This is a genomic window from Acinetobacter sp. NIPH 2100 (assembly GCF_000369805.1).
Lineage (GTDB): Bacteria > Pseudomonadota > Gammaproteobacteria > Pseudomonadales > Moraxellaceae > Acinetobacter.
In genome coordinates this window covers 725,595-783,265 of sequence record NZ_KB850224.1, presented here as the reverse complement: position 1 = coordinate 783,265, position 57,671 = coordinate 725,595, and the positions used below count along the sequence as shown (strand labels likewise).

At 41.1% G+C, this 57,671-nt stretch carries 49 protein-coding genes, 2 tRNA genes and 3 rRNA genes (2 of these 54 cut by a window edge); 20 read left to right on the top strand and 34 right to left on the bottom strand.

Translation table 11 applies throughout. The annotated features are described in order from the left end of the window. Positions 1-82 carry the 5' end (the start) of a gamma carbonic anhydrase family protein gene (locus F887_RS14300; protein ID WP_171067430.1) on the bottom strand. 446 nt of this gene lie to the left of the window's left edge, so only the first 82 of its 528 coding nucleotides appear in the window; it begins with the start codon at positions 80-82; its stop codon lies off the left edge, out of view. 25 nt (positions 83-107) lie between these two features. Next, complete coding sequence (locus F887_RS14305; protein ID WP_171067384.1) at positions 108-722, bottom strand: CoA pyrophosphatase; 615 nt, start codon at positions 720-722, stop codon at positions 108-110. 122 nt (positions 723-844) lie between these two features. Here F887_RS14305 and F887_RS14310 point away from each other — a divergent pair, with 122 nt between their 5' ends. Continuing rightward, positions 845-1,393: an NUDIX hydrolase gene (locus tag F887_RS14310; RefSeq protein ID WP_005291927.1), complete on the top strand. Its 549-nt coding sequence runs from the start codon at positions 845-847 to the stop codon at positions 1,391-1,393. Positions 1,394-1,430: 37 nt separating this feature from the next. Here F887_RS14310 and F887_RS14315 read toward each other — a convergent pair whose 3' ends face one another. From F887_RS14315 to F887_RS14340, 6 genes are all read right to left on the bottom strand, one after another. Next, the gene (locus F887_RS14315; RefSeq protein WP_005291926.1) at positions 1,431-3,389 is read right to left on the bottom strand and encodes a putative pilus system protein FilF; all 1,959 of its coding nucleotides are present in this window, start codon (positions 3,387-3,389) and stop codon (positions 1,431-1,433) included. A 23-nt stretch (positions 3,390-3,412) separates the two neighbouring features. Further along, positions 3,413-4,687, bottom strand: coding sequence for a putative pilus assembly protein FilE (gene filE / locus F887_RS14320; RefSeq protein ID WP_005291925.1), 1,275 nt, complete (start codon positions 4,685-4,687; stop codon positions 3,413-3,415). Beyond that, positions 4,687-6,351 (bottom strand): putative pilus system OmpP1/FadL family transporter FilD, encoded by a 1,665-nt coding sequence (locus F887_RS14325; RefSeq protein ID WP_171067429.1) that lies wholly within the window; start codon positions 6,349-6,351, stop codon positions 4,687-4,689. Before F887_RS14325 ends, filE begins: the two co-directional genes overlap by 1 nt. 15 nt (positions 6,352-6,366) lie before the next feature. Beyond that, positions 6,367-7,512 carry a putative pilus system protein FilC gene (locus F887_RS14330; RefSeq protein ID WP_005291921.1) on the bottom strand — a complete coding sequence of 382 codons (1,146 nt, stop codon included), beginning with the start codon at positions 7,510-7,512 and terminating at the stop codon, positions 6,367-6,369. 45 nt (positions 7,513-7,557) lie between these two features. Then, positions 7,558-8,391: a putative pilus system C39 family peptidase FilB gene (locus F887_RS14335; RefSeq protein WP_005291920.1), complete on the bottom strand. Its 834-nt coding sequence runs from the start codon at positions 8,389-8,391 to the stop codon at positions 7,558-7,560. Positions 8,392-8,800: 409 nt separating this feature from the next. Continuing rightward, entirely contained in the window at positions 8,801-9,811 is a 1,011-nt protein-coding gene (locus F887_RS14340; RefSeq protein WP_005291918.1) for a putative pilus system protein FilA, read from the bottom strand. A 508-nt stretch (positions 9,812-10,319) separates the two neighbouring features. Between F887_RS14340 and F887_RS14345 the strand changes: the two genes are divergently transcribed. Continuing rightward, the gene (locus tag F887_RS14345; RefSeq protein ID WP_005291916.1) at positions 10,320-11,663 is read left to right on the top strand and encodes an anthranilate synthase component I family protein; all 1,344 of its coding nucleotides are present in this window, start codon (positions 10,320-10,322) and stop codon (positions 11,661-11,663) included. Between the two features lie 14 nt (positions 11,664-11,677). Here F887_RS14345 and hisC read toward each other — a convergent pair whose 3' ends face one another. After that, entirely contained in the window at positions 11,678-12,763 is a 1,086-nt protein-coding gene (gene hisC, locus F887_RS14350) for a histidinol-phosphate transaminase (RefSeq protein ID WP_005291914.1), read from the bottom strand. A 61-nt stretch (positions 12,764-12,824) separates the two neighbouring features. Next, positions 12,825-14,114 carry a histidinol dehydrogenase gene (gene hisD, locus F887_RS14355; RefSeq protein WP_005291912.1) on the bottom strand — a complete coding sequence of 430 codons (1,290 nt, stop codon included), beginning with the start codon at positions 14,112-14,114 and terminating at the stop codon, positions 12,825-12,827. 257 nt (positions 14,115-14,371) lie between these two features. Here hisD and F887_RS14360 point away from each other — a divergent pair, with 257 nt between their 5' ends. Both F887_RS14360 and F887_RS14365 read left to right on the top strand, forming a co-directional pair. Further along, a complete protein-coding gene (locus F887_RS14360; RefSeq protein ID WP_005291909.1) occupies positions 14,372-14,803 on the top strand; it encodes a carboxymuconolactone decarboxylase family protein in 432 nt (143 codons plus the stop codon). Between the two features lie 5 nt (positions 14,804-14,808). Then, entirely contained in the window at positions 14,809-15,681 is an 873-nt protein-coding gene (locus tag F887_RS14365; RefSeq protein WP_005291907.1) for a sigma-70 family RNA polymerase sigma factor, read from the top strand. 45 nt (positions 15,682-15,726) lie between these two features. Here the strand turns inward: F887_RS14365 and hisG are convergent, their stop codons facing one another. The 11 genes from hisG to F887_RS14420 all read right to left on the bottom strand — a co-directional run bounded on the left by hisG (position 15,727) and on the right by F887_RS14420 (position 26,109). Further along, on the bottom strand, positions 15,727-16,416 hold the full coding sequence (gene hisG / locus F887_RS14370; protein ID WP_005291896.1) for an ATP phosphoribosyltransferase: 690 nt from the start codon (positions 16,414-16,416) through the stop codon (positions 15,727-15,729). Further along, positions 16,413-17,672, bottom strand: a complete 1,260-nt coding sequence (murA, locus tag F887_RS14375; RefSeq protein WP_005291894.1) for a UDP-N-acetylglucosamine 1-carboxyvinyltransferase — start codon at positions 17,670-17,672, stop codon at positions 16,413-16,415. The genes hisG and murA overlap by 4 nt, the downstream gene beginning before the upstream one ends. A gap of 6 nt (positions 17,673-17,678) precedes the next feature. Beyond that, positions 17,679-17,930 carry a BolA family iron metabolism protein IbaG gene (ibaG, locus tag F887_RS14380; RefSeq protein ID WP_005151378.1) on the bottom strand — a complete coding sequence of 84 codons (252 nt, stop codon included), beginning with the start codon at positions 17,928-17,930 and terminating at the stop codon, positions 17,679-17,681. Between the two features lie 137 nt (positions 17,931-18,067). Beyond that, positions 18,068-18,409 (bottom strand): ribosome hibernation-promoting factor, HPF/YfiA family, encoded by a 342-nt coding sequence (gene hpf / locus F887_RS14385; protein ID WP_004655596.1) that lies wholly within the window; start codon positions 18,407-18,409, stop codon positions 18,068-18,070. A 172-nt stretch (positions 18,410-18,581) separates the two neighbouring features. Continuing rightward, on the bottom strand, positions 18,582-20,030 hold the full coding sequence (locus tag F887_RS14390) for an RNA polymerase factor sigma-54 (protein ID WP_005291892.1): 1,449 nt from the start codon (positions 20,028-20,030) through the stop codon (positions 18,582-18,584). Between the two features lie 192 nt (positions 20,031-20,222). Continuing rightward, positions 20,223-20,558: a hypothetical protein gene (locus F887_RS14395; RefSeq protein WP_005291891.1), complete on the bottom strand. Its 336-nt coding sequence runs from the start codon at positions 20,556-20,558 to the stop codon at positions 20,223-20,225. Positions 20,559-20,701: 143 nt separating this feature from the next. Then, positions 20,702-20,816: ribosomal RNA gene (gene rrf, locus F887_RS14400) — 5S ribosomal RNA — on the bottom strand. A gap of 205 nt (positions 20,817-21,021) precedes the next feature. Further along, positions 21,022-23,914 (bottom strand): 23S ribosomal RNA (locus F887_RS14405). Between the two features lie 390 nt (positions 23,915-24,304). Then, positions 24,305-24,380, bottom strand: a tRNA-Ala gene (locus F887_RS14410). A 55-nt stretch (positions 24,381-24,435) separates the two neighbouring features. After that, positions 24,436-24,512, bottom strand: a tRNA-Ile gene (locus F887_RS14415). A 59-nt stretch (positions 24,513-24,571) separates the two neighbouring features. Then, positions 24,572-26,109: ribosomal RNA gene (locus F887_RS14420) — 16S ribosomal RNA — on the bottom strand. Together the 16S, 23S and 5S rRNA genes with 2 tRNA genes alongside form the textbook arrangement of a ribosomal RNA operon. A gap of 564 nt (positions 26,110-26,673) precedes the next feature. On the opposite strand from F887_RS14420, the gene F887_RS14425 reads away from it, so the two are divergent. The 7 genes from F887_RS14425 (at position 26,674) to F887_RS14455 (ending at position 31,814) form a co-directional block, all read left to right on the top strand. Next, positions 26,674-27,564, top strand: coding sequence for an MlaA family lipoprotein (locus F887_RS14425; protein ID WP_005291890.1), 891 nt, complete (start codon positions 26,674-26,676; stop codon positions 27,562-27,564). A gap of 130 nt (positions 27,565-27,694) precedes the next feature. Continuing rightward, positions 27,695-28,663 carry an RsbU family protein phosphatase GigA gene (gene gigA, locus F887_RS14430; protein WP_005291887.1) on the top strand — a complete coding sequence of 323 codons (969 nt, stop codon included), beginning with the start codon at positions 27,695-27,697 and terminating at the stop codon, positions 28,661-28,663. 102 nt (positions 28,664-28,765) lie between these two features. Beyond that, entirely contained in the window at positions 28,766-29,287 is a 522-nt protein-coding gene (gene gigB / locus F887_RS14435) for an anti-anti-sigma factor GigB (RefSeq protein WP_005210604.1), read from the top strand. 28 nt (positions 29,288-29,315) lie between these two features. After that, positions 29,316-30,140: a carbon-nitrogen hydrolase family protein gene (locus F887_RS14440; protein ID WP_005291886.1), complete on the top strand. Its 825-nt coding sequence runs from the start codon at positions 29,316-29,318 to the stop codon at positions 30,138-30,140. A gap of 211 nt (positions 30,141-30,351) precedes the next feature. Then, positions 30,352-30,714: a DUF4951 domain-containing protein gene (locus tag F887_RS14445; protein WP_005291884.1), complete on the top strand. Its 363-nt coding sequence runs from the start codon at positions 30,352-30,354 to the stop codon at positions 30,712-30,714. A gap of 140 nt (positions 30,715-30,854) precedes the next feature. Further along, positions 30,855-31,292: a MarR family winged helix-turn-helix transcriptional regulator gene (locus tag F887_RS14450; protein ID WP_005291881.1), complete on the top strand. Its 438-nt coding sequence runs from the start codon at positions 30,855-30,857 to the stop codon at positions 31,290-31,292. A gap of 87 nt (positions 31,293-31,379) precedes the next feature. Then, positions 31,380-31,814 carry an organic hydroperoxide resistance protein gene (locus tag F887_RS14455; RefSeq protein ID WP_005291879.1) on the top strand — a complete coding sequence of 145 codons (435 nt, stop codon included), beginning with the start codon at positions 31,380-31,382 and terminating at the stop codon, positions 31,812-31,814. A gap of 63 nt (positions 31,815-31,877) precedes the next feature. On the opposite strand, the gene gspE is transcribed toward F887_RS14455, so the two are convergent. Beyond that, complete coding sequence (gene gspE / locus F887_RS14460) at positions 31,878-33,368, bottom strand: type II secretion system ATPase GspE (RefSeq protein ID WP_005291876.1); 1,491 nt, start codon at positions 33,366-33,368, stop codon at positions 31,878-31,880. Between the two features lie 93 nt (positions 33,369-33,461). Between gspE and F887_RS14465 the strand changes: the two genes are divergently transcribed. Beyond that, on the top strand, positions 33,462-34,283 hold the full coding sequence (locus F887_RS14465) for a hypothetical protein (RefSeq protein ID WP_005291874.1): 822 nt from the start codon (positions 33,462-33,464) through the stop codon (positions 34,281-34,283). A gap of 9 nt (positions 34,284-34,292) precedes the next feature. Beyond that, positions 34,293-35,210, top strand: coding sequence for a mechanosensitive ion channel family protein (locus F887_RS14470; RefSeq protein WP_005291871.1), 918 nt, complete (start codon positions 34,293-34,295; stop codon positions 35,208-35,210). Here F887_RS14470 and F887_RS14475 read toward each other — a convergent pair whose 3' ends face one another. Next, a complete protein-coding gene (locus F887_RS14475; RefSeq protein WP_005291868.1) occupies positions 35,211-38,066 on the bottom strand; it encodes a DUF2339 domain-containing protein in 2,856 nt (951 codons plus the stop codon). A 188-nt stretch (positions 38,067-38,254) separates the two neighbouring features. Between F887_RS14475 and polA the strand changes: the two genes are divergently transcribed. Both polA and F887_RS14485 read left to right on the top strand, forming a co-directional pair. Next, a complete protein-coding gene (polA, locus tag F887_RS14480) occupies positions 38,255-41,020 on the top strand; it encodes a DNA polymerase I (protein ID WP_005291866.1) in 2,766 nt (921 codons plus the stop codon). Positions 41,021-41,147: 127 nt separating this feature from the next. Then, entirely contained in the window at positions 41,148-42,278 is a 1,131-nt protein-coding gene (locus tag F887_RS14485) for an acyltransferase family protein (protein WP_005291864.1), read from the top strand. A gap of 41 nt (positions 42,279-42,319) precedes the next feature. Here F887_RS14485 and F887_RS14490 read toward each other — a convergent pair whose 3' ends face one another. From F887_RS14490 to ppx, 5 genes are read right to left on the bottom strand one after another with little or no spacing between them, the layout of a single operon-like run. After that, on the bottom strand, positions 42,320-42,889 hold the full coding sequence (locus F887_RS14490) for a YggT family protein (RefSeq protein ID WP_005291862.1): 570 nt from the start codon (positions 42,887-42,889) through the stop codon (positions 42,320-42,322). A gap of 16 nt (positions 42,890-42,905) precedes the next feature. Further along, the gene (proC, locus tag F887_RS14495) at positions 42,906-43,745 is read right to left on the bottom strand and encodes a pyrroline-5-carboxylate reductase (RefSeq protein ID WP_005291860.1); all 840 of its coding nucleotides are present in this window, start codon (positions 43,743-43,745) and stop codon (positions 42,906-42,908) included. 3 nt (positions 43,746-43,748) lie between these two features. Next, complete coding sequence (gene tilS / locus F887_RS14500) at positions 43,749-45,140, bottom strand: tRNA lysidine(34) synthetase TilS (RefSeq protein ID WP_081401639.1); 1,392 nt, start codon at positions 45,138-45,140, stop codon at positions 43,749-43,751. After that, the gene (locus tag F887_RS14505; RefSeq protein WP_005291856.1) at positions 45,077-45,901 is read right to left on the bottom strand and encodes an acetyl-CoA carboxylase carboxyltransferase subunit alpha; all 825 of its coding nucleotides are present in this window, start codon (positions 45,899-45,901) and stop codon (positions 45,077-45,079) included. Before F887_RS14505 ends, tilS begins: the two co-directional genes overlap by 64 nt. A 28-nt stretch (positions 45,902-45,929) precedes the next feature. Next, positions 45,930-47,450: an exopolyphosphatase gene (gene ppx, locus F887_RS14510; protein ID WP_005291853.1), complete on the bottom strand. Its 1,521-nt coding sequence runs from the start codon at positions 47,448-47,450 to the stop codon at positions 45,930-45,932. A gap of 273 nt (positions 47,451-47,723) precedes the next feature. Here ppx and trxA point away from each other — a divergent pair, with 273 nt between their 5' ends. The 3 genes from trxA to F887_RS14525 all read left to right on the top strand — a co-directional run bounded on the left by trxA (position 47,724) and on the right by F887_RS14525 (position 50,303). Then, positions 47,724-48,050 carry a thioredoxin gene (gene trxA, locus F887_RS14515; protein WP_005146523.1) on the top strand — a complete coding sequence of 109 codons (327 nt, stop codon included), beginning with the start codon at positions 47,724-47,726 and terminating at the stop codon, positions 48,048-48,050. Positions 48,051-48,380: 330 nt separating this feature from the next. After that, positions 48,381-49,649: a transcription termination factor Rho gene (gene rho / locus F887_RS14520; protein WP_005146524.1), complete on the top strand. Its 1,269-nt coding sequence runs from the start codon at positions 48,381-48,383 to the stop codon at positions 49,647-49,649. Positions 49,650-50,045: 396 nt separating this feature from the next. Beyond that, positions 50,046-50,303 carry a hypothetical protein gene (locus F887_RS14525; RefSeq protein ID WP_005291850.1) on the top strand — a complete coding sequence of 86 codons (258 nt, stop codon included), beginning with the start codon at positions 50,046-50,048 and terminating at the stop codon, positions 50,301-50,303. 94 nt (positions 50,304-50,397) lie between these two features. Here F887_RS14525 and F887_RS14530 read toward each other — a convergent pair whose 3' ends face one another. The 3 genes from F887_RS14530 to pheS are packed head-to-tail and all read right to left on the bottom strand — an operon-like array spanning position 50,398 to position 54,086. After that, positions 50,398-50,694 (bottom strand): integration host factor subunit alpha, encoded by a 297-nt coding sequence (locus tag F887_RS14530; protein ID WP_000126166.1) that lies wholly within the window; start codon positions 50,692-50,694, stop codon positions 50,398-50,400. After that, positions 50,691-53,072 carry a phenylalanine--tRNA ligase subunit beta gene (pheT, locus tag F887_RS14535; protein WP_005291848.1) on the bottom strand — a complete coding sequence of 794 codons (2,382 nt, stop codon included), beginning with the start codon at positions 53,070-53,072 and terminating at the stop codon, positions 50,691-50,693. The genes F887_RS14530 and pheT overlap by 4 nt, the downstream gene beginning before the upstream one ends. Before the next feature lie 33 nt (positions 53,073-53,105). Continuing rightward, a complete protein-coding gene (gene pheS, locus F887_RS14540) occupies positions 53,106-54,086 on the bottom strand; it encodes a phenylalanine--tRNA ligase subunit alpha (protein WP_005291846.1) in 981 nt (326 codons plus the stop codon). A 230-nt stretch (positions 54,087-54,316) separates the two neighbouring features. Here pheS and F887_RS14545 point away from each other — a divergent pair, with 230 nt between their 5' ends. Next, positions 54,317-55,321 (top strand): hypothetical protein, encoded by a 1,005-nt coding sequence (locus tag F887_RS14545; RefSeq protein ID WP_005291844.1) that lies wholly within the window; start codon positions 54,317-54,319, stop codon positions 55,319-55,321. Between the two features lie 60 nt (positions 55,322-55,381). Here the strand turns inward: F887_RS14545 and F887_RS14550 are convergent, their stop codons facing one another. Both F887_RS14550 and F887_RS14555 read right to left on the bottom strand, forming a co-directional pair. Beyond that, positions 55,382-55,579 (bottom strand): hypothetical protein, encoded by a 198-nt coding sequence (locus tag F887_RS14550; RefSeq protein WP_005291841.1) that lies wholly within the window; start codon positions 55,577-55,579, stop codon positions 55,382-55,384. A gap of 106 nt (positions 55,580-55,685) precedes the next feature. Next, on the bottom strand, positions 55,686-56,063 hold the full coding sequence (locus F887_RS14555; RefSeq protein ID WP_005291840.1) for a hypothetical protein: 378 nt from the start codon (positions 56,061-56,063) through the stop codon (positions 55,686-55,688). A 53-nt stretch (positions 56,064-56,116) separates the two neighbouring features. Between F887_RS14555 and F887_RS14560 the strand changes: the two genes are divergently transcribed. Beyond that, positions 56,117-57,301 carry a hypothetical protein gene (locus F887_RS14560; protein ID WP_005291838.1) on the top strand — a complete coding sequence of 395 codons (1,185 nt, stop codon included), beginning with the start codon at positions 56,117-56,119 and terminating at the stop codon, positions 57,299-57,301. A 108-nt stretch (positions 57,302-57,409) separates the two neighbouring features. On the opposite strand, the gene rplT is transcribed toward F887_RS14560, so the two are convergent. Then, positions 57,410-57,671, bottom strand: partial view of a 50S ribosomal protein L20 gene (gene rplT / locus F887_RS14565; RefSeq protein WP_004664213.1) — the 3' portion only. Its footprint extends 98 nt past the window's final position; 262 of the gene's 360 nt are visible here — the last part of the coding sequence; its start codon lies beyond the right edge, outside the window — the gene reads right to left on this strand; the stop codon is at positions 57,410-57,412.

Here is a 57,671-nt window from a genome sequence, read left to right as displayed (position 1 = left end):
CAATCACGGTTGCTGTTGGAGCAACCCAGCCATCCCACGGTTCATGTAAAGCTTTTGGACTCAATCCCTGATAGGTATACATCATGATAAATAACTCTTAAAAAAGATTAGAACTTAGATAAACCAAAATGAGGTGGATTGACCAAGAATGGCCAATTTTTTTGATAACCCAAACCATATTGAAATAAAGAAATCAGCATACGAGCCGTAAGTCCCCACACAATTTCACTCTCCACCTGCATACTTGGAAAATAAAGCGACTGTCGGGCCAAGCGAACCTCATAAGGCAAAGGCGGTGCATCCATCAGTTCTTGTAATGGGGCAAAAAAAATTCGATCAATTTCGGTAGGTTGGGCAATTAAATCAACTTGGGCTGGGATTAGCCCAACAATCGGTTTGACAGATAAACCACTGCGCGCTCGTTGTATCGGTAAATCACCCAAGAGTTTGACATCAAATGGATTGAGTGCAGTTTCTTCCTGGGCTTCACGCAAAGCAACTACAATATTACTGGTATCACTTGGATCGCGTTTTCCACCAGGAAAAGACACTTCTCCCGCATGTTGGGACAATTGCATCGAACGGCGTGTCAGTAACACTTTTGGTTGGATCTCTTGGGTAATTGCAATCAATACAGCAGCATCCGCCTGCTGGATTCGTTTGGAAAAACGCAACCGTTGTTGTAAAAGCTCTATTAACGATGGTTCTTCCATATGACTCATCTCTTTTTTTCTCTTGTTCCTTAATCAACATCATAGCTGAAATTTTCAGTGCAATCATAGATCATGATGCGAAGTCATCAAAATTCAGTTATGCTGAGCTATCTCTACGGCTGATGATAATTATGAGCTTTTGCGTTGCATGTGGACATCAAACTGAAGCAAAAATTCCAATAGGTGATCATAAATCACGACTTGTCTGCACTCACTGTGGCAACATTCACTATGAAAACCCCAAGGTCATTTGTGGCGCATTGGCACTGTGGGACGATAAAGTTTTGCTGTGTCGTCGCGCAATCGAACCTCGTTATGGCTTGTGGACGTTACCTGCTGGCTACATGGAATTGTTTGAAACCATGGAGCAAGGTGCCGCAAGAGAAACCCGTGAAGAAGCCGAAGCGGAAGTTGAGATTGAACAACTCTATTGTATGTACAATATTCCACGTATTGGACAAATTTATGTCTTATTCAAAGCACAATTAAAACAAGGTTTATTTGGTGCTGGCGAAGAAAGTATCGAATGCCGTTTGTTTGAAGAACATGAAATTCCTTGGACAGAGCTGGCTTTTCCAAGTGTAGAGCAAACTCTTAGACATTATTTTGCTGATCGTAAAAGTGGATTATTTCCAACACATTTAGAGACTTTGGGGACCCGATTAGACCATACGGGTTAAATAAAAAGACCGCTGAAGCGGTCTTTTTATAATGTAATTAAGCTTTGGTTTTAATTGCATTACATGTTGAGATCTTTTGATCAGCAATTCTTATCGTTACCGTTCCAGAGTATCTTTTGGCTAGGTCTCTTTCCTCATCTGTAGGAGCAATGTAACCCTTCTTATCCTTCAACTCATCATATGTCGTATTATAAATTAATTGATAACCTGCATATGTATTAGACCAAACAACAGTTTCATTTGTTAAATTTGTTAAGTTAATCCCTGTTGGCTGGCCAGCTAATAAATTATGAATATTAATTTTAGCGCCTGTTCCCTTGGTTATATTTAAACCAAACATTGCGCCATCAACAGTGCCAAATTTAGGATTTGATAAAATCATTCTTACAGTAATTGACTTATCATTTTGGCTGAACTCAGTAGCTCCGGTGGTACCAATGCGATACTGAATCTGATCATTACTATCAGTAATAGTTCCATCAGCGTTAATAGACTTTACAGTACCGCAAATACCAGACTTGTCTGTAGCTGTAGCATTCGCTTTTATATCTGTACGAATATCACCATGCTCATCGATCACAATCCCAACTTCAACTGGGTCGTATTTAGTCTCTGCAAACTTAAATGTTAATGTTGCATATAATGGAAATATATAATTCTGTTGTGAGCTCACATTCGCTTCTGTTTTAAAAATATCTTTTGACAAATAACTTACAGGGCTAACTTTAACAATATCAATCGCTCCCTTGTAAAGTTGATCATCAATTCTTTGTTCCCATAATCCTATAAGCTTATTATCAACTACATCAGTATCTTTTAGTTTCATCAACTGTCTATACAGTGCAGCCGTACCAGCAACCGTATTACCATTAAGAATTTTACCTTGCTTAATAGATAAATTTTCGCTCGCATTATTACTGAGACTAAAATTTAACTTATGGTCAACGTTAATTGACTGATCAAAACTATTTAACCAACCCGTCTGAGCATCCAGCTGCATTTTCCGCGGTTTAACTTTTGTATTGAGTACAATTGGTGCAATAACGACATCATTTGTTATCGATGCCGGACCACGCCATTGTTGACCATAACCTAAGATATATCCCTGACGATCGGATAAAAGTAAAAAATTCCCCATAGAATGCAATAAATTGGTTTTATCAGTTACACATTTAGAATAATCATCTTTATTGCAACCAAAGAAACCTTCTGGCACAGCAACACCGGTGCTTGCAGTCTCAGATCCACCCGCTTTTAGAAATGGCAAATCTGCCTGCCAAACACCTGTATTTGATATGTTGATCAGTTGTATGAGCAAATTAAATGCTGTTTCATCACTCACTTGATTTAAATTAAGCCAAGGTTTTAAAATTTCAACATATTCACCAGAAATAAATTCAGCCGTCCCGATATTTTTTATAATTTCTGTCAACTGATCACGTTTTTCCTTGGTTATCTCCGTCGGTTGAATATCACCAACAACATTTGCATCTTGTTCAACCCCTATAGCTTGGAAAATTTTAACCAACCCCATTGCCACTTTGATCGTGTCATCATTCATATTTAACGAAGCAGGAGCTTTACCAGTCATTCCAGATGCAATATCAATTAATCGAATAAATGGTGGTGTGGCCATTTTCAATTTAGTAATGTTGTCAAGTTTGACTGTTCCCAAACTAATTTTTTTCGCGCCAGCACCTTGAATATAAAAAGTGACATTATCACCTAACTTACATGCGCCAGAAGCTGTATTTAAAACAGCCTTTGTCGCAAAATGATTAACCGTATCACTGCTACAATCAAAATTTAAACCAGCTATAGGATAGTCAATCACAAACTCCAAACAATCAGCTGAGCTGACATCACAACTTGTGCTTGAAGTAACACCAACTCCACGTGACGGATCTTCATTAATTTTTGAACTCTCGCCACCACATCCATTTAAAATGAGTGCTAATGCAGAAAGCGTAAACGGCAATAATATTCTTTTATTCATGCTTAACTATCCCTAATTTCTCATTACTGTAAAACTGAAAGTTTTATCTGTCCTTGATTTGAAAGTTCTTGTTCAGAAACATCAACTGCCGAAGCTAATGGTGTCATCATTATATATCGTACATGTTCCGGTACTTTAAGTACCCCTTGAATTGCCGTATGTAGCAACACAGTTGCCGTAGTTTTTTTATTCTTAAAACCACTAACACCTTCAGCTATACAACCTTTTTCATCCAAAAATACAACCAGAGGCCAGTAATATACGGGTTTATCATTACTTGATGCATATGAATCCATTTGCATATATTGAATTTCAGTATCTAACTTCACAATCTCATATTCAAATTTTTCTTTGAGCGGCTTTCGAGGCCATAATCCGACATCCTTATTCAACGATAAGGTTTTTATGCTTTTTTTATAACCCTCTAAAAAGCAACGATCATTTTCAAAGGCAGATTTCAAATCTTCGCTGGATAAACGAACATATGTCCCTGATAGTGCGATAGGTGCGGTTGTCTGCTGTGTTCGATTGAAAAGTTTATCTAAGACTGAACGACTCACCCCCTTTTTCCTTTCTACAGTTTCCATCCGCCCAGAACCATCTGGCATGGTATAAAATCGTTTTTTACCTTCTAAATTAAACTCTTGATTTTCCAAATACTCATTATTGACATAGTCAACACCATCAACCTGACTAAATCCAGTCGAAATACGAGCATCTTCAACTGAAGCTACGTTTGTTTGTGGTACTTGGGATTTATCTACAACTGCTGATTTACTCTCAAGGATGGGTTTATATATTACTGACGTATTCGTTGTTACTTGTTGAGTTACAGTTGACTTTTCAATTTTAGCAGGAAGTTTTTTTTCTAAAATAGCAGGAACTTTCGTTTTGTTTTTAGACGTAATATTGGATTGCTCAACAACTTTAGGAATGACAATCGGTTGTGATTCTAAAGATCCCACTTGCTCCTTGTTTTTGACTGTATTGAGCTGATTTTTTTTAAACTCCAATTGTTTCAGATCATCTGCTTTTTGCTGACTAAGTGGCGGTGAAAGTTTCTTCTCAGCATTATTACTTTGAATAACGGGTTGAGGGAGTTTTTCACTATTCACTTGTTGTGTATGCTTACCAGGCTCTGGTTCTTTTTTTGCAACTTTCATAGGCACAACCATTGGACGACCATCTGGCCCAATAATTGTATAGAAACCATCAGCATAAACAGTCGAAACACTTGATACCATTAAAAAGAATAATGAAATAGCAAGTGTCGATTTTTGAGTCCTTTTCTTTTGCATTACCATCTTGTTCTGTAGTTAATCCCAAGTAAAGTTACTTTCGTATTTGTTTTTACATTCAAACCCGCATAAGGGTTTAATAAAATATTATTTACCCCTGTTTGGTTTGACAAACTACTTGTATTGGCTGGAATATCATCACGGCTGCGTAAGAAACCGAGTGACAAATCTAAGTCGGTATCCTGATCAAAACGGTAACCAATACCTAAACCAAATAATTGGGCATTATTAATTGGTACCATGGTATTACGTTTATCGTCAGGAATTGAACTGGTACGTGGCTCATAGCCCATACGTAATTTTAATCGATCTGTTGCAGAATACTCTAAACCGATCCCCCAACGCCAAGATGATTGAAATTTCAAGGGTAGGGAAAGTGAACGATCTGTCACGTCTGCAGATAATAATTTAGCAACTTTTAACAATGAGATTTGTCGATCAAACTCAAACTTAAACTTATCCCATGCTGAAAAGTCCGTCCAACCCAAGTCAAAATTTACCTGCAAATCGGGTAAAATCTTATACTTAATGCCGGCTTTAAAATGCTGAGGATACTTAAAATCCATTGCCAATAAACCAGATTCTGTCGCTGGAGCATAACCGGGAAAACCAAGAATTGCTGCAAGAATTTGCCCCGTTGCAGATGAATTTAGGCCTGCAATTAACTCTCGTGGCGCATTCGCAATATTAATTAAATATTTGCCGTGTAGTCGCATTTTAGCTTCGCTCTGATACACCATACCAAAACTAAAATCATCAGTAGGTTCCCAAAGTAAGCCTAAGTTATAACTTGGGCTAAGTGATTGCTCGAGTGAAACATCTAAAGCACCCACTTTACTAAAAGGATTCATTCCCTCTTTGGCATTACACATCCCAAAAAGTAAAAGATCCGTAATAATATCTCCATTTTCCTTAAATGGTCCACAAACCACTTCATCAACCATACGTAATACCCCGATTAATTCGTTCGGGAAACGTAAATCTGTTTTCATGGCAATCGCTTGATAAGACATGCCAAATGAAGCACCTAAATATAAGTGATCGTTCACCTGATAACCAAATGATGGTGACAAATAGGTAATACGCTCTAAAGCTACTTGTTGCCCCATGTAGTTACTTGGATTACCATCTTCCGCACCAAAACCTGCGACAAGTGGTGCATATACGGCTGTTGCATAGGTTACTTTTGAACCTGGTGGTTTATAGGAAATACCCGCTGTTGGCGCGACCAATGGAGAGTTTGGACCTAAATCTACAATTTTCTTTAAAACAGGCACATAAATACTGGCATATTCCACATCCCCACTTACTGTACCTTTATAATCCGTACAAACATTGGCATCAATTTCAGGCCCATCATTACAAACAAGCGGGTCATCTGAGTAACCAAATACGTTATAACCTGCAGGTGCTGAATAATCTCGCTTAATAGCAAAATTAGCCAAAATCCCCTGGACATCTGTTTGCAATCCATCCAACTTCGCAAGTGCTGCTGGATTAAAATGAACTGCACTAATGCCTGGCGGATCAGCCGTTACCGCATTCCCTAATGCTAAAGAACGCAAATCTACCGATAAGTCTTGTCCGAGTTGTGCATGAGTCGCACTCGATAGCCCAGCAAAAAAAATTGCTATCGTTAATGGACATAATTTAAGGTTTTTCACCATTATTACATCTCCTTAACGAATTTTTTTACCAAAACCTATGATATCAAGCGGGAAAGACAAGCCAAGAGATACATCTGGTGCGTCTTCGGTTAAACCAATTCCCACAGTACCATTTACAATTGTTTCAGGAGATACCCTTACCCCCAATGCAAATGACAACATCGCACTACTTTGGTCTGCAGACTTATAACTCTCATTATTTTCGAAATAGAATTTTGCACCAGTATTAAAGCTTTGCTGATATGACATGGTCAAAGAAACGTCATAGTTAAAGGAATAAGCAAAGCCAAATGAGAAACCACCGCTTAAACCAGGGTCAAAACTTTCTAATGTTCGACTCCCTCGAGCCTGATTAAGTCCTGACTCTTTAAAGCCGTAACTTGTGGAAAATGATGCAAATAAAACGACTGGATCAATATATTTACGCGTACTTGCCCCTGCACCTACAGAGTAGTAACCTTTACCAGTTGATAGTTCATCGATCCCTACCTCATAAGGGCTATCACCTGTTTTAGTTGACAAACTACCAAACAGAACCAAAGGTAAACGCCCTTGTTTTAATGGAAATGGTTCCCAACGCGCACCAAAGTTAATATCACCCAATCCTGCTGTTGTTGTATCTTTCAATAGCTCTTTTTTTGCAACAAAAGGAAGCGATGCAGATAAGGTCAAATTGTCTAATAAACCATACTGAACTGTAAATGTATTGGTTAATGTGTGGTTTGCATCCTCTTCAACACGTAATCTCGATAAAGAACTATTGCTATCACTCATCGCCAGATCAAGGCGACTATCTCTATAATAGGTATAGTCCAAATCATAATAAGATGAAAAAATACCTTTCTTAATTAAAGAATACTGACGCTCATTTGAAGTAAATACTTCTTGTAAATTTGTTTCTTGCGTCGCATCACTTTCTTTTTTCTGTAAAGCACTTGCAGCTTGATCCGCTTGGCTGTTCTCAGCAACTACAGCATTCTCCGTGCTTGCAACTGCTGGACTTTCTGTTGCTGTATTCCCCAATACCTCAACTGCTGCCTTATCCGTTTGAGACGATGCTGCATCAACAGATGATTGCTGTTCTGCTGCGTAAAGTGTTGATGTGATTGCGCTTAAACTTAACGCTAACACACTCATATTCATCCATGTACGATTCATTTTACTTTGCATCCTATTACATTAATTTTTACTGTTTTTCTAAACTTACTTCCGCTTGTAATATAAGCGCATATAGGTCGTTATCGGTTGGTTATAAGTTTCCGAATTAGTATCAGCATCCAATACCCGGCGCATTGTTGAAGCCTTATCTGCTAGACGTTCAAATTTCTGTGTTGGAAATTGAATTTCAGCAAGAGCATATTTATTTACTGTTGCATCTTCAACGTGACGCATATCTGAATCTTGTAGTGCAAGTAAGCTCTTCTGATACTGCTGTGGGATATCAACGATAAACAAAGTATTGTTATCCCAAATCTCCTTGAATCGAATTTCATCAAAGCTAATATTGCCTAATGCAGGATCCGCAACATAAACTCGCCCATTTTTATATGCTTTATATACAACAAAATGCTTAAAGCCCGCATAGGTAATAGGCACAATTGCGGGTTGCTTTAATGCAGTAAGATCTGAAAATTCCCCGCGATATCCGCCACTATTAATCCCTAAAGCGGAGACAAAGCGTTTCATATCCAAGAGTGAAAAACTACGACGCTCAATGATGCGTTGATACTCACCGTATTGCAGGAGACCACTCATTGTTTGCTGTTCTGTTAATTTTAGCCCACCGTAGCCATTTAAAAGCGTCGTCAAGGCTGCTGAACCACAGCTATAGTCATACGCTTGGCGCACAATCCCCCTAAACTGATCTTCTACAGCTGGTTTGATCACCACTGCTTCACGATGATTACGTGTAAAAGAAGGATAACGAGAATCCAAAGTTTCTGTATAATAAACAGACCCCTCTGGTTTTTTTTCTATTTCAAAGGCTTGCGTTGTAAAGTAATACATCAATGCCGAGCCTAAAGCGATCTCTAACATAAGTCTCTTTTTCTAACAATGGCAACACTTGCCTTATTCGTTTTATTTTTAGTGCCTACGACACTCCATCCCTGCATGTTGAAGATAACGTTTTTTATAAGAAAAAACACCTTTTTTTTAGTTATTTTTGACAGAATGTTATTTTTTTTATTATTACACCTACAATTTGACAAAAAATACCTCTAAGCACACACTTTTATAACAACAATTTATTTTATTATTTTTAGATTTTGATGAATTTTCAGATCTATTTTATAAAAGTATTTATACTGATGGCATAATATAACATTGGCAGCACGCCATAATTAGCATCAATTAAAACTAAAGTTTTCCTTCAACTTTGCGATTAAACAGGGTATGTAAAAAACAAAAAAAGCGCACAAAGCGCTTTTTTTGTTTTGATAACTGGTTAGTGACCAGAAATCGTAATTGCAGCACCTTTAATATCGGCACCTGGCGCATGTGTTGGGTTGTAATAAGTTTGTAATCCTTGAACTTCTACATCGCCAATTGCGTTAGTACCACGAGTCGTCGCACTACCACCATTTTTACTACCTAAATATACACCATTGATATAGATATCTTGTGCAGTTTTGCCACCAACAATTTGTAAATAGCCAGCAGTTGCATTGGTTGCACCTGATTTACCTACAACACTGATTTCAGCATCGACAGCCAAATTCTGTCCATTTGCATCAGCAACTTTAATACTGTCTAAACGAATTTCACCAGCAGCACGGTTCGCAGCTGAAGAACCATCTTTAGTACCTAAAGCAGTTGAGTTATCAAGAATACCTAGGTTTTTAATTTCTAAACCACCAGTCATTGTTGTATTCAACTTAATCATTGCACCTTGTGGCGCTGCACCAAGTTGAATATTCGCAGTCATTGTACCAGTCGTTAAGCTTAAACCAGATAAAATCGCATTTTCACTGCCTGTTACAGCACCACGACGAATACTGGTTGTGCTTGCAGTGCCTGATTTAGCTACACTGATTTTACCGATATTGATATTTAAACCAGAAACGTTTGCTGCCACATTCAAGAATGCGCCATTAGCACCAGTACCAGCATCAGTATCAATCACAAGGTCAGCTAAGTTTAATGTAGGTAGAAGCGCAGCAGTATTTGCACTGATTACAACACCTTGTGTTTCGTTAACATCACCAGCAACACCATTGCCAGAGATAACAATCGCACCTGCTGTAGCTGTACCACCAGTTGTACCACCAGCTGCTAAACCATCATTATCGTGAATTAAAACTTTTTCGATCTCAACTTTAGAGATACCGATACCGATATTGATACCGTCTTGACCTGTTGCAGCGCTTAGTGCAGCATCATCCATTGACTGCATAGCCATTGCATTTGCGCTAATCGCCATTGAAGAAACTAAAGCTAGTTTAGTAAACATTTTCATTGAGCACTCTCCCAAGAGCATTTATTTTTTGACTTACACTACTCTAAACTGTCCACGGTCGTTTTATTCTTAAATGACAACTTGAACTTCCAATCCTTGAGTAGTTCGCTTAGCAATTACTAAATTACCTGTTTGTTATTTTATGTTCAACTCCTGTTAACTGCTTTTTGACTATAAACCGACAAACGGCATATAAAACACTCAACACTACTCTTTATAAAAAAACACTACAAAAACTTGTAATCATTGAGTATTTTTTAAAGATTTTTTTTACACTAAATTCAAATTTGAATAATTTTACCATTCATCACATCAAAATTCTGATAAGAAGCGTTAACAAAAACGCTTTTTTTATTTTTTATTTGATAAATACATCATTTATTTTATCTAAGTAATCCTGCCCAAATTCTATCCACTTTCAGCATAAGCTTTGATAAAAAACAGCCCGAACTTTTTGGATGTAGTACAATTCTTTTTTCCAAATGTAGATATCAGTCTTTCCTTTTATATGTCCTATTTTGAGCAAAAACTTAACACGCAACTCACTTCTGCATTTGACCTTCTTGCTCGCCTTTATGATTTAACAGGATTGGTCTATTTATATGACCAAAATAAGCCAACCATCGCCTTTTTACCCCAAGAGTTTTTAGTTTCTCGACAGTCTAAACTTCAACAAGTTCAACAAATACACTTCAATCAATATCAAATAAAATCAGAACCATCTTCACTTTTAGAGTTCTGCAAATTCCATCAATCCTCAAATACTGCCAATGCTAAGGGCTTTCATGGCGGATATATTGGCTTCTTCAGCTATGACTACAGTGCTGATCAATTTATTGAAATTGACGCTCATCCACAGCCAAATTTTTTCTTAGGTCGATACTCAAGCTTTTTAAAGTTTGAAGAAGATGCTTGGTACTTTTATAGTGATGAAGAGCAGGCTGAGTATATTTATCAAGAAATTTTGAATCGGATCAATCAACCCGAACAAATTCCAGCACTTTCTTTAGACCAGCAATGCCACCCGCGTTGGTCCAAACCAGAATATTTAAATGCTTTTGATCAGGTACAGGAATACATCAAAGCCGGTGATTGTTATCAAATTAACTTAACTCAAGAATTTACAGCACATGCACAAGGTTCGCTTTTAAGCCGTGCCGATGAGTTATGGAAACTGACCCACGCACCTTATGCTGGCTATCTTAAATTAGCTGATTTTGAACTGTTAAGTTGTTCACCTGAACTATTTATTGAATTTCAGGCCAATCGACAAATAAAAACACGCCCAATCAAAGGCACGATGCCGCGCTTTGATGATCCACAACAGGATCAGATTTCAAAAGACAAACTCAGTAATTCTGAAAAAGATCAGGCCGAGAATGTTATGATTGTAGATCTGCTCCGCAATGACTTGGGTGTCTATGCTGAAACAGGCTCTGTCAAAACCACCAAACTATTTGAAATAGAAAGTTTCAATCAAGTTCATCACATGGTCAGTGAAATCACGGCAAGCTTAAAACCTGAAATCAATCCAATGCAGATGCTCTTATCTGCCCTGCCAGGTGGTTCAATCACAGGTGCACCGAAGATTCGTGCCATGCAAATTATTGAAGAACTCGAAGGTGCACCGCGTGGTGTTTATTGTGGCAGCTTAGGTTATTTTAATTTCGATGGTACAGGCAGTTGGAATATTTTGATTCGCAGTATTCAAAAGTATCAGGACCAATTATCAATGTGGGCGGGTGGCGGCATCACTATCGCTTCTGATGCGGAAGCCGAATATCAGGAATGCTTTGATAAAATTTCTGCCATGCTTGATTTGCTCAATACATGGCAGGTTTCTAAACAGTAAAATGCAATACGGATTTACAAAATTTTCGTTTTCAGTGTGTCCACTAGACGCTGATTTTGTTCATCGGTACCGATCGTGATACGCAAAAATTGATTAATTCGCGGCTTATTGAAATAACGCACAATAACCCCCTGCTCACGTAATTGTTGAGCCAACTGAGCAGCATCATATTCTGAATGTGTCGCAAAAATAAAGTTGGCTTTCGATGGCAACACATCAAAACCTAAAGCGGTGAGATCACCCACCAACTTGTCTCGGCTCTCAATCACTTTGGCACATTGCGCTTCAAAATAAGCTTGATCTTCAAATGAAGCCACGGCTGCTGCAATGGCAAAACGATCGATTGGATAGGAGTTAAAACTATTTTTGACGGCTTCAAGTGCTGCAATCAAATGTGCTTGCGCAATGGCAAAGCCAACACGTAAGCCGGCCAATGAACGTGACTTCGATGTTGTTTGGCAAACGACTAAGTTTTCATATCGATTGACCAATTGCACCGCCGACTCAGCACCAAAATCGACATAAGCCTCATCAATCACAACCACACGATCTGGATTCGCCTTAAGCACCTGTTCAATCTCATTTAAACCAAGCGCGATACTGGTTGGTGCATTTGGATTGGTGATGATAATACCGCCATTTTCCTGTTCATAATCCGATACATCTATTTCGAATTTTTCATTCAAAGGAATCTGCTTGGTTTGTGTTGCAAAAAACTGACTATAAACAGGATAAAAACTATAGGTAATATCTGGATAGAGAATCGGTTGTTTCTGGATAAAAAAAGCTTTAAAAATATGTGCCAATACTTCATCCGAACCATTGCCTACAAACACTTGAGCCACATCAACCTGTTGCTGATTGGCAATCGCCTGTTTTAAAGCGGTTGCATCTGGATCTGGATATAGACGTAAGGCATCGGCTTGTTCAGTTAAAACTGCCTGTACAGCCTGCACCACTTTTGGTGATGGTGGATATGGATTTTCATTGGTATTGAGTTTGAGTAAGTTCTGAATCTTAGGTTGCTCACCTGGTACATAAGGCTCTAATTCACGAACCTCTGGACTCCAAAAACGCATTTGTTCTGCTGTAAACGTCATTATTCTACTCTCATGTATCCTAAAAAAGGGGCTAACCAGCCCCTATCAATTTTTGAATCGGTTATTGGTAACGATAACGGGCTGAACGCGCATGGGCATCAAGATTTTCTTGCACTGCCAACACATCCGCGGCTTTTGCCAAGCTCTTCACACCCTCTTCAGAGCACATGATCAAGCTAGAACGCTTCTGGAAATCATAAACACCAAGTGGTGAAGAAAAACGTGCCGTCCCCGATGTCGGCAAGACATGGTTTGGACCCGCACAATAATCACCAATGGCTTCTGGTGTATAACGTCCCATAAAGATCGCCCCTGCATGACGAATCTCCTGACTCATCAATTCAGCCTCATCAAGACAGAGTTCTAAATGCTCTGGTGCAACCTGATTAATCAGTTCAATCGCTTCTGCACGATTTTTTACCAGCACCAATGCACCACGATTTTGAATCGATGTTTTGGCAATTTCTGCTTTTGGTAATTCCGCTAAATGTTTTTCAATCGCGACTTCAACTGCATTTAATAGCTTTTCATCTGGGGTAATGAAAATAGCTTGCGCAACGGTGTCATGCTCTGCTTGAGACAATACATCCATAGCTAGCCATTCAGCATTATTTTCACCTTCGGCATACACCAAAATTTCCGAAGGTCCTGCAATCATGTCAATACCAACTTGGCCAAACACCGCACGCTTTGCTGCTGCGACAAATCGATTGCCAGGCCCCGTAATTTTATCTACCGCTGGAATGGTTTGTGTTCCATACGCCAATGCCGCAACGGCCTGCGCACCACCGATAGTAAACACTCGACTCACGCCTGCCAAATAGGCAGCGGCTAACACCAATGGATTCAACTCACCATTTGGCGCAGGAACCACCATAATAATTTCAGAAACACCTGCGACATGTGCAGGCAACGCATTCATGAGTACCGACGATGGATAAGAGGCTAATCCACCTGGCACATAAATTCCAACACGATCCAGTGGTGTAACTTTCTGACCTAAGGTATTCCCCAGATCATCGACATAAGTCCAACCTTCCTGCTTTTGTGCCTGATGGAAAGAACGAATGCGTTTTGCGGCAAGTTCTAATGCTTCACGAATTTCAACACTTAAACCATCAAATGCAGTTTTAAGCTGTGCTTGAGTCAGTTCTAGGTCAGAGAATTGATGCGCTGGATGTCGATCGAACTGTTGCGTTAATTTAAGCACATGATCATCACCATGCTGACGTACATCAGCAATAATTTGATCTACAGTTTGTATTAATTGAGGATCATTAACCGTTTCAAATGCTAAAAGTTCAGCAAATGTCTGTTTAAAATTTTGATCCTGAGTCGATAAACATCGCATCAATTTACCCACAAGGCGAAAAAGAGAACGCTAAGTTTACTCTTTTTCAGTACGCTTGTGGGCACAATGTAGGCTAAAAAAATCAATGGGAAAGAATGAGTTCTTCGATCACCCCATCATTTTACTTTTATTTGCTTAATCAAAATATTTAAGCAACAAGAACAAAAAGTTAAAAACTATTTTACGTCCCATGTCACAAAGCAAAAGGCTGACTCGTCAAATAAGTACCTATTTTGATTTTAATCAGGAACACGACAATGACGACGCTCAACATTCATCCTAAAAAACATTTACCAGAATCAATTCATTATCTCTATCAGGTTCATCAAAATATTCTCGACTTGGACCTGATTGCTCGCTCGCTTTATCATCTTGTTCTATTACGTGCCTCGCAAATCAATGGTTGTGCTTTTTGTGTGAAGATGCATATTGCGGAAGCTTTGGCAGATGGTGAAGTACAATCACGCTTGGACCGCTTGGTGGTATGGCGACATTGCAATGATTATACAGATCAGGAAAAAGCCGCCTTTGCTTGGGTTGAAGCACTCACGACTTTGCACGCGCTCACTGATTATGAGCCGTTACGTATAACACTATTAAAATATTTCAGTGAGCCACAAATTTCAGCTTTAACTTTACTGATTGGCATGATTAATTTGTGGAATCGAATTGCAATTTCCCAACATTAACATCTATGAAAGCATCAGGCACGATTAGCCAACATGATTTAACGATTTTTGAGACAAGCCGAACATTTCTGTTCGGTCTCGCTTATCGACTGCTGGGAACAACAAGTGATGCTGAAGATGTCTTACAGGATATTTTTATAAAATGGCAGCAGCAACCTAAACAAGATATTATCAATCCTCAAGCTTGGCTGACCTCTGTATGTACACGCCATTGTATTGACTTACTCCGTGCTCACCACAGGTCTAGAACTGAATATATTGGAACATGGTTACCTGAACCCTATCATCATACAGAAACATTCTCGGTCGAATCCGACTATACGCTCTCTACCGCCTTCCTTTTGGTTCTTGAAAAACTTTCAGCTAAAGAACGAGCGGCATATTTACTGCATGACATATTCAATCTTGATTATGTTGAAATTTCAGAAATCCTTCGGGAACAACAAAGTAATTGTCGACAATTGGTGGCCCGTAGTAGAAAACGTATTGCAGATGAACCTAACGTTCTCTCAAATCATCTTACTCAGCAGCAAATCAACTTACTCAATGCATTCAAAGTCGCCATTCATTCACATGATCTAGATCAATTAACACAATTACTCAGTGAAGATATCCAATTTGCAGCAGATGGCGGTGGTAAGGTCTCAGCGATTCGGCAGCCCTTCATCGGCCAACCTGCTATATTACGTTTCTTTGAACGCTTGCTTTTTAAGGCGTGGAGTGAACTCTCTTGGGAAATGTGCCATCTCAATGGAGGTGTCGGTTTTAAACTCTATGACTCAAACCATCGTTGTGTCATGGTACTGACTTTCGCTTTCAATGATCAACACCAACTGCAAACTATCTATTCTTTACGTAATCCAGAAAAACTCAAATAAAAAGGCCAACCGAAGCTGACCTTTTTATTCAATTTCATCTAAAACTTAGTTTTGACGTGCTTTAACTGCTTGTTCAAGTTGCGTCAAAATCGGATTTAAAACGGCTTGTTTACGTTTAAAACTGGCCTTATTGACAATTAAACGCGAAGAAACTTTGCAAATTTCTTCTAATGGCTCCAAGCCATTGGCACGTAAAGTATTTCCAGTGTCAACCACATCGACAATGTAATCACCTAACCCAACCAAAGGTGCAAGCTCCATTGATCCGTATAGCTTAATTACATCAACTTGCTCACCGAGGCTTGCATAATATTGACGAGTTAAGTTGACATATTTGGTTGCGATCTTTAAACGGCCTTTTGGTCGTTCCATGCCGACTTTACCAGCCGTCATCAACTTACAATTGGCAATTTTCAGGTCAAGCAACTCATAAACATGTTGTGCACCATGTTCCATCAATACGTCTTTGCCCGCTACACCAAAGTCTGCCGCACCATTCTCAACATAGGTTGGAACATCAGAAGCACGTAAAATCAAAATACGAACTTTTTTGTGTGTCGTTGGAAAAATCAATTTGCGTGATTTATCTGGATCTTCAAGTAAATTAATACCTGCCTTTTCAAGCAAGGGTAATGTTTCCTTTAAGATACGACCTTTACTGAGTGCTAAAGTTAAACCATGATCAAAATTGCCCATTACATCAAAATTTGGATCATCGTTTCTTAAGTCATTCATCCTTTTACTCGCTTAATCTGAGCACCTAAACTTTGCAATTTTTCTTCCACTTGTTCGTAGCCACGATCAATGTGATAGATACGGTCAACCAGGGTTTCACCTTCAGCCACCAAAGCAGCTAAAACAAGTGAAAATGAAGCACGTAAATCAGTTGCCATGACAGGTGCAGCCTGAAGTGTTTCCACACCTGTAACCACCGCATCATGCCCTTCAACTTGGATGTTAGCACCCATACGTGAAAGTTCTGGGACATGCATAAAACGGTTTTCGAAAATGGTTTCAGAAATCGTTGCAAAACCACGACCAATCACATTGACTGCCATAATTTGCGCTTGCATATCAGTTGGGAATTCTGGATGCGGTAATGTTCTGAAGCTCACTGCTTTAGGACGTTTGCCCTGCATATCCAACTCAATCCAGTCATCACCACGAGTGACTTCCGCGCCCATTTCTTCGAACTTATCCAATACTGCTTCTAACAATGCAGGATCGGTATGCGTCGTTTTAACTCGTCCACCGGTAATAGCAGCCGCAGCCAGATATGAACCCGTTTCGATACGGTCAGCAACAACGGCATATTCGCAGCCATGTAAGCTTTCAACACCCGTAACAACAAGCGTATCCGTATCTAAACCTTCAATTTTCGCGCCCATCTTAATCAGCATTTGCGCAAGATCGGTGATTTCTGGTTCACGAGCGGCATTACGAATTGTGGTCACACCATCAGCTAACGCAGCAGCCATCAAGATATTTTCGGTGCCACCAACGGTCACCATATCAAAAACAACTTCACCACCTTTTAAACGGCCATCAACTGAAGCATGGACATAACCATTTTCAACTTCAATCTGCGCACCCAAAGCTTCTAAAGCTTTTAAGTGTTGATCAACTGGACGTGAACCAATCGCACAGCCGCCTGGTAATGATACTTTTGCATTACCATAACGCGCCAACAAAGGACCAAGCACTAAAATAGATGCACGCATCGTTTTTACAAGTTCATACGGTGCAAACTGGTTATCTAATGTCGAAGCATCAGCACGAACCGTTTCACCTTCATAACTCATGGTCACACCAAGACCAGCAATCAACTTAACCAATGTATTTACATCTTTTAAATTGGGTACATTGGTGAGCGTAATCGGAGAGTCAGCAAGGATCATTGCTGCAAGTAAAGGTAAAGCTGCATTTTTAGCACCAGAAATGCGTACTTCACCTTCGAGCTTAACACCGCCCGTAATTAAAAATTTATCCATTAATATTTAAGCTCCGAAAAGGCTTGCTTTGCGCCATTCGTCTTTTGTCATTGCGCGAATCGTAACAGCGTGAACTGCACCACTCGCAATATAAGAATTTAGAGGTGCATAAACGGCTTGTTGACGAGCAACGGTACGTTTACCTTCAAACTGATCATCCACAATACGAAGGTCAAATTTCCCAGCTTGACCGCTCACTGCTACTTCTGCTTCAGGGAAAGCTTCTTTTAAAATTTGCGTGAGCTGCTCACTATTCATTACAAGGCCTCTTATACAACCATTGGTGTAAAACCAAGTATTTTACTATAACTTTTTCACATAATTCAGTAAGCAGTTTCTTTTTTTATCAATAAAAAAAGAGGCTTCACAAAAAGCCTCTTATATAAAAATAAAAATTAACTCAAAAGTGCCAGTTCATGCTGATACGAACATTGAATTTTTCGATGTTTCGCCAGCTGGCGTTTTAATTTATCTGTCAGTTTTCGAATCGAAGTATACATATCATCGGCTGTCGCCTGTGCAAACAGTTCTACCCCCGGCAAACGTATAATCGCTTCAGCGATATGATTTGCACTACCTTTGTGTGAACGTTTGTCAATTTGATGATCTTTAGCCAGCTTGATTTGCATACTATTGACCTGATCTAGATGTTTGGTCATTTGACTAAACTTTTCTTTTATATTTTCTTCAATGGCTGGTGTAATGGTTAAATGGTGCCCACGAATCGTTATTTGCATAATTCTATCCCTCACCTTTTTCTCAGGATACAAGAAAATCGCTTAAGCAAATTTAATGCACATTATTAGTGGTTCAACATCCATTAAATCATTTCAGCGATTCCTCTAGTGATCATTAAAAAAATTCATTATTCCGTAATAATGAACACCTAGAATAGTCACACCTTGAAATTTAGATCAAGACTTTTCTTTCAGAAGATGAGGCAATATGTAACGATTCACGATATTTTGCTACCGTGCGTCGAGCGACCTCAATCCCTTCATTCTTCAACATTTCAGCAATTGCATTATCCGACAAAGGCTTACGCGGATTTTCACTTGAAACGAGTTTTTTAATCATTGCACGAATTGCAGTCGATGAAGCCTCGCCACCCGTTGTTGTTCCCACATGACTAGAAAAGAAGTATTTCAATTCAAATAAACCACGTGGTGTCAGCATATATTTATTGGTTGTCACACGAGAGACTGTTGATTCATGTAATTCAACTTCCTCTGCCACATCACGAAGCACCAAAGGTTTCATCGCTTCTGGACCTTGCTCCAAAAAAGCTCTTTGATGTTCGACAATACAGGTCGCCACTTTCAATAAAGTCTTATGGCGTTCATCAATACTCTTGATAAAATTCTTCGCTTCCAGCATTTGATTGCGCAAATAAACGTTATCATCACTTTGATCAGCTCTACGAATCATCCCTGAATAAAAAGAATTGATCCGTAACTTAGGCAATACATCCGGATTGAGCTGAACTTGCCAATGTTGATCTTTTTTCGATACTACAACATCAGGGACTTGGTATTCTGATTCTTGTTGATTGAATTCCAGTCCAGGATATGGCTTTAAAGTTTTCAACAAATCAACGGCACTTTTTAATTGCTCTTTAGATAGCCCCGTTTGCTTTAACAACTTATTCAGGTCATTCGAAATCAGTAACTCGTAATATTTCAATAAATTTCTAGCTTCAGCTAGATAGGGAACTTTGTCATTAAAAGTTTCTAGTTGAATTTTTAAACATTCTGCTAAATTTCTTGAGCCTACACCAATAGGATCGAGACGTTGAATATGTTTTAAAACAACGATGATTTCATCTTGCTCAACCTCTTCCTCACTCTCCATTTCCTGTAATAAACGAGAGACAGCAAGTAAAATATCGTCCAATTCTGCGTCTAAAAAACCCTTATCATCCAAAGAATCTACGATGCAATACGCAATTAGTTTATCTACAGTGGAAAAATGCAAAAGATTGACTTGATCTAAAATATGCTCTTTCAGGCTTAGTTGTACCTGACGATTATCTTCTCTTTCTTCATATTCTGGTGATGCCAAAGCAGTCGATTGATGGGTATAAATATCATCCCATTCAGTATCAACAGGTAAATCATTTGGCAGATGATCCGCATTCAGCTCAGTGGTTAAATCCCCATTCTCTTTTTCTTCTAGCGAGGAAAGGCTCTCCGCTGTCCCCATGTCTTCAATTTTTTCAAGTAAGGGATTACTGTCTAACTGGATTTGAATTTCTTGTTCGAGCTCTAAGCTAGATAACTGTAAAAGACGTATGGCCTGTTGTAATTGAGGAGTCAACGATAAACTGTTCGCAACTTTCAATCCAACAGATAATTTCATAGTCTTTCCTTTTATTAAAATAAGCAAAAAACATGCCTATAAAAATATTTATAACATAAAGCAATGTTTACGCATATAAGGAAAAAGCTTTTCAACTGACTTGTTTGTTCAAAAAATAGCAAAAATATAAATATTTATTCGAATTGAGTTCTTTTCACCCCCTTATTTAGCAAACATGTAAACAACATAGAATTATTTTAGATTTTGCTGCTTTAGGCATTCGATCATTTCATCCAATACTTTCTGCCCCATCGTTGTTCGCACCAGCTCATTTAAATCCCCTGCTAAAAAGCCAGACCAAGTTGTGCTCGTTGAACCGGAAGACATTGCATATCGCCCACAAGCAGACCAGACCTTTTGATCTGAGGTAATAGAAGCTACATATAGCTCACCTTCAGGATCATCCAATATCCATTCGCGAATAACTATAGGTGCTTGATATTGTTGCTTAGATTTTTTTAACCATTTCCATATTAAAAAACCTAAATAGACAATTCCAATAGCAGATAAAAGTTCATAGAGAATCATATCAGTCCTAATAGCATTTCTTGTTTAGCATCTAATTAGGATAAAAATAGTACGACTCTTTAAATATTGACTTATATTTTCTTTTCATCTATGCAATAAAAAACACCCCCTCTGCGTTAGCGGAGGGGGTGTTAGTATTTAAAAGCTGGCGATGACTTACTCTCACATGGCAAGTGCCACACTACCATCAGCGCTAAGAGGTTTCACTTCTGAGTTCGGGAAGGGATCAGGTGGTTCACTCTTGCTATTGTCGCCAGCAAACTGTTGTGGTGCTTTCGGGTCTTATTTGTAGTGTATTCACCACATGCCTTACTTACGATCCAAAGAGTTATTAACGGATTAGATTATTGAGTCGAAGTTTATTGCTTAGCAATCACTAAATCAAGTTCTTTGTTCAAGATCAGGTTCAACTGATCTTTTATGAATCGATTATCAGCTTTACATACAACTGCTTGGGTGTTGTATAGTCAAGCCTCACGAGCAATTAGTATTGGTCAGCTTCACACGTCACCGTGCTTCCACACCCAACCTATCAACGTCCTAGTCTCGAACGGCTCTTTAGAGGAATAAATTCCTAGGGAAATCTTATCTTGAGGTAGGCTTCCCGCTTAGATGCTTTCAGCGGTTATCCCTTCCGAACATAGCTACCCGGCGATGCGACTGGCGTCACAACCGGTACACCAGAGGTTCGTCCACTCTGGTCCTCTCGTACTAGGAGCAGATCCTCTCAAATTTCCAGCGCCCACGGTAGATAGGGACCGAACTGTCTCACGACGTTCTAAACCCAGCTCGCGTACCTCTTTAAATGGCGAACAGCCATACCCTTGGGACCTGCTTCAGCCCCAGGATGAGATGAGCCGACATCGAGGTGCCAAACACCGCCGTCGATATGAACTCTTGGGCGGTATCAGCCTGTTATCCCCAGAGTACCTTTTATCCGTTGAGCGATGGCCCTTCCATACAGAACCACCGGATCACTAAGACCTACTTTCGTACCTGCTCGACTTGTGGGTCTCGCAGTTAAGCGCGCTTTTGCCTTTATACTCTACGCGTGATTTCCGACCACGCTGAGCGCACCTTCGTACTCCTCCGTTACTCTTTAGGAGGAGACCGCCCCAGTCAAACTACCCACCAGACATGGTCCTCGCCCCGGATTACGGGGCAGAGTTAGAACCTCAACATTACCAGGGTGGTATTTCAAGGACGGCTCCATTGGAACTAGCGTTCCAACTTCAAAGCCTCCCACCTATCCTACACAAGTAAGGTCAAAGTTCAATGTCAAGCTGCAGTAAAGGTTCACGGGGTCTTTCCGTCTAGCCGCGGGTACACCGCATCTTCACGGCGAATTCGATTTCACTGAGCCTCTGCTGGAGACAGCGCCGCCATCATTATGCCATTCGTGCAGGTCGGAACTTACCCGACAAGGAATTTCGCTACCTTAGGACCGTTATAGTTACGGCCGCCGTTTACTGGGGCTTCGATCAAGAGCTTCGCTTACGCTAACCCCATCAATTAACCTTCCAGCACCGGGCAGGCATCACACCCTATACGTCCACTTTCGTGTTTGCAGAGTGCTATGTTTTTAATAAACAGTTGCAGCGGCCTGGTTTCTGTGGCTGCCAATAGCTCAGGGAGCAAGTCCCATCACCGTCAGCAGCGTACCTTCTCCCGAAGTTACGGTACCATTTTGCCTAGTTCCTTCAGCAGAGTTCTCTCAAGCGCTTTGGTCTACTCGACCTGACCACCTGTGTCGGTTTCGGGTACGATTCCTGTGTAACTGAAGCTTAGAGACTTTTCCTGGAAGCATGGTATCAGCCACTTCACTGTACAAGTACAGCTTGCTATCAGCTCTCAGCATAGAGCACCCCGGATTTGCCTAAGATGCATGCCTACTGCCTTCCACCTGGACAACCAACGCCAGGCTGACTTAACCTTCTCCGTCCTCTCATCGCATTACACAGAAGTATTGGAATATTAACCAATTTCCCATCGACTACGCCTCTCGGCCTCGCCTTAGGGGTCGACTCACCCAGCCCCGATTAACGTTGGACTGGAACCCTTGGTCTTTCAGCGAACGGGTTTTTCACCCGTTTTGTCGTTACTCACGTCAGCATTCGCACTTCTGATACCTCCAGCATACTTCTCAATACACCTTCATCGGCTTACAGAACGCTCCCCTACCACTTACGCTAATGCGTAAATCCGCAGCTTCGGCACATAGTTTTAGCCCCGTTACATCTTCCGCGCAGGCCGACTCGACTAGTGAGCTATTACGCTTTCTTTAAAGGGTGGCTGCTTCTAAGCCAACCTCCTAGCTGTCTATGCCTTCCCACATCGTTTCCCACTTAACTATGATTTTGGGGCCTTAGCTGGCGGTCTGGATTGTTTTCCTCTTGACTACGGACGTTAGCACCCGCAGTCTGTCTCCCGGATAGTACTCATTGGTATTCGGAGTTTGCATCGGTTTGGTAAGTCGGGATGACCCCCTAGCCGAAACAGTGCTCTACCCCCAATGGTATTCGTCCGAGGCGCTACCTAAATAGCTTTCGGGGAGAACCAGCTATCACCAGGCTTGATTAGCCTTTCACCCCTATCCACAAGTCATCCCCTGGCTTTTCAACGACAGTGGGTTCGGTCCTCCAGTTAGTGTTACCCAACCTTCAACCTGCTCATGGATAGATCGCCTGGTTTCGGGTCTATACCCAGCAACTAAACGCCCTATTAAGACTCGATTTCTCTACGGCTCCCCTATTCGGTTAACCTCGCTACTGAATATAAGTCGCTGACCCATTATACAAAAGGTACGCAGTCACCGAACAAGTCGGCTCCCACTGCTTGTATGCATGCGGTTTCAGGATCTATTTCACTCCCCTCACAGGGGTTCTTTTCGCCTTTCCCTCACGGTACTGGTTCACTATCGGTCAGTCAGGAGTATTTAGCCTTGGAGGATGGTCCCCCCATATTCAGACAAGGTTTCACGTGCCTCGCCCTACTCGTCATCATTGTGTGTGCCCTTTCGTGTACGGGAATATCACCCTCTACGTTCGCACTTCCCAGAGCGTTCCACTAGAACACACACAACTTAATGGGCTGCTCCCCGTTCGCTCGCCGCTACTAAGGGAATCTCAATTGATTTCTTTTCCTAAGGGTACTGAGATGTTTCACTTCCCCTCGTTCGCTTCATAAGCCTATGTATTCAGCTTATGATACCCGCCTTATAGCGGGTGGGTTCCCCCATTCAGAAATCTCCGGATCAAAGGATATTTGCCGCCTCCCCGGAGCTTATCGCAGGCTATTACGTCTTTCATCGCCTCTGACTGCCAAGGCATCCACCACATGCACTTAATTACTTGACTATACAACCCCAAACAGTCGTTAACACATACAAGTGAGTGTTATCGTTGCAAACTTAATTGCTACTATCTGTTGTCCTGTGAATTTAATCACCGTACAGCTTCAATCTAATTCATATACCAAAACGCTTGATTCAGTTAATTTGCTAGTTCTCAGATTAAATATGTTCTTAACAATTACTTGTTAAGCTTATATCTAATCGAGTTTGAACAATTTATTTCAGACTCAATTTTCTAATCTGTTAATGATTAACTACCACCTCGTCGGTGCGTAGTAAACTGTGATAAATCACAGAACTTAATAAACCAAGACCATGCGATCTTCTTGTTTACTAAATTCTATAAGCTATCTTTGGAATTTAACTTTAGTTTCTTACATTACTTCGTAATGTGTGGTGGAGACTAGGAGAGTCGAACTCCTGACCTCCTGCGTGCAAAGCAGGCGCTCTACCAACTAAGCTAAGTCCCCAGCTTATCATTTAATGAACGATATATCTTTCAATCTAAGCTACTGCAATCAGATTTGGTGGGTCTGACAAGACTTGAACTTGTGACCCCACGCTTATCAAGCGTGTGCTCTAACCAACTGAGCTACAGACCCTCAGATACATCTTCGAAGAACAACTTGTTGTGGATTCTTACCGGTCACCAATCTTTCGTTAAGGAGGTGATCCAGCCGCAGGTTCCCCTACGGCTACCTTGTTACGACTTCACCCCAGTCATCGGCCACACCGTGGTAAGCGTCCTCCTTGCGGTTAGACTACCTACTTCTGGTGCAACAAACTCCCATGGTGTGACGGGCGGTGTGTACAAGGCCCGGGAACGTATTCACCGCGGCATTCTGATCCGCGATTACTAGCGATTCCGACTTCATGGAGTCGAGTTGCAGACTCCAATCCGGACTACGATCGGCTTTTTGAGATTAGCATCCTATCGCTAGGTAGCAACCCTTTGTACCGACCATTGTAGCACGTGTGTAGCCCTGGCCGTAAGGGCCATGATGACTTGACGTCGTCCCCGCCTTCCTCCAGTTTGTCACTGGCAGTATCCTTAAAGTTCCCGACATTACTCGCTGGCAAATAAGGAAAAGGGTTGCGCTCGTTGCGGGACTTAACCCAACATCTCACGACACGAGCTGACGACAGCCATGCAGCACCTGTATCTAGATTCCCGAAGGCACCAATCCATCTCTGGAAAGTTTCTAGTATGTCAAGGCCAGGTAAGGTTCTTCGCGTTGCATCGAATTAAACCACATGCTCCACCGCTTGTGCGGGCCCCCGTCAATTCATTTGAGTTTTAGTCTTGCGACCGTACTCCCCAGGCGGTCTACTTATCGCGTTAGCTGCGCCACTAAAGCCTCAAAGGCCCCAACGGCTAGTAGACATCGTTTACGGCATGGACTACCAGGGTATCTAATCCTGTTTGCTCCCCATGCTTTCGTACCTCAGCGTCAGTATTAGGCCAGATGGCTGCCTTCGCCATCGGTATTCCTCCAGATCTCTACGCATTTCACCGCTACACCTGGAATTCTACCATCCTCTCCCATACTCTAGCTGACCAGTATCGAATGCAATTCCTAAGTTAAGCTCAGGGATTTCACATCCGACTTAATCAGCCGCCTACGCACGCTTTACGCCCAGTAAATCCGATTAACGCTCGCACCCTCTGTATTACCGCGGCTGCTGGCACAGAGTTAGCCGGTGCTTATTCTGCGAGTAACGTCCACTATCCTAGAGTATTAATCTAGGTAGCCTCCTCCTCGCTTAAAGTGCTTTACAACCAAAAGGCCTTCTTCACACACGCGGCATGGCTGGATCAGGCTTCCGCCCATTGTCCAATATTCCCCACTGCTGCCTCCCGTAGGAGTCTGGGCCGTGTCTCAGTCCCAGTGTGGCGGATCATCCTCTCAGACCCGCTACAGATCGTCGCCTTGGTAGGCCTTTACCCCACCAACTAGCTAATCCGACTTAGGCTCATCATTTAGCGCAAGGTCCGAAGATCCCCTGCTTTCTCCCGTAGGACGTATGCGGTATTAGCATTCCTTTCGGAATGTTGTCCCCCACTAAATGGCAGATTCCTAAGCATTACTCACCCGTCCGCCGCTAAGTGATAGTGCAAGCACCATCACTCCGCTCGACTTGCATGTGTTAAGCCTGCCGCCAGCGTTCAATCTGAGCCATGATCAAACTCTTCAGTTTAAAATCATTAGTAGCTTATGGCTACAAATCTTGGCTCATCAATTTTCTGACTAAAAATTCGCTCAAATAAACTTCGAGAAATTTCTACCATTCAATCAATGAAATATTTTCGATTGATCAACCAGTAAAAATCCACACAAGTTGTTCTTCTATTCTCTTAATGATCTTCTCGATGATTCGTCATCATCAAGCTAGGTCGGCTATATTACTCTAAATTTCTTTAAAGTCAACAGGTAATTTAGATATTTTCAAAACTTATTCTCAAACCCAAAAATTTAACCCTTAAGCCAAATCCTTGTTTCTAAACAAGTTTTTATCCACATCACCGCCGATGGATGTGCATTCTACAGTATTTCAGACGGGGTGCAACCCCCTAAACAATCTTTTTTATTCGAGTGAACATTTTTAAACCAAATTCACAATTTTTCTTATATTTTTCGACCGAATTTGTTTTAATAATAAGAGAACAACTAAACTGTATGCCTTATCTTTATGTTTTGCGTTCAGTGACGCACTCATTTTAATGGCTGTATTATTTCGCTCTAACAGCGATTAAGGACTTATATGCATTACTCCAATTTTATCTTGCTTGGGTTGTTAACTGCTGGAGCATGTTCATCAGTATTGGCACAAGAAGCGCCTACCAGTGATTCAGCCGATCAAGCGAATGCTGTAGGAACTCCAGTCACTGCTGAACAAAAGATATCAACGATTCAGGCCATCAAAGATTTAAAACATCTCACCAAGAATGATTTAAAAGTAAATGCGAATGCAGCGCAGCCAGATTCAGTGAAAGATCCATTACAACCACTGAATCGACAAATTTATGCATTCAATGACATGTTAGATCGCAACCTATTAAAGCCAGTTGCGATTCAATATGTTGCCAAAGTTCCAGAACCTGTACGTAGTCCATATCGTCAGTTTCGTAAAAACTTAGGCGAGCCTTGGAATGCAGTCAATCAATTAATCCAAGGCCGACCGACCCGCGCAGCAAAAAGTTTAGGTCGTTTCACCGTGAATACCTTAACAACTTTAGGTTTTGCAGATCCCGCACGTCGTTTAGGTTTAACCACTGAAGAAGAAAGCTTTGGTGTGACACTCGGCTATTATGGTGTTCCATCTGGTCCTTATGTGATGTTGCCATTTTTTGGACCGAGCACTTTCCGTGATGGTTTTGGTTTGGCAGCAGATAGTTTCGGCCGCCCACAAAAATACTTATTAGAAGATCAAGATGGAATTTACTGGTCTACCAATGTATTGCAAGCCATTGATGCACGCTCTCAGATCCTTGATATTGAAGAAAGCTTAAAAGGCGATAAATATTCAATGATTCGTGATTTTTATTTACAGCGTAAATCCTTCCAAATTGCAGAGAAACGGGGTGACGCGAATGATGTATCGTTCATTGGCGATGCGGATGATGTTGACGATGCTTCTTCTGACGATAAATGATTAAGCTAAAATAATGTTTTACAAACTAATGTATTGCCAGAGAATTTAAACTCTGGCAATACTATGTATAAGGTCATGTTTCATCTATGATGAATTTTAAATGATCATACAAAGGATTGACTATTCATCTATGTATTTCATACAACCCACGCGTTCCGTACCTTGTTTAGATCAAGCTTTAACTGAGTTACCGAGTTTGCAGATCATTCAAATTGATGATTTGGATTTGTATGATCAAACCATCATTGCGATTGCCGATGTGCAAGACTTTTTAAAGTATCAGTGGAAACTTCCAACAGTAGTGCTTGCATTTGAACATGAAGGTACAGCCTTAGCGCAAGCATGGGAACAAGGTGCATTAGCCGGTTGGATTTGGGATAGTTTGCCAAAAAACCCGATTCATTCTTTGTTTAAAATAGATGCTCAATACAAACGTAATCAAGATAGTCGAGACTTACCCTCTGCTGCCGAATTACAAAAACGTCTTTTACCAAACCCAATTGAATTACCAAACTATCAGTTTGAATCCCTTTTTCAGCCGTCCGCTTACTTGTCTGGCGATTGGTATGATTATTGGCGCTTAAATGATGAAGAGGTTTTGTTTTATCTTGCAGATGTATCAGGACATGGTGTCACTAGTAGCTTACTGACGTCTTGGATGGCAGCCTTTCATGGCCGTTCCAAAACACCAAGTCAATTGATTCAAAAGCTTAATGCGATGTTGGTGCAAGAAAATATTGAAAAACACATTACCATGGTTGCTGGGATCTTAAACCTAGTCACTCATGAAGTGCGTTGGTCAAGTGCAGGACATTACCCTCCCCCTATTATTTTTGAACCGAATCAACCGCCTCAGATATTAACCACAAGTAGCTTCCCGCTTGGCTTGACTGAGGAGCTTGAAGTCGAAGAACATCACTGTAAATTAAGTCGCCATGCACGGTTTATTTTATGTTCAGATGGTGCCTTAGAGCCCTTCGATGGTGGCCTCAATGATCAGTTTAATCAATTGGTCGAACATCTTAAAAATGACTCATTCAAAGCCCCTGAACATGTGGCTGATGACATTGCAATTTTAAGCATATGTCGAATGAATTAATTTTAAATTCAACATCTTAATTAAATCACACCTCGCAACCACTTGTGTCTCCAATATCACTATGGGATAATTTGATATCCTTTCTCTGAAAATGGCATTTATATGTCAACAGGTCATGTTGAATATGCAAGTTTGAACGGAACGCATATTTTCAAGCTTATTGGCGAAGTGCGTGCTCACTCTTGTATAAGTCTAGACAAACTACTCAATCGAATTGAACAGCAGCAGAATGTTGTTGGTGCAATCGTTGATTTAACTGAAACCACGTTTATTGACAGTACCGTTTTAGGCATACTGGCAAAACTAGGTTTAAAGCTTAAGCAAGTTCATCACATACAAGCTGTTATGCTCTCGACAAATCCAGATATCACTACCTTGGCCAATAGCATGGGGCTTGGGCAAGTGTTTGTGATTTTAAACTACTGTGGTGATCCAAGTGTATGCACTTTGGAGCTTACAGAAGAGCAAGTCACCCATAGTGCAATGCTCAACACCGTGCTCGACGCACACAAAACTCTGATGCGCTTGAACGAAAACAACCAAAATATGTTTGAACCACTGGTTAAGCAATTGCAAAAAGAGCAAGATTGCTTAAATCTCGACGTACAAAAACAAAACGCTTGATCGTTAAACTCAGTATCGTGATCTCCCTATGACCTTACTTTCTGTTGCACAAATGAATTCTCAAAATGACATTGAAGCAAACTTCGATGTCATCGAGTCATTAATCCAGCAAAGTAAGGCTCAGGCAGCCGAGCTTATCGTTTTCCCTGAGAATTTTGTTTGCTTTGCTGCGGGTAAGCAGCGTGAAACCGCAGCACAATTCGAAGTCATTCAAGCGCGTTTAGAACAATTGGCACATCGTTATCAAATCTGGATTGTTGCAGGTACACTCCCATGCCCTTTCCGTCCAGATGGCTCAGTCATTCAAGATGGTCGAGTGAGAACAGTCAGCTTATGTATCAGTCCTGAGGGGACTGAAGCACGTTACGACAAAATCCACTTGTTTGATGTACAAGTCGGTGATGCTGTAGGTGGTTATCAAGAATCCAAGTTCTTTGAGCCTGGTGATGAAGTCGTTGTCGCAAAAACACCTTTTGGCAATATTGGACTCATGGTTTGCTATGACTTACGTTTCCCTGAACTTGCTTTAAGTCTGCGTCAACAAGGTGCAGATATGTTAACGGCTCCTGCGGCCTTTACTTACACTACAGGTCAGCTTCACTGGCAATTGTTACTACAAGCACGCGCCATGGACAGCCAGTGTTATGTCTTAGGCGCTGCTCAGCAAGGTTGGCACGGCGAACAGCGTCAAACTTGGGGACATGCAGGTATTACTGATAGTCGTGGACAACTGTTGCAAAGTATCGATACAGATGGACACGGTTTAATTAGCACAGAATTTGACCTTGAAGCACAAAACAAGCTTCGTCTTGCGATGCCCTTAATGCAGCATCGTAAAATTATTGCCTATTAATCTCCGCTTTATTGTTAGAGTGATTTAAACGTTCTGCTGTACAAAATACAAACACCCAAGACCAATCTGACTGCAATGGTCAACTTTTATAAATGTCTGATATATAGAATCATGATTTAATACAAATTATTGATCATAGTAGAACAAAGTCAGCTAACTTTGGACTATGCATGATGTAACATCATCCGTTAATTCTTATTAAGTTTTATACATGTTTAGATTTATTGTTATTTTCTTTTTTTTGGGGACAGCTGCACAACTTCACGCGACATCTGTGGATGTAGATGGTAATGAATCCACTCAATCATCTCGCGTTTTGTCTACGCCGCAAAACTTATCACTCAATGCTTTCGGGCAATGGATCATTGGCTGGGGAACCGGTGCGGAAGGCGCAAGGCAGAGATTGGACAATATTCAACGTGAAGATGTTGCCGTGATTAAGCAAAAAGGCACAACTCTAGAAATGATCAAAGCTTGGCAACAACATTTTGAACTTGAAGCACAAAATAATCTCAGCAATCCTACCGCACGCTATCGGGCACGATTAATGAAAAAAATTGCTGAGCTTTGGTAATTTTCAATTTAAGTGATCTATATAGAAAGCATAGGTTTTTGCAACTTATGCTTTTTTCATTTGAATTGATGCCTAAACTGCTTAGGTAATTGATCAGAGCAAGATATACTGATCCTATTCAATTACCATTTGAGGACTGCATGGGCGAAGAACATCCACAACTGTTATTAGATAATCAGTTATGTTTTCTGATTTATTCGACCAATCTTGCCTTGAATCAAGTTTATCGCCAATTACTCGTGCCACTTGGCTTGACCTATCCACAATATCTGGTGATGTTGGTGTTGTGGGAAAAAGATCAGCTGACGGTTTCAGACATCGGTGAACGATTATTTCTAGAGTCATCTACACTCACGCCCTTACTCAAAAAACTTGAAGCAGCTGGCCTGATTACCCGTAAACGCTCAAGTAAAGATGAGCGACAGGTTATTATTACCCTGACTGCACAAGGTCAAGCTTTACAATTACAAGCCACGGATATTCCAAATCAATTGGCTCAAGCTGCATCGTGCTCACCTACAACATTATTGGCATTAAAAGATCAGCTTTCCGAACTTCGTAGCAACCTAAACAAATAAGCTTGAAATTTACACAACAACAACTTGTATTTTTATTTATATCGTGTACGATTTAATTGCATTCAATGATATTTAGGAATAATAATCATGTCTCTAGAACAAGTGGTTTATCGTGCTAAAGCAAAAGCAACTGGCGGTCGTGATGGTCGTGCGACGTCTTCTGACGGTGTTTTAGATGTTCAGTTAGGTGTGCCAAAAGAAATGGGCGGTGCTGGTGGTGCAGTAACGAACCCAGAACAACTGTTTGCAGCGGGTTATTCTGCATGTTTCTTGGGTGCAATGAAGTTTGTTGCAAACCGCGATAAATTCAAGATTACGAAAGATGCCTATGTTGAAGGTGAAGTCGGCATTGGCCCGATTCCGAATGGCTTTGGTATCGAAGTAACACTGAATGTTTATTTAGTTGGAATGGAACAAGCGGAAGCAGAACAATTGGTTGCTGCTGCACATATTGTTTGTCCTTATTCAAATGCGACGCGTGGCAATATCGATGTGACTTTCAATATCGTGACCACTGCATAATCCTCCCGCTCAAAAAAAACAGCATGGTTTGACCATGCTGTTTTTTTATCTAAAGATTAAAGCTTACTCTTCTGCAGCTTCATTGGTCACACGAAGCACTTCTTCCAATGTGGTTTTTCCAGCTAAGACCTTCAATAATCCATCATCACGAATCGATGCTGCGTAACGACGCGCATGATTTTCCAACTCAAATTCAGCTGCATTCCCATGAATGAGACGGCGCATCGATTCATCTACTGGCACGATCTCATAGATTGCTGTTCGCCCGCTAAAACCAACGTGTGAACATTTTTCACAACCATGCGGTTCAGGCAATTCCATATGCTCATCAACCTTGAGATGCTGGAATACTTGTCTCTCGAAATCATCAGCCTTACGCCAAGTCACGCAATGCGGACATAAAGTTCGCACCAAACGTTGTGCAATCACCCCAATCAAAGAACTCGCCAATAAGAAAGGCTCAATTCCCATATCTTTCAGACGCGTTACTGCCCCGATTGCGGTATTGGTGTGCAGTGTGGAAAGTACCAAGTGACCCGTCAAAGAGGCTTGTACTGCAATTTCCGCAGTTTCTAAGTCACGGATCTCACCCACCATCACCACATCTGGATCTTGACGTAACATTGCTTTTAATGCACGTGCAAAGGTCATATCCACTTTGGTATTGACCTGTGTTTGACCAATCCCCTCCAATTGATACTCGATCGGATCTTCGGCAGTCAAAATATTGCGAGTGTGGTCATTCAAATCGGACAAGGCAGCATACAAGGTGGTGGTTTTACCCGAACCTGTTGGACCTGTGACCAAGATAATGCCATGTGGACGATGGACCAATTGCGTTAAACGATCATAGTCATTTTGCATTAAACCAAGATGTGTCATGTTTAAACGACCCGCTTGCTTATCCAGCAAACGCATCACCACGCGCTCACCATGCGAAGAGGGTAAGGTTGAGACACGCACATCCACTTCACGCCCCGCGAGACGCAATGAAATACGACCATCTTGTGGTACACGCTTTTCAGCAATATCTAGTCTAGCCATGACTTTGATACGAGACACCAGCAATGGCGCAAGCTCACGACGCGGTTGAACAATTTCACGCAACTGCCCATCGACACGCAAACGTACTGAAAGCTTTTTCTCAAAAGCTTCAATATGAATATCAGAGGCACTGACTCGAATCGCTTCAGACAACAAAGCATTGATTAAACGAACAATCGGTGCATCATCTTCCTGATCCATCAAGTCTTCAGCTTCAGGGACCTGATCTGCCAAACTCAACAAATCTGGATGATCTTCCAAGCCTGCCGCAACTTGTTGCGACTCACCTGTATCCCCTGCATAGCTAGAACTTAATAAGGCATGAAACTCTTGATCAGTACATAACTGATCGTGAGCGGATTTCCCCAAAATTCGACGAGCTTCCTGCAAAGCAATACGCGCGGTGTCCTTGCGTCGTACAATAAAAATTTGATCACCTTCATAACGTAACAAAACGCCATGTCGTTTAGCAAAACTATAAGGAATTTGTATTTGTTTAAGTATTTGCATCACACAAATAATGATAAGAGAAAGTATTGAGTGTACTCTAAGCAGATTACAGCGTGAAGTCTGTTTAGCATACTCACACAGGAATTTTGCATCTTGTCTCAAAATAATCAATATCACGCTCCCCATTCCGACACTTTGAAATGGTGGGGCGAACAACAATTCGAAATTCAACAGGCCAAAGCTTGGCAATTCGGTTCATTGCTATTTCGTCTTACTCGCGGCATCAAAGAATGGCGTTTGGAATATCATCGTCCTCAGTTTCAGTATGACTACGAGCAGCAGTGGCGAATATTGAACGATATCGAATTTGCCATGCCACCCCCAGCAAAAATTGAACGCTATATGTTTCACAAGACCAATGGCACCTTTCATTTGATGCCTCGTCTGGCGGATCGTTCTGTGGTGATTCGGCCTGTTGACCCCATCTATATTCCAGCAGGTCAGCGCGGCACTTTATATATCAGTACCCCCTTGTGGATTGCAGGTCTGGTGGATGGTCTTTCTGAACCGCTTTTTGATATTCCTGTAATTCAACCCAAAGACACCTGGTTTGGTAAAGACCCACAAAATGGTGAAATCTGCTACGCCACCTCTGTGGATGGTCGTATCGATTTGAATCTACTTAAACCGCGTGCTTTCCGTGCAGTAACCCCAATTGAGTTTCACAACACCAGTCATCATCAATTGCGCTTTGATCGTATGAATGTGCCTGTACCTGCCCTGCCATTATTTTATAGTGAAAGTACAGGACGCTTATGGACCTCGCAAATCAAAGTCTATTACGAAGGTACTGATCATCCAGCACGTATTCGTATTGAAAATAAAACCCCAACCCAAGCGGGTGAAGTCACCTATGTGCATCCCCCTCGCGCACCAGGCAGTACTTTATTCAATATGTTTGATTCATTTTTTTAAGGGGTTGCGATGCCTAATTCAAATATTCCAAAAGATGTGGCTGGCAGTCTCACCAGTTTTTTCAGCAATATTAACTTTGAGCGGCTTAGTGAAATCGTAGTTGCCATTATTTTGTGTTTTATCGGCTTCGTGATTGCACGTCTAGTCTCAAACACGTTTATCCGTACCATTGGTAGTCGCTTTAATGCCCATCAACGCCTGCTATGGCGTCGGGGTATTTTTTACTTCATCTTCCTGTTGTTCATTATGACCAGCTTAAGAGAAGCAGGTTTTAAACTCAGTGTATTTTTGGGTGCAGCAGGGATATTAACCGTCGCGCTGGGTTTCGCCTCTCAAACCTCAGCCAGTAACTTGATCAGTGGTTTATTTTTGATTGGTGAAGGTTCTTTTGAAGTCGGTGATACCATTCAGATCACCTTGATTCGCGGTCAAACCATTGAAGGTGAAGTAATTTCGATTGATTTACTCTCCGTTAAGCTTCTGACGCTGGATAATGTGTATATTCGCTTACCAAATGAGCAGTTGATCCGAACACCCGTAATGAATCTGTCTAAGTATCCAATACGGCGTATTCCAATTACACTGGCGATTAACTTCCATGAAGACATTCATAAAGTCCGACAGGTCTTATTGGATGTCGCTGCCAAGTATCCATTGGTCATGGATGACCCCAAAGCGACGGTTACTGTTACAGCGTTTAGAGAGTCTTCCATTGAGCTGTTATTTGCGGTGTGGTGCCGTCAGGAAAACTCACTCAAAGTTCGCGATGAAATGCAGGAACGGATTCGGAACGGATTCCTAGAAAATGAGATCGAAATTCCTGTACCGAAGATGGGGCTGATTGATCGTCCTCTACCCTTAGAAAATGATGAAATCGATCAATACGCCAATCAAAAAGAACTGAAAAGAGATGAGAAAGAAAGATAATTAACTTTCTTTCTTGGGTTCACTTAACGCAGGTGGCAACGGTGCGAGATAAGCAATCACCAGCATCACCGCTCCAGAGCCAATAAAAGAAATCACACGAGTTAACGTGCCACTTTGCGATAAGTCCAATAACAACAGTTTCGCCACCACGATACCTAACAACGCTGCACCGACAAACCAGATTTGTCGGATGTGGCGACGGCTGGAAAATGTCATCAGAACGAAAGCCAAAACAACCCACAATAACGTCAAACTGAGTTGTACATCACCATTCGACCAAATTGCGATGCTCCATAATGGTGTACCCAAATAATGATGCATGGCACGGACCACCACGCTACTTAGTACCAACAGACCAATTAAAATGGTGATGACTTTAAAGCCCCATTCCATTGAACGCTCAGCACTAAAGTCATGATGATAAATCATCCAGATCAGACCAAAGAACATTAATAAAGACAGAAGATCGGTCAGATTAAGCAGCGGTAGAAAATAATATTGCTGTGCAGAATACGGATCAAGACTGACCAATAGCAACCAAAATAGCGTTAAACACCAGATGGGTAACTGATGCAGTAATTCGGTTTTATTCGATATAAATCGCCAAATACCATAAATCGCGGGAATAATCGCAAGTGCTACAATCGGCATGATTGGGAAAATAGCCAATCCTATACTAGCGAGACCGAGCCAAAGCAAAGCAGACCACGGCATAACAGCAGCTTTAGATGTGTTAGCACTCAAGCTGCTCAGTATCAGAGTAATCACAATGGATGCCACTGCAAATGTCACTTGATTTAAACTGCTTGGCCAATGCCAAACTGCATAGACATTTTGCGCAAAACTTTCGCCATAGAGTAAAGCTAACAAACCACCCAATAAGATCAGTTGTACATTGCCCCACTGCAATCGTGATTTCACATGCACTGCCAGACTAAACAATGCCAGTAGTATTGCCGCAATCGCCAGATAAGGACTTAGCCCATGTTGCTGCCATTGCATGAATTCAACACCTGCAATCGCTCCTGAATATAACCCAAGTGCTAAAAACACGCCGCTTAACATCCGCGCACTGAAATATTTCTCAACGGCTTGATAATGCAATAAATAGAAGGCAGAAATAAATTGGGCCAAGGCATAAATCAGGGTACTCAGAATCGGGAAATGATCGTTTGACCAAACTTGGAAAAGTAATGCCACCGAACTGAGTAAGACCAAGGCTACGCCAATATAACGGCTTAAACGATAACGCTCTGTAACCCCCCAAACAATCAGCGCAGTTCCCTGAATCACCCAACCCGTTGAGGTCCAATGTGCACCTTTAGCCAACGGGAAAATCAATGCAACAAATACTACGGCAAGAATAAAGAAACTTTTGGCTAAAATTGAAAGTTGTGGATGCTGACGTTTAATCCAAAGATTTAAAGCAATATAAGTCGCAGCAAGTGCAACTGCGCCCCAAGTGAGTGCTGTCGTCGAGTTATGCATTAAATAAGCATGTAAGGAAAAGCCCAAGACAGGCACACTAAAGATCAGCCCGACATCTAAAATCGGCTGTAAACGAGTTTTTTGATCTGTTTGTTGCTGCTGATTCTGAGCACGCAGCATCAACTGGCTATAACGAATACTGAGCCAGATGAATAAAGCTATATGCAACCACAGGATCATATCCAAGGTATCAAACTGTGAGGTTTTTGCATAAATCCCAATGGTCGAACCACCAATAAACATGGTGGCAAAGAACGCAATTTGATGCAGGATTTTCCATGGTTGGATAAAGTTCAACGCTGCCACGGCCAAGTTAATCACAAAGTAATAGCCAAACAAGAAAATCACATCTGGATGATTTTGTGGAATCACCAGTGGAGCTAGATAGGCCATGGTCAATGCCAACATAGCCAAATACAAGGCCTGTTGCTTTAAGCTCAGATAGACCGTTGCCAATAATAAAAAGACAAACAATATACTGGCGGTGCTTAAGCTGGCAATCACTGCAAAATGATGTGAAAAAATCAAGGTTAAGAAGATCACCGCCAACCCTACACCTTGTAGAGCGACTGCAAATAATTGATTTTTCTTTTGTAATAAATATCCTGCAACTGTGGTGACGACACCTGCAATCGCAATAAAACCCAATTTCACGCCTAGACTGAGTTGCCAATGCTCACTGGCAAAACGTAGTAATAAAATCACACCAACCATTAATATGGCGACCGCAACGCGGAGAATCGGATTGCCGTGCATCACCCAGTCCAGTGCAGGCTTCCACCAAGCAGGTGTCTGCACTGGACTGGGTGACTGTACAGGGGCAGGATCAATTGAATGCTGTGAAGATTCAGATTTAGCCTGCATCCAAGCAGGTTGTTGTTCTAAGCGAGAAGCGTTTGAAGCTGTCGTTTCAACTAATTCAACAGATTCTTCAGTGCTTGGAGCCTGTTGTTGAGCTTGAATTGAAACATCTGGGTGTAGTGATTGGGTTGCATATTGCTCTAAATGTAACAATCGAGTCTGAAAGGCACTGATGGTATGAATCAAACATAAGAGTAATACCAATAAAGCACCACCTGCGAGCCACATCCATGTATTGGTATAGGCAAATAGCGCAACGAGTGCCGCGCCATATATCACAATTTTTTGTACGCCAATACCAGCCCCCAATGCAAAATAGCTTGGTGCTGCTTGTTCGAGTTGAAGTAAACGCTGATGAATTTCAGACAGGATGTGCACAATAACAACGGTCAAACCAATTGTAGCGGCAACAATGGTCCCTTGCCATTTGAAGGCAATTGCACAAGCGAGCAATATCGTCAGCGCGATTAGAACAATGACAATTCCCTGTTTGTCGTTTTTATACATAGACTTATATCAATTCTGACAGCTTCATTGCAGTCATATTACTTGATCACTAGTTCAGCAGGTAATGTTACATACAAAATACTGCAAATTTTCAACGACACAGCTAGCCGTACTCTTCCACGTTCAGATAAGACAGCCACGGCTTTTTCACGTAAAATAGCAGCTAATTTATAATTAGGATTTGCGCAATGCCACCTTTTGTCTTGGTTGACGGGTCTTATTTCTTATTTCGTGCTTTTCACGCTTTACCACCATTAACCACGTCTACTGGCTTACATACCAATGCAATACGTGGTGCAATTTCGGCAATCCAAAAACTGATGCGTCGCACTCAGCCGACTCACATGGCTGTGATTTTTGATACACCTGAGCCCACCTTTCGTCACAAGTTATCGCCGATTTATAAAGGTGATCGCCCAAGTATGCCTGAGGAATTATCTCAACAGATTCCTTATCTACATGCGTTGATTAAAGCCCAAGGTATTCCTTTATATTTTCTCGCTGGTGCGGAAGCGGATGACATTATTGGGACTTTAACCAAACGTGCCTTGGCAGAAGGCCATCATGTCCTCATCTCGACGGGTGACAAAGACATGGCGCAGTTGGTCAATGAACATGTCAAACTCGAAGACAGTTTTAAAGAACGTGTTTTAGATGAAGCAGGTGTTTTTGAAAAGTTTGGTGTCCATCCGAATCAAATCATTGATTACCTCACGCTGATGGGCGATGCTTCTGACGGTATTATGGGTGTTCCAGGGGTTGGCGCGAAAACTGCGGCGAAGCTGTTAAATGAATACGGCACATTGAATAATATTATTGCCAATGCCGATCAGCTCAAAGGTAAACTCAGTCAGAATATTAAAGATAATGTAGACAACATCAAAGTTGACCATCAACTTGCCAGTATTGTCTGTGATCTCGATCTCGCATTAGATTGGCATGACCTGAAACTATCCAATCCAAATGTAGATCAGTTACGTAATCTCTATACTGAGCTCGAATTCCGTAATCAGTTACAGTCTCTAGATCACCCAAATAATCCGAACAGTTCAGCTTATCAACAAACCTCTCAAAGTATTGCCAAAGCTGAGCAAAAACCTGAGCAAGTGGTAGTTGAAGATCATGCCAGCCTTACCAGTCAAGATGATCAATTGGGCACAGCCACCTATCATACTGTGCTGAGCCAACAAGATTGGGATGCTTTATTGCAACGTATGCAGCAAGCCGATCATTTTGCGATTGATACAGAAACCACCAACTTAGATTATCGAGTGGCTGAATTGGTTGGTTTCTCGGTCGCTTTTGATGCCAAGGACGCCTATTACGTCCCTGTCGCACATGATTATGAAGGTGCACCTGAACAACTGAATCGTGAACAATTGCTCGCTCAAATCAAACCGATTCTTGAAAATGAGCAAGTGAAGAAAATTGGTCATCATCTCAAATACGATGCTCACATCTTTGCCAATCACGGTATCACCATTCAAGGCTGGTATTTCGATACCATGCTCGCGTCATATGTATTGAATGCGGCTGCAACACGACATGGTATGGATGATGTTGCACGTCTCTATCTCAGTCATTTAACTACGACCTTTGAACAGATCGCAGGTAAAGGTGCCAAGCAAAAAACCTTTAATCAAATTGAGCTTGAAGTTGCAGCACATTATGCCGCTGAAGATGCACATGTCACTTATCGCTTGTATGAAGTACTCGCTGCAAAATTAAAAAGCTCTCCTGAACTGGTCAATATTCTACATAACATTGAAATGCCGGTTGCCCGTGTCCTCACAGGAATGGAAGAAGATGGCATTAAGCTCGACCATCAATTCCTCGATCAGCTCAGTGTTGAATTTTCAGAAACGATCCAAACGCTTGAAGCTCAAGCAGCAGAACTGGCAGGCGAAGCCTTTAATGTTGCCTCACCAAAACAGGTCGGCGAAGTCCTATTTGAAAAGTTAGGACTCAAAGGCGGTAAGAAAACAGCAACAGGTCAATACAGTACCAGCGAAAGTATTTTAGAAAAAATCGAACATCCATTGGCTGAAGTCATTTTGGAACATCGTGGCTTGGCAAAACTCAAAAATACTTATACTGATCGCCTGATTGAACAATCGCATGATACAACGCATCGTGTGCATACCAGCTATCATCAAGCCTTAACGGCAACAGGTCGTTTGTCTTCAACTGATCCAAATCTACAGAACATCCCTATCCGCACCCCAATTGGGCGTCAAATTCGTAAAGCCTTTATCGCACCTGAAGGTCGCGTATTATTGGCAGCCGATTACTCGCAAATCGAATTACGTTTAATGGCACATTTCTCTCAAGATGATGCATTAGTGCATGCCTTCCAGCAAGGTCAGGACGTGCATCGTCGTACCGCTTCTGAGGTACTGGGTATCGATATTGGAGATGTGACCAATGACCAACGTCGCCAAGCCAAAGCGGTTAACTTTGGTCTGCTGTATGGGATGTCTGAATTTGGCTTAACCCGTCAGCTCGGCTTTACACGTGAAGAATCGCGAAGCTATATCGCACGTTACTTCCAGCGCTATCCGGGTGTATTGGATTATATGGAACGTACTCGTCAGATTGCACGTGAACAAGGCTTTGTGGAAACTATTTTAGGTCGGCGTTTATACACACCCGACATTATGGCAACCAATAAAATGATCAAACAAGCGGCTGAACGTGCGGCAATCAATGCGCCTTTACAAGGCAGTGCCGCAGATATTATTAAACTTGCCATGATTGCAGTGGATAAAGTTCTGCCTAAAGATCAGGCCAAGCTGTTATTACAAGTGCACGATGAACTTGTGTTTGAAGCGGATGCTGCGATTGCGGATGAACTTTCAAAACAAATTGCTGAAGTGATGCAATCGGTATTAGAAATTTCAGTACCGTTTGTGGTCGAAGTTGGACAAGGTCCAAACTGGGATGCAGCACACTAACCCATCCGCACACCACAAAAACAAAATGTTTCTTGCAGACAGGGGATAAACTCCCCTGCGCTACAAGAAAACTGAAAATAAAGAATATCTTATAAAAATTAATTCGTATAGGAGTAAGGAATGCAACATGTCCTTTAATCAAGTTCAATTTAACCGCTATCACTCTATTGATTCATTACGCTGTATTTCAATCTTTTTGGTTTTACTGCATCACTTCAATATTCCTTATAAGCTGTTTGACACCTCGATCAATTTCCAAGTTTTTGGTGAAAACATCACCACGCTTTTAGCTCGAAATGGTAACTATGGTGTCACCATGTTCTTTGTGATCTCAGGTTATCTCATCACCTCACATACCATCAAACGCTGGGGTGCATTACACCAGATTAATACCCTGGACTTTTACATTTCACGATTTGCTCGCATCATGCCCACCTTGATCTTGCTGATCTGTCTGGTTAATTTTTTAGCTGCTTTTGAGTTAAAACCCTTTATGACGCAAGCCCCTAATGGCATTGTCGTGGCTCAATCAACCGTCAATCTTGCAGCACTGACCTTTTGGATGAACATCCTGATTATCGAGAATGGCTGGGTCAACTATGCGCTTGGGGTGTTATGGTCTTTATCTGTAGAAGAGGTTTTCTATCTACTTTTTCCACTGACAGCACTGCTATTTAAGAAAAAACCCTACTTTCTATTTGTCTGTTTCGCACTGATTGTATTTGCACCTTATTTTAGATATTTACATTATGGTGAGGAAAGTGGCGCGTACTTATACCATTACGTTTCTAGTTTTGATGGCATTGCTTTTGGCTGTATCGCAGCACTCATTGCTCCTCAACTTAAGCTGCAAACCAAAACCTGGTTAGGTCTGAAATACATGGCGATTGCGACCATGTTTATCATTTATTTCTCTGCACCGATCAAACAAAACTGTGTTTGGGGAGTCAGTCTATTTGCACTTGCGACCGCAATCGTGATTGTTGCAAATGTAGCAAATGAACAGGCAGGTATACAGCAGCAACGCTTTCAATTGCTGCAAAACATCGGTAAGAACAGTTATGAAATTTATTTATTCCATCTCATTATTTTAGGTTTTTTCAAACTGTTTTATACACCAGCAATCACTGAGGGAAATATTAAACTGGTCTTATTATTGATCTATTTCGTGCTTGCACTTGTAGTCGGTGCTTTCATTGCACGCTACTTCTCCAATCCGTTAAATCGGGTTATACGACAACGTTTAATCAAGAAATAAAAAATGGGCATCATGCCCATTTTTTATTGAATCAAACTTGCTTAAAGGCCAGTTAATAACACCTTAGCGGCTTCATTCATTAAGATTTCAGCCACATATAGAGTTAAAAACGCCAAAATTGGAGAGAGATCAATCATCCCCATGTTCGGTAATAACCGACGGAAAGGTGCAAGTAAAGGCTCAGCAAGTTCCTGAATCACTTCGATATAAGGTGAGCGTGACTGTGTAAACATCACCACCCAACTTAAAATGATCGTTGCAAAAATCAAATAACGACAGAAACGAATCAAGTCTTGAATCATGGTCACAAATGTCGTGATCACCAGATACACGGCACTATGCGGCATCTGTCCAGACAAATACATCAGGCCGAACATTTTCAGTAAATACAGCACTACCAACAAAGCAACTGCCGCCAAATTGACACGGCCCTTGCCTACAGTCGGGAAAATGCGACTAAATACATCTACAATCTTGGTGGCTTTCACGGTTGAAAGGACCACAGGATTGTATGGACTGACTGCCGCCAATTGCATTAAAAAACGGAAAAAGACCAATAAAATTGCAACATTGATCAAAACACCAAAAATTAGCGCAGAACTTGCACCCATAATTGTCTTATCCTACTTAAACCGATTTAGTCTTGTCACTCAACTCTTGCGCTAGCTCTTGGCTACGCTTCTGAGCTGCTGCAAGCGCTGCTTGAATATTTTGTGAAATCTGCGCACGATCAAACACCTCTAAAGCTGCTTGGGTTGTGCCATTTGGAGAGGTCACATTTTTACGTAATTCTGCTGGAGAATTTGAGCTGGTAATCGCCATTTGCGCCGCGCCTAACGCTGTCTGCAAGGTCAATGCTGTCGCTACTTTCTCATCCAATCCTAAGTTTTTACCAGCGCGAATCATACTCTCCATCAAATAGAAGAAATATGCAGGGCCAGAACCAGAGACTGCGGTTACTGCATCAATCTGGGCTTCACTCTCTACCCAAATCGTTAAACCTGTCGCCGCTAAAATTTGACTGGTTAACTCGCGATCTTGAGCATTAACTGCTTCTGGTGCATAAATCCCATGTGCACCGGTTTGTACCAATGCAGGTGTATTTGGCATCACACGCACAACACGTTGACTGCCGCCAATTAAATCTGAAATTGTTTGAATTTCAGCACCCGCAATAATTGAGATCACGAGTTTATCTGACAATAAGCCTTTTAATGGTTGTAATACCGTTGCCAAAACTTGTGGTTTTACCGCCAACACCACCACATCTGCATGTTGAACTGCTTCAACATTATCGATTGTGGTTTGAATTCCTTTTTCTTCTAATATGTGACGAATTTGCTCTACTGGGTCAGAAACGGTAATGCGGGTCGTCGGTAAACCGCGAGAAAGTAGCCCACCAATCAAGGCTTGCGCCATGTTACCACCGCCAATAAAACAAATATTTTTATTCAATGCTGTCGCCATGTCCTACTCATCATATGATAAAGACGGATGAAAAAAGTCATCACTGTCAGAAATTAAACTTGGTTGCCAACCACCTTGCTCGATATAGTCAGATTGCGCCAACCAAAAACCCTTTGGGCTAAAAACCCCAAGCATAACATTATCTACGACTAATATTTGAATTGTATGACGTAACCAAGGCAAAATCTGTAGCTCTTGAATGGCTTTTTTCAGCGGCCAATGTCCAATACGACCATAAAGATGAATTTTTTCACCGCCCTGCCGTTTGAGCAACTTTAACTCTCGCCCTAAAAGCTGTGGGGAAAGACCAATCGTTTGTGATTCAATCCTAAATTTTCCAGCCGCAGCGTTGATGGTTTCGCCCCTCTCAAACTTTTGTGACAACGTATACGGAAGGGAACATCGTTTTTCTGCGTACAACTCATCATGCGTTAAACGATATAACTTCTTCTGATAGCGAACGAAATAATGTTGATTGAGATGTAATGTTGCCTGAGCGTCTGGTTTTGCAAGAATCACTTCATTTTGCAAACGCTGCACCATATCGTAACTCGGCCGATACTGATCCAAACCCTTCATCCAAGCAGATAATAATTGACGTTGCCGTGCAGCAGAAAGTTGCTGCAGCTCGATCAAATCCAGTTCACGATCGGTTGCACATTGTTGCCAATCTTTTAGCAACACATCATCCAATATTTCTGCGGCATCTTGCATTAAATAACTGGTCCGTGCGATAGCGGACTGCATTTTAGGGAAGCGTTTTTGTAAGACACTCCATAACGCTTCTCGGCACCATGCTCGATCATAATGTGTGTCGTGATTGGTTGGATCGGTCACATAATCAAACCCAAGTTGCTGTGACCATTGTTCAATTTGCTCACGACTTAAATCTAAAAATGGTCGCCAAATGGTCATGTCTTGACGAACATCCAGTTGCTGCATTGCCGCTAAACCTTGAACGCCAGCCCCAGAAAATAACCTTAATAGAAGCGTTTCAGCCTGATCCTGCTGATGATGTGCTAAAACTAGAATTTCATTGGATTGTAAATGTTGTTGATAAGCCTGATAACGTGCTTGACGCGCTTGCTGTTCCAAATTGCCTGTTTCCACAGAGACTTTTTGCACAATACAAGGAATATTGAGGCGTTGAGATTGCTTTTGAACTAACATGCCCCATTCATCACTCATCGCTTGAAGTTGATGATCTACATAAATCGCGCGTGTTTGAGTCGGGAAAAGTTCAGACATTAGAAACAGCAACAGCATGGAATCCATGCCGCCGCTACACCCAATCAAAAATTGAGTTTGTTCAGAAAAATGCTGTGTTTGTGCTAAGACGCGATGCCTAAATTGCTGCTGCCAAACTTCATTAAACGTTGATAACGTGCGTCGCATCGTTCTTGTGCATCCATCGGTTGCAATTCATCTAAAGCTTGTTTGAGCACATCTTTCAAATCATGCATGACTTTTTCAGGTTGCAAGTGTGCGCCCTCACCTTCATCCACAACATATTCGACAATGCCTAAAGCTTGAAGTTTGTCTGCAGTTAAAGAAAGAGCCTCACTTGCCTGTGCTGCTTTATCTGCGGTCTTCCACAGAATAGAAGCACAACCTTCAGGTGAAATCACGGAATAAATACTATGTGACAGCATAATCACACGATCGGCAACACCAATCCCGAGTGCACCACCTGAACCACCTTCACCAAGTATTGTTGCAATCACAGGAACTTTTAAGCTTGAAAGTTGTGCCAAACTGGTTGCAATCGCTTCTGCTTGACCACGTTCTTCTGCCCCAACACCTGGGTATGCACCCATCGTATCGACGAAGGTAAACACAGGTAAATTAAAACGTTCCGCCATATCGAGTAAACGTTGTGATTTACGATAACCTTCTGGGTTACACATCCCAAAGTTATGCTGCAATTTTTCGCGTGTGCTGCGACCACGATGTTGACCGACCACCATCACAGGTTGTCCGTCAAAACGCGCCAAACCGCCAATCATAGCACCATCATCACCAAATAAACGGTCACCATGAAGTGCATCAAATTCAGTAAAAATTTCACTGACATAATCTAGAAATTGCGGACGCTCAGGGTGTCGTGCAATTTGAACCGTAGCCCAAGCCTTGGACTGAGTCGCTTTATTTTTCATAAGTCAAGAATGATCCATAATAATATGGTTAATCTACAAATTTGTCTGACTGAATATTTAACTCAATGTCCCAATGCTTAAATTGCACCTGCTCATCATGCAGGTCAGCAACCAATAAAGGCCATTGTTTAGCATCGCCAGAAACGCTGAGTTGCCATTGTTGATCATTTACAACACTCAATTCAATGGCAGGAAGCATCTGATCACTACGACTATGGTTCAGCAAAACTGCGAGACGAAGCAATAAGCAAAGATACAGTAAATGGCTACCGCCGACCTTTAAGACGTCATTTTTTGCATCTGCACGCAACTTACGACGGTGATGCGAAACCAAATGCGAGAGATGATTTTGATCAATTTGTGAGAAACCTGGAATATCTGAATGTTGCAGTAAATACGCCCCATGACGGTGATAACCACCATGGCTAATTGCCAATCCAATTTCATGCAAATATGCCGCGCGACGCAGTAAGTCACTGTCTTCTGTCGTTAAATTTAAAGCGCCAGCAACACCATCAAACAATTCTTGTGCCGTGTTCACCACACGTTCAGCTTGTTTTGGATCTGCGTTGTAGCGCCCCATTAATGCCTGCACACTGCGGTCACGAATATCTTCATGTTTGAAACGACCGAGCAAGTCATACATCACGCCTTCACGTAATGCACCGTCAGAATATGCCAATTTGTCGATATCTAAAACTTCAAAAATCGCATATAAAATCGCAAGACCAGCTGGCAAAACTGCTCGACGGTCTTCACGTAGACCTTCAAAATCAATTTCCGTGATATGTTTAAATTTAAGTAATCGATCTTTTAATTTATATAAACCATCACGAGTCAGATTTTCTTGTTCATCACTTAAACCTAAATTAACTGAAATCTGACGGCAAGCTTTGATCGTTCCACTGGAACCGACAACGGTATCCCAACCTTCAGATTTATAGGTATTGGCAATGGCAGACATTTCTTTACGCGCTGCAACCACAGCTTTGTCAAATGCTTTACTGGTAATTTCGCCATCAGGGAAATAGGTTTTACTATAAGCCACACAGCCCATTTGTAAGGATTCAGTATGCAGCGGTTCAAATTCCTCGCCAATGATAAACTCGGTTGAACCCCCACCAATATCCACCACCAAACGGCGACCGCCATTGGCCATGGTATGTGAAACACCGAGATAAATCAGACGTGCTTCTTCACGACCCGCAATAATTTCAATCGGTTTCGGTAAAATTTCTGCTGCTTTTTGAATAAATTCATGGCCATTTTTAGCTTGTCTTAAGGCATTGGTCGCAACAATTCTCAATCGATTTGCCTGTACCGAGCTTAAACGTCCAACAAAACGGGCTAAACAAGCCAATCCACGTTGTTGTGCTGCTTCAGTTAAATTTTTATTTTCATCAAGCCCAGCAGCTAACTGTACTTTTTCTGACATTGAAGCAACTTTCTTAACTTCACCGTGATCAACACGAGCAATTGCCAGATGGAAACTATTCGATCCCATATCAATCGCAGCAAGTAATTCTTCATCAATCAGAAAATCAGACATTATTCATATAAACCCGTGCTCAATTCACGCATTAGAGTAATTCACATGCTTACAATTTTAAAGTCATTTTAAGCAATAAAAGTACTGTATTTACGCTTTTACTTGATAAATGATTGTAGAAGTCGATGATCAACATCGTGAGCATCCATTAGACTTTTCATTTTCAAACTTGAATAATCAGAACAAACCCTTACATTGAATAAAGTAGCAATGTAATATTCATCGTGATGATGATCAAATTCGCACTTTATTTCTTAAATTTGGAGCAACCTCATGTCTGCGACTATTGTTAATACAACTGATACAAACTTCCAAGCAGATGTTTTAGATGCTGAAACTCCTGTACTTGTTGACTTCTGGGCTGGCTGGTGTGCGCCTTGTAAAGCGATCGCACCTGTTCTAGAAGACTTATCAAATGAATATGCAGGTAAAGTAAAAATCGTGAAAGTTGACGTGACTGCATGTGAAGATATTGCTGTAAAATATAACATTCGTAATATCCCAGCATTATTAATGTTTAAAAATGGCGAAGTTGTTGCTCAACAAGTAGGTGCAGCGCCTCGTTCAAAACTTGCAGCATTCATTGATCAAAACATCTAATACAATTGTTAAATGGTCAATCTGAAAAATACGCGATTTAATGAATCGCGTATTTTTCGCTAAAAATTGACAAATTGCTTGATTTCCTCTATATTTCTGAATCAAGAAGCTTTGAATGGAATCTACTTCATTGCGCTTCTTACCAAGACACAAAACATAAGATCGCCGCTCGGCAATAAACAATTGTTTTCACATTTCTCTCTGAAACAATGAACCAGACTACTGAATCGTGGTTGTGTAAATACAATTACATCAGCATGTATGTATGCGGTCGATTTTTATTCTTTCCCTAACGTAGTCCTCCACTTATTCCATTCTGTCTGACCACTTATGAACTTAACTGAACTCAAGAAAAAACCCATTGGCGAACTCATTAAAATTGCGGAGTTTATGGGCCTTGAAGGCATGGCACGTAACCGTAAACAAGATATTATTTTTGCCATCTTAAAACGCCACGCCATGAACGGCGAAGAAATTTTTGGTGACGGTGTTCTCGAAATTCTTTCTGATGGTTTTGGCTTCCTACGCTCTGCTGCTGGTTCGTATCTCGCAGGGCCAGATGACATTTATGTGAGCCCATCACAAATTCGCCGCTTTAATTTACGTACGGGTGATACCATCACTGGCACAATCCGTCCACCAAAAGAAGGTGAACGTTATTTTGCGTTGTTGAAAGTAAACCAAATTAACTACGATACACCTGAAAATTCACGTAATAAAATTTTATTCGAAAACCTTACGCCATTATTCCCTACCGAGCAATTGGTAATGGAACTGGGTAATGGTACCACTGAAGATTTAACCTCTCGTGTCGTCGATCTTGTTGCACCAATTGGTAAAGGTCAACGTTCGATTATTGTTGCACCGCCAAAAGCGGGTAAAACAATGTTATTGCAAACCATTGCTCAGTCGATTGTGCGCAATAACCCAGAAGTGTTCTTAATCGTACTTTTAATTGACGAACGTCCTGAAGAAGTCACCGAAATGGAACGTACCGTTCGTGGTGAAGTGATTGCATCTACATTTGATGAAGCTCCTGCTCGCCACGTCCAAGTTGCAGAGATGGTGATTGAGAAAGCCAAACGTCTGGTTGAACACAAGAAAGATGTCGTGATCCTACTTGACTCAATTACTCGTCTTGCACGTGCTTACAACACCGTTATTCCATCTTCAGGCAAAGTCTTGACTGGTGGTGTAGACGCTCACGCCCTAGAACGCCCTAAACGTTTCTTTGGTGCAGCACGTAACATCGAAGAAGGCGGTTCTTTGACCATCATTTCTACTGCTTTGATTGAAACAGGCAGTAAGATGGATGACGTGATTTACGAAGAATTTAAAGGTACTGGTAACCAAGAGATTACCCTTGATCGTCGCATTGCAGAGAAACGTGTGTTCCCTGCAATGAACATCAAGAAATCAGGTACTCGTCGCGAAGAACGTTTAATGGATGAAGATAACTTACGTAAGGTTTGGATTTTACGTAAACTGTTACATCCAATGGATGAGCTTGCAGCGATGGAATTTTTATTGGATCGTATGAAAGAAACCAAAACCAATGATGATTTCTTCGATCAAATGAAGCGAAAAGCCTCAACCTAGATACTAGACACAAATAAAAAAAGCCACCTTAATGGTGGCTTTTTTTATTTGGTTGACTTGATTACACAATATTTACATTTTTTTAAAAAAGTTATCAAAAATACTATTTCATTGATTTATCTAAAAAATTAATAAATAAATCATTTAATTTAAACAACTTACCGATTTAAAATTTGTTATCGATAGTTATTTTCTATCAAAAAACAGCCAAATTCTGCCCATTTTTGTCGTTTTGTTGGACAGAACAGTAGTAATTCATGAATTGCTTTGATAGGATAGCATCAGACCAGTTAGGCTGCTCCCTGCGTTGTTACCTAAAGCGTTTAGGAATAATAAAAGCACAAACAGACTAACTTAAGGTTTTTTTTAATCTCACAATTTTATGAGAGTGATGCCATGTTATTCAAAAAATTCGCTGTTGTTGCTGCTATTGCTACTACTTTAGCTTTCGTTGGTTGCTCTAAGAAAGAAGAAGCTGCTGCTACTGATGCTAACGCTGCTGCTTCTGAAGCTGTAGCTGCTGCTTCTGAAGCTACTACTGCTGCTTCTGAAGCTACTACTGCTGCTGCTTCTGACGTTGCTGCTGCTGCTTCTGACGTTGCTGCTGCTACTTCTGAAGTTGCTGCTTCTGCTCCAGCTTCTGCTGCACACTAATCTAGTTTTAGATTAAAAAAAAGAGAACCTTACGGTTCTCTTTTTTTATGCCTGAATTTTATTAAAGTAAAATAAAAAGCATAAAAAAAGCAGATCAATCGATCTGCTCATTCCCAACACGTTGTCTAAATTTCTGTCCCGCTCGGAACGTCACCACTCGACGAGCAGAAATCGGAATTTCTTCGCCTGTCTTTGGATTACGTCCTGGACGTTCACGTTTATCACGTAACTCGAAATTACCGAAGCCAGAAAGTTTGACTTGTTCACCCGCAATTAATGCTTGGCTAATTTCGTCAAAAAATAACTCGACCATTTGTTTTGCTTCGCGGCGATTTAAGCTAGTAAGCTCACTTAAATGGTCCGCCATATCTGCTTTAGTTAATGCTGTCATGAGGCCCTCAATGTCGCTTGGTAAGTGTCTTCCAACACTTGAATAATGTTATCCATACCAGATTTAATTTCAGCATCTTCAAGCGTACGAGTTGGATGTTGCCATAGCACTGCAAAAGCTAAAGAGCGTTTGCCTTGTTCAACCCCTTGGCCCGTATACACATCGAACAACCATGTCGAGTCGAGTAACTCTCCACCAGTTTGCTCAATTAACCGCTGAATATCTCTTACCTCAATATTATCAGAGATTAAAAGCGCAATATCACGTCTAACCGATGGAAAACGTGATAATTCTGTAAAATTAGATACATAAGATTGCAAAACTGCTTGTTGATCCAGCTCTGCAACCCAAGTTGTGTCTAAATCAAGCTCATTCTGCAAAGATGGATGTAAGCGTCCCAAATAACCAATCGATTGTCCATTGACTAAAATCTCTGCAGATTGGCCTGGATGTAGCCATGCACGTTCAGTACGCGCAAATTCAACACTGATACGTCCAGCTGCTAAAATTTCCTCAACCTCACCTTTAAAATCAAAGAAATCCATGACTTGTGGTTTTGCATGCCACGACTCTGGTGTACGTGAGCCTACCGCAATCAATGCCAAAGTTGGAATCTGTTTGAGATCATGAATACTTTGTGCATTCTGATAATCAAAACGTAGACCCAATTCAAAGAAACGAACACGATGCTGTTGGCGATTTAAGTTGTACTGTACACATGGAATCAAACTTGACAGCAAAGTACTACGCATTGCAGCCAAGTCACTTGAAATTGGGTTCGCCAACATCAACGGCTGTACATTTGGATTCAACTGCTTCTCAAGTTTTGCATCAGCAAAACTAAAGCTGATCGCTTCTTGATAGCCTAATGTTGCAACGGTTTGACGTAATTGTGCAATTTCAAAACGATCTTGATATTTCTCTAATTTTGCATCAATTTTTGGCAAACTGATTTGAATATTGTCATAACCATCAATACGAGCAACTTCTTCAATTAAGTCTTGATAAATTGCCATATCATAACGGTGCGAAGGCGGGACAACACGCCACTCACCTTGTGCTTTGGTTTCAACAACACAGCCCAAACGCGTCAAAGCATCGGCAATAAAATCACCGGCCACTTGATAACCGAGTAACTGGTCAACTTGTGCTTGCTTTAGTTCAATCGCTTCACGTTTTGGCAACAAAGCCACTTGCTCAGCAACGGTTACTGGACCAAACTCACCACCAGCAAAAGCTTGAATCAATTCAGAAGCACGATGCATTGCGATCATTGGCAATTCAAAATCTACACCACGTTCATAACGTTGAGATGAATCAGTATGTAAACCAAAACGACGCGCACGACCAGCAATGGCTAAAGGCGCAAAGAATGCACTTTCAAGGAAAATGTCTTGAGTATCATCCGTAACCGATGAATCCAAGCCACCCATAATACCTGCAATAGCGAGAACTTTCTGATCATCCGCAATGACCATCATGTCATCTTGCAGCTCAACGTCTTGATCATTCAATAAAGTCAGTTTTTCTTGTGCTTTGGCTTGACGAACTTGAATTGAACCTTCAATTTTTGCCAAGTCAAAGGCATGCATAGGTTGACCGAGTTCAAGCAACACATAGTTGGTAATATCCACCAAAATACTATGCGTACGAATACCTGAACGTGCCAACGCTTGTTCCATCCACTCAGGTGTAGCAGCTTTGACATTCACATTTTTGATGATACGACCTAAATAACGTGGTGTACCTTCTGTGCTGATCGTCACTGCTTTTTCATCTGTGATTGTTGCAGGCACAGACTGAATCTCAGGCTCATTCATCTTTAACTGATTGATCACTGCGATTTCACGTGCAATTCCACGGATACTGAAACAGTCACCACGGTTTGGCGTAATACTGATGTCAATTACATTGTCATCAAGTTTTAAATAGTCACGGATATTCACACCCACTGGTGCATCAGCAGGTAATTCCAACAAACCATCAATTTTGTCTTCTAAATCAATTTCAGAAGCACCACACAGCATCCCTTGTGATTCCACACCACGCAGTTTGCCTTTTTTAATTTTGAAATCGCCTGGCAGTACCGCACCAATGGTTGCAACGGGTGCTTTCATGCCAACACGAACATTTGGCGCGCCACATACAATTTGTAATGGCTCACCAGAACCAATATTAATCGTCGTTACGCGTAAACGATCTGCATCTGGATGTTGTTCAACGGTTAGAACCTCACCCACGACAACGCCTGTAAATGGTTTTGCTACAGGTGCTAATTCATCAACTTCCAAGCCCAACATGGTCAATTGATCAGAAAGAGCTTCGCTATCAATTGCTGGGTTCACCCAGGTGCGTAACCAATTTTCACTAATTTTCATTTGTATAAACCTTATTTAATCCTGAGAAAATGTTTAGGCAAACTGGCGTAAAAAACGCAGATCATTTTGGTAGAACATACGTAAATCATTGATGCCATAACGCAACATTGCAAAACGCTCTACCCCTAAACCAAAAGCAAAGCCTTTGTATTTATCAGGATCAATCCCTGCCGCACGCAGTACATTTGGATGTACCATGCCACAACCTAAAACTTCTAACCAACGACCGCGCTCATCCATAATATCTACTTCAGCGCTTGGCTCAGTAAATGGGAAATAAGAAGGGCGGAAACGTACTTTTAAATCTTTTTCAAAGAATTCATTTAACAGGTTAATCAATAAACCTTTTAACTCAGCAAAGCTGGTGTTTTCCGCAACGTACAAACCTTCGATTTGATGGAACATTGGTGAATGCGTTTGGTCTGAGTCACAACGATAAACACGACCTGGACACACAATGCGAATTGGTGGCTGGCTGGTTTCCATGGTCCGAATTTGTACACCCGATGTATGGGTACGAAGTAAATGAGTGGCATCAAAATAAAAAGTATCATGCATCGCACGGGCTGGATGATGCCCTGGAATATTTAAGGCTTCAAAGTTGTGATAATCATCTTCAACCTCAGGGCCATACGCAATTTGGAAACCAGCTTTGGTAAAGAACTGGCAGATACGCTCTTGCACCTGAGTCACAGGATGAATACTTCCCATGCGCTGACCGCGGCCAGGTAAAGTAATATCGATTGTTTCACTTGCTAATTTCTTTGCAAGTTCAGCTTGTTGTAATGTCTGTTGACGCTCAGTCAAAGCGCTATTGATTGCTTCACGAACAGCATGGATCGCAGCACCTTGTACTTTCCGCTCTTCAGGATCCATTTTTCCAAGTGCTTTCGACTGCTCTGCAAGCTGGCTTTTTTTCCCTGTAAATTGCACACGAACTTGATCGAGTGCAGCAAGGTCTTGAGCCGCTGCAATGGCAGCAAGCGCTTCAGTGGTCAGGGCTTCCAGTGACATAGTAACTCTCAAAGCAACAAAATATAGAAATATAATAAAACGCTATAGTTTATCAGCTTTTTACCTATTTTATGAAGATAAACCACGGTTTAAATAAGCGACTTTTTCAGTGTCAATGTAAAGATAAAACCACAGGGTGATAAAATAGATGATTTAAATTTTTGAAAAAAATGATCAATAATTAAATAAAATAGATAAGATAACCATATCGTCAATGAGAAAGAATAACGATGGCGCTTGATCAGATTTGGAAACAACAGCTTACACTTGTCACCTATGGCAATGAATTCCTTGCAGGAGGACTTCATTTTAGCCGCTGGGTAGAACACCCAATTTTCAATCAAAAAAGCCTGATTTTTAGAGATTTGCTTTCTCAGCACCTCTTGGCCCAGCACTTTCAAGTTTGGCTTGAAGGCCTAAAAAAACAAGGGGTTAACAAACTCAGCTTACATTTATCAAGCTTACTCAGTGATGAACAAAATCCCAATGCCAATGTTGAGTTACTGCCCTTCACTCATTTCATTGTCAGCCACCAAGCCAACAAAAAAACAGCTTGGATCTGTGGGCATGAACTGCCTGAATGGTACAACAGCGATAAAGAATTTGAAGCCCCAGTTTCCCAGCAAAGTACATTACGAGAAGAAACAGTTTGGCGCTACGAGCTGAATGATAAAATCAGCAAGAAAATTAATGCAGACCTCCAAAAGCTGAACTGGAATGATGTTGCATCCTTCTTGGAACGCGAACTGTTCGACAGCAAATATGCAGAGTATTTTTCAGAACCAGAACAACAAGACTTTCCATTTTATGGGTATGAGGTTGATCCAACAGTAATATCAGAACAACAGCTGGCATTAATTCCAACAGACTATCCAGCAGATTGTGCCCACAACTTATTGCATCGTACTCAGGCATTAACTGAATACTTGGAACAACAAAGACTACATCCTTACAATGCCACGGGTGAACTGATTAGCCCTGAAGAGCAAATTAATCTACGTAATTTTTCGCAAAAAACCGATGATTTATTTGCCAAGCTGATTGTGAAAACGGCCAATCATTATCAAACCGCTCAACTCACTGCCGATGAACCTGAAATCATTGACCGGACCATGGAAGTTCCACAGCATCAACTTGATAAAACGCAACATCATAAAGTTGGAGCGTCGAGCGTCATTAAATTGATTATCCTGACCGTGATTATTTGTCTCGTTGCTTACTATTTTGGCCTCTAACAATACCCGTCATAAAAAAACCTAGATTTCAAAATCTAGGTTTTTTTATTTTTCCATTACTTAAAAAGTGGGTTTGATTTTTAAAAACACCTTATGTCCACCATCATGCTGATTAATGACGTGATGGACATTTTCAATTAAGCCCTCAACTTCAGCATCTGGTCCATAAAAAATTCGAATGGTCTCACCCTTTCTCGGTAAAATACTGAGTTCTATTTCAATCGCGCCTTGTTCCAGACCTTCTACATTCACCAACATATTTTTTACCTTTCTCTTGTTTCCTTTACTGTAAAAAGATTCAAGTCCAAATGTCTAATCAAACATGTTCAGGTTATGTAATCTTGAAATAAATCATAGCTTTGATTTACTCATCATAGTCCAAGTCATCTTCATCAACATTAATAAAATCAGGTTCAGGGGTTTGCTCAAATTGTACCGCTAGAATCTCAGTTTGCTTAAGTAAGCTTGCTTTAGCAACACGGTGCATACCATCCATGACTCGACCTTCAGCACACAGAATAATCGGATAACTCAGATCAGCAGCTTCAACCAATTGAAAATGTTCAATGATTTGCTGTGTGGTCGGATATTGATCTGGAAACCAATAGGCTTCGTTGAGTTCTTGAATATCAACCAGTTGAACTTTCTTGGCAATACACAATTTTGTCAGCTCCACCAAACGATGAACATCCCAGATATAGATATCTTGTGCAATATTGCGAAAATGGTATTGTTTTCTCATAATTTTTTAATCAATCTATCTCTTGTTCAAAAACGATTATAATAGGCAGAAGAGTGTATCTCCATTTACCAAGAATATACCGTCAAATAGCATTAGTCAGTTATGGAAATGAATTTTTAACTGGAGGCGTAGATTCTGAGCTTTTAGACCGACACCCGCTACTCTTCACGCACTTCCCCATCTTACGAAATATTGAACAAGGTAATTTACTGGCTGGCTCTGCTTCACATTTTTTAAGTTATCTAAAATTACAGGGTTTAGAAAAAATCAGTTTGCATTCAGCATCAATACTCTCAGATTTTTTGGGCGAATCCAAACTTTTCAATCTCTCTCAAGTTGAAGGTGACTTTTGCATTGTCTGCCATTTTTCTCAACAACAGTTGAAAGTTCTTGTACATTGTGAAGAAAAACCATACTGGCAAAGTAATGATAACGATGGATACCCATTGTACTCAAACTATAACAATTACCACGACAGTGTTGAAAACTATATATTGATCGATCTTCCGACCGCTGCTATTTCCATTATTGATGAAGATTTGAAACCTATCTCTTGGCAAAGCTTTTTTAATGAATACCAAGAAAAAATTTATTCTTTTGCTGTAGCCCAACGCTTTGGAAACCACCCTATTCCATTGACTGATAATAATTGTTATGAAGGTGATATGTATCAAATAGAAGAACAGTTTCCAGTATTACCTTATAACCTCAAAAGAAATTATGCCAGTATTCTAATGCTCAACGCTGCTCGTTTAAAAAGTCAGTTTGATAATGAATCTCATATTAAAAATGATAATGGTGATTACTGGCAGATGTCTGAAAATGAAAAACTAGAATTTGATACCGCACGCAATATACTCGAGGAATTCCATGCACTGATCCTAAAATATGCTGCCAACCAATATCAAACTTCCAATATTAGTCATCATCAAGAACAACACACTTCTTTTAAATTCACTCCGAAAACCCAAAACTCAGCCGATTTCTCCCCTATTACAGCCCCACTAGCCGAACATGAAACGATCACACCTATTGAACATCAACCACACTTTCGTTGGTTAGGTATCGTGAAATTTTTATGGTCAATGTTATGGTGTTATTGTGCTTTATGGACCTTAGCTTATTTTGCAGTTCATTGGGGCAATCTTTTTATCCTGATTCTTGCACTGTTTTATGCAATATATAAAGTACTTAAAAACTTGGCTGACAAAGAAACCACCAACCAGCAGCATCCCTAGCTTACTAAGCTTCTATCAACCACTCACGACCGTAGTAAACTCCTGTCCCTAGTAATAGGGAAAAATAAAAAAGACCGCTAAAAAGCGGCCTTCTTTGAATCTCTAAGCTTATGCAGCTAATGCGCCTTTAGCTTTTTCAGCTAAAGCAGCAAATGCAACTGCATCATGCATAGCGATGTCAGCTAATACGCGACGGTCGATGATCACTTGAGCTTTTTTCAAGCCATCGATCATACGGCTGTAAGACAAACCGTTAAGACGAGCACCAGCATTGATACGCGCAATCCATAAAGCACGGAATTGACGTTTCTTCTGACGGCGGTCACGGTAAGCGTATTGACCAGCTTTGATTACCGCTTGGAACGCTACG

Bases quoted from the DNA above. Each gene is read 5' to 3' on its own strand.
- F887_RS14455 (WP_005291879.1), top strand. From the start codon at position 31,380: ATGTCTCTAGAACAAGTGGTTTATCGTGCTAAAGCAAAAGCAACTGGC.
- F887_RS14360 (WP_005291909.1), top strand. From the start codon at position 14,372: ATGACGACGCTCAACATTCATCCTAAAAAACATTTACCAGAATCAATT.
- pheT (WP_005291848.1), bottom strand. From the start codon at position 53,072: ATGAAAATTAGTGAAAATTGGTTACGCACCTGGGTGAACCCAGCAATT.
- F887_RS14340 (WP_005291918.1), bottom strand. From the start codon at position 9,811: ATGAAAATGTTTACTAAACTAGCTTTAGTTTCTTCAATGGCGATTAGC.
- F887_RS14395 (WP_005291891.1), bottom strand. From the start codon at position 20,558: ATGATTCTCTATGAACTTTTATCTGCTATTGGAATTGTCTATTTAGGT.
- filE (WP_005291925.1), bottom strand. From the start codon at position 4,687: ATGCAAAAGAAAAGGACTCAAAAATCGACACTTGCTATTTCATTATTC.
- F887_RS14505 (WP_005291856.1), bottom strand. From the start codon at position 45,901: ATGAAAAATAAAGCGACTCAGTCCAAGGCTTGGGCTACGGTTCAAATT.
- hpf (WP_004655596.1), bottom strand. From the start codon at position 18,409: ATGCAAATAACGATTCGTGGGCACCATTTAACCATTACACCAGCCATT.
- F887_RS14555 (WP_005291840.1), bottom strand. From the start codon at position 56,063: ATGAGAAAACAATACCATTTTCGCAATATTGCACAAGATATCTATATC.
- F887_RS14440 (WP_005291886.1), top strand. From the start codon at position 29,316: ATGACCTTACTTTCTGTTGCACAAATGAATTCTCAAAATGACATTGAA.
- F887_RS14530 (WP_000126166.1), bottom strand. From the start codon at position 50,694: ATGACAGCATTAACTAAAGCAGATATGGCGGACCATTTAAGTGAGCTT.
- F887_RS14450 (WP_005291881.1), top strand. From the start codon at position 30,855: ATGGGCGAAGAACATCCACAACTGTTATTAGATAATCAGTTATGTTTT.
- F887_RS14485 (WP_005291864.1), top strand. From the start codon at position 41,148: ATGTCCTTTAATCAAGTTCAATTTAACCGCTATCACTCTATTGATTCA.
- F887_RS14390 (WP_005291892.1), bottom strand. From the start codon at position 20,030: ATGAAATTATCTGTTGGATTGAAAGTTGCGAACAGTTTATCGTTGACT.
- proC (WP_005291860.1), bottom strand. From the start codon at position 43,745: ATGGCGACAGCATTGAATAAAAATATTTGTTTTATTGGCGGTGGTAAC.
- F887_RS14310 (WP_005291927.1), top strand. From the start codon at position 845: ATGAGCTTTTGCGTTGCATGTGGACATCAAACTGAAGCAAAAATTCCA.
- gspE (WP_005291876.1), bottom strand. From the start codon at position 33,368: ATGCAAATACTTAAACAAATACAAATTCCTTATAGTTTTGCTAAACGA.
- F887_RS14525 (WP_005291850.1), top strand. From the start codon at position 50,046: ATGTTATTCAAAAAATTCGCTGTTGTTGCTGCTATTGCTACTACTTTA.
- pheS (WP_005291846.1), bottom strand. From the start codon at position 54,086: ATGTCACTGGAAGCCCTGACCACTGAAGCGCTTGCTGCCATTGCAGCG.
- gigA (WP_005291887.1), top strand. From the start codon at position 27,695: ATGTATTTCATACAACCCACGCGTTCCGTACCTTGTTTAGATCAAGCT.
- F887_RS14550 (WP_005291841.1), bottom strand. From the start codon at position 55,579: ATGTTGGTGAATGTAGAAGGTCTGGAACAAGGCGCGATTGAAATAGAA.
- rho (WP_005146524.1), top strand. From the start codon at position 48,381: ATGAACTTAACTGAACTCAAGAAAAAACCCATTGGCGAACTCATTAAA.
- hisC (WP_005291914.1), bottom strand. From the start codon at position 12,763: ATGACGTTTACAGCAGAACAAATGCGTTTTTGGAGTCCAGAGGTTCGT.
- hisG (WP_005291896.1), bottom strand. From the start codon at position 16,416: ATGAATGACTTAAGAAACGATGATCCAAATTTTGATGTAATGGGCAAT.
- gigB (WP_005210604.1), top strand. From the start codon at position 28,766: ATGTCAACAGGTCATGTTGAATATGCAAGTTTGAACGGAACGCATATT.
- ppx (WP_005291853.1), bottom strand. From the start codon at position 47,450: ATGTCTGATTTTCTGATTGATGAAGAATTACTTGCTGCGATTGATATG.
- F887_RS14425 (WP_005291890.1), top strand. From the start codon at position 26,674: ATGCATTACTCCAATTTTATCTTGCTTGGGTTGTTAACTGCTGGAGCA.
- F887_RS14490 (WP_005291862.1), bottom strand. From the start codon at position 42,889: ATGGGTGCAAGTTCTGCGCTAATTTTTGGTGTTTTGATCAATGTTGCA.
- F887_RS14475 (WP_005291868.1), bottom strand. From the start codon at position 38,066: ATGTATAAAAACGACAAACAGGGAATTGTCATTGTTCTAATCGCGCTG.
- F887_RS14545 (WP_005291844.1), top strand. From the start codon at position 54,317: ATGGCGCTTGATCAGATTTGGAAACAACAGCTTACACTTGTCACCTAT.
- F887_RS14345 (WP_005291916.1), top strand. From the start codon at position 10,320: ATGTCCTATTTTGAGCAAAAACTTAACACGCAACTCACTTCTGCATTT.
- F887_RS14365 (WP_005291907.1), top strand. From the start codon at position 14,809: ATGAAAGCATCAGGCACGATTAGCCAACATGATTTAACGATTTTTGAG.
- trxA (WP_005146523.1), top strand. From the start codon at position 47,724: ATGTCTGCGACTATTGTTAATACAACTGATACAAACTTCCAAGCAGAT.
- F887_RS14470 (WP_005291871.1), top strand. From the start codon at position 34,293: ATGCCTAATTCAAATATTCCAAAAGATGTGGCTGGCAGTCTCACCAGT.
- ibaG (WP_005151378.1), bottom strand. From the start codon at position 17,930: ATGAATAGTGAGCAGCTCACGCAAATTTTAAAAGAAGCTTTCCCTGAA.
- murA (WP_005291894.1), bottom strand. From the start codon at position 17,672: ATGGATAAATTTTTAATTACGGGCGGTGTTAAGCTCGAAGGTGAAGTA.
- F887_RS14305 (WP_171067384.1), bottom strand. From the start codon at position 722: ATGAGTCATATGGAAGAACCATCGTTAATAGAGCTTTTACAACAACGG.
- F887_RS14330 (WP_005291921.1), bottom strand. From the start codon at position 7,512: ATGAATCGTACATGGATGAATATGAGTGTGTTAGCGTTAAGTTTAAGC.
- F887_RS14335 (WP_005291920.1), bottom strand. From the start codon at position 8,391: ATGTTAGAGATCGCTTTAGGCTCGGCATTGATGTATTACTTTACAACG.
- hisD (WP_005291912.1), bottom strand. From the start codon at position 14,114: ATGCGATGTTTATCGACTCAGGATCAAAATTTTAAACAGACATTTGCT.
- tilS (WP_081401639.1), bottom strand. From the start codon at position 45,140: ATGCGACGCACGTTATCAACGTTTAATGAAGTTTGGCAGCAGCAATTT.
- F887_RS14315 (WP_005291926.1), bottom strand. From the start codon at position 3,389: ATGAATAAAAGAATATTATTGCCGTTTACGCTTTCTGCATTAGCACTC.
- polA (WP_005291866.1), top strand. From the start codon at position 38,255: ATGCCACCTTTTGTCTTGGTTGACGGGTCTTATTTCTTATTTCGTGCT.
- F887_RS14445 (WP_005291884.1), top strand. From the start codon at position 30,352: ATGTTTAGATTTATTGTTATTTTCTTTTTTTTGGGGACAGCTGCACAA.